Source organism: Stenotrophomonas sp. PS02297 (assembly GCF_029959705.1).
Classification (GTDB): Bacteria; Pseudomonadota; Gammaproteobacteria; order Xanthomonadales; family Xanthomonadaceae; genus Stenotrophomonas; species Stenotrophomonas nitritireducens.
In genome coordinates, this window is the sequence record NZ_JASCOS010000015.1 from 1 (window position 1) to 49,793 (window position 49,793).

Annotated in this window: 42 protein-coding genes, 1 pseudogene and 2 CRISPR repeat arrays; of the genes and pseudogenes, 11 read left to right on the plus strand and 32 right to left on the minus strand. The window is 65.1% G+C overall.

Annotation, left to right across the window (positions count from 1 at the left end):
- Nucleotides 1-77 precede the first annotated feature (77 nt).
- The 4 genes from QMX80_RS05560 to QMX80_RS05575 form a co-directional block, all read right to left on the minus strand.
- The gene (locus tag QMX80_RS05560; protein ID WP_282275764.1) at nt 78-536 is read right to left on the minus strand and encodes a c-type cytochrome; all 459 of its coding nucleotides are present in this window, start codon (nt 534-536) and stop codon (nt 78-80) included.
- A 32-nt stretch (nt 537-568) separates the two neighbouring features.
- Nucleotides 569-2,248 (minus strand): electron transfer flavoprotein-ubiquinone oxidoreductase, encoded by a 1,680-nt coding sequence (locus tag QMX80_RS05565; RefSeq protein WP_282275765.1) that lies wholly within the window; start codon nt 2,246-2,248, stop codon nt 569-571.
- Nucleotides 2,249-2,579: 331 nt separating this feature from the next.
- Entirely contained in the window at nt 2,580-3,005 is a 426-nt protein-coding gene (locus QMX80_RS05570; RefSeq protein WP_282275766.1) for a hypothetical protein, read from the minus strand.
- Between the two features lie 68 nt (nt 3,006-3,073).
- The gene (locus QMX80_RS05575; RefSeq protein WP_055772891.1) at nt 3,074-3,298 is read right to left on the minus strand and encodes a hypothetical protein; all 225 of its coding nucleotides are present in this window, start codon (nt 3,296-3,298) and stop codon (nt 3,074-3,076) included.
- 258 nt (nt 3,299-3,556) lie between these two features.
- Between QMX80_RS05575 and QMX80_RS05580 the strand changes: the two genes are divergently transcribed.
- Together QMX80_RS05580 and QMX80_RS05585 are read left to right on the plus strand one after the other, a co-directional pair.
- Nucleotides 3,557-3,685, plus strand: a complete 129-nt coding sequence (locus QMX80_RS05580) for a hypothetical protein (protein ID WP_282275772.1) — start codon at nt 3,557-3,559, stop codon at nt 3,683-3,685.
- Between the two features lie 239 nt (nt 3,686-3,924).
- On the plus strand, nt 3,925-4,293 hold the full coding sequence (locus QMX80_RS05585; protein ID WP_282275773.1) for a hypothetical protein: 369 nt from the start codon (nt 3,925-3,927) through the stop codon (nt 4,291-4,293).
- A 253-nt stretch (nt 4,294-4,546) separates the two neighbouring features.
- Here QMX80_RS05585 and QMX80_RS05590 read toward each other — a convergent pair whose 3' ends face one another.
- From QMX80_RS05590 to QMX80_RS05625, 8 genes are all read right to left on the minus strand, one after another.
- Nucleotides 4,547-4,921 (minus strand): nuclear transport factor 2 family protein, encoded by a 375-nt coding sequence (locus QMX80_RS05590; protein ID WP_282275774.1) that lies wholly within the window; start codon nt 4,919-4,921, stop codon nt 4,547-4,549.
- 68 nt (nt 4,922-4,989) lie between these two features.
- Nucleotides 4,990-5,367, minus strand: a complete 378-nt coding sequence (locus QMX80_RS05595; protein ID WP_282275775.1) for a hypothetical protein — start codon at nt 5,365-5,367, stop codon at nt 4,990-4,992.
- A gap of 81 nt (nt 5,368-5,448) precedes the next feature.
- Nucleotides 5,449-6,075 (minus strand): GNAT family N-acetyltransferase, encoded by a 627-nt coding sequence (locus tag QMX80_RS05600; RefSeq protein WP_082443803.1) that lies wholly within the window; start codon nt 6,073-6,075, stop codon nt 5,449-5,451.
- Nucleotides 6,056-7,144: a two-component regulator propeller domain-containing protein gene (locus tag QMX80_RS05605; protein ID WP_152984061.1), complete on the minus strand. Its 1,089-nt coding sequence runs from the start codon at nt 7,142-7,144 to the stop codon at nt 6,056-6,058. Before QMX80_RS05605 ends, QMX80_RS05600 begins: the two co-directional genes overlap by 20 nt.
- Nucleotides 7,145-7,304: 160 nt before the next feature.
- On the minus strand, nt 7,305-7,748 hold the full coding sequence (locus QMX80_RS05610; RefSeq protein ID WP_055772904.1) for a hypothetical protein: 444 nt from the start codon (nt 7,746-7,748) through the stop codon (nt 7,305-7,307).
- 57 nt (nt 7,749-7,805) lie between these two features.
- Complete coding sequence (locus QMX80_RS05615) at nt 7,806-8,603, minus strand: ANT(3'')-Ia family aminoglycoside nucleotidyltransferase AadA13 (RefSeq protein WP_001424636.1); 798 nt, start codon at nt 8,601-8,603, stop codon at nt 7,806-7,808.
- 17 nt (nt 8,604-8,620) lie between these two features.
- Nucleotides 8,621-9,022: a hypothetical protein gene (locus QMX80_RS05620; RefSeq protein WP_282275778.1), complete on the minus strand. Its 402-nt coding sequence runs from the start codon at nt 9,020-9,022 to the stop codon at nt 8,621-8,623.
- Nucleotides 9,023-9,835: 813 nt separating this feature from the next.
- Nucleotides 9,836-10,036, minus strand: coding sequence for a hypothetical protein (locus tag QMX80_RS05625; protein WP_057505123.1), 201 nt, complete (start codon nt 10,034-10,036; stop codon nt 9,836-9,838).
- A 185-nt stretch (nt 10,037-10,221) separates the two neighbouring features.
- On the opposite strand from QMX80_RS05625, the gene QMX80_RS05630 reads away from it, so the two are divergent.
- Nucleotides 10,222-11,247, plus strand: a complete 1,026-nt coding sequence (locus QMX80_RS05630) for an integron integrase (RefSeq protein ID WP_282275825.1) — start codon at nt 10,222-10,224, stop codon at nt 11,245-11,247.
- Nucleotides 11,248-11,320: 73 nt separating this feature from the next.
- Here the strand turns inward: QMX80_RS05630 and ilvD are convergent, their stop codons facing one another.
- On the minus strand, nt 11,321-13,159 hold the full coding sequence (gene ilvD, locus QMX80_RS05635; RefSeq protein ID WP_282275781.1) for a dihydroxy-acid dehydratase: 1,839 nt from the start codon (nt 13,157-13,159) through the stop codon (nt 11,321-11,323).
- Between the two features lie 265 nt (nt 13,160-13,424).
- Here ilvD and QMX80_RS05640 point away from each other — a divergent pair, with 265 nt between their 5' ends.
- Together QMX80_RS05640 and QMX80_RS05645 are read left to right on the plus strand one after the other, a co-directional pair.
- Complete coding sequence (locus tag QMX80_RS05640) at nt 13,425-13,991, plus strand: DUF1190 domain-containing protein (protein ID WP_273084854.1); 567 nt, start codon at nt 13,425-13,427, stop codon at nt 13,989-13,991.
- A gap of 4 nt (nt 13,992-13,995) precedes the next feature.
- Nucleotides 13,996-15,183, plus strand: coding sequence for a glutathionylspermidine synthase family protein (locus QMX80_RS05645; RefSeq protein WP_282275785.1), 1,188 nt, complete (start codon nt 13,996-13,998; stop codon nt 15,181-15,183).
- Between the two features lie 219 nt (nt 15,184-15,402).
- Here QMX80_RS05645 and QMX80_RS05650 read toward each other — a convergent pair whose 3' ends face one another.
- The 8 genes from QMX80_RS05650 to QMX80_RS05685 all read right to left on the minus strand — a co-directional run bounded on the left by QMX80_RS05650 (nt 15,403) and on the right by QMX80_RS05685 (nt 24,705).
- Nucleotides 15,403-16,701, minus strand: coding sequence for a DUF58 domain-containing protein (locus QMX80_RS05650; RefSeq protein WP_282275786.1), 1,299 nt, complete (start codon nt 16,699-16,701; stop codon nt 15,403-15,405).
- An 853-nt stretch (nt 16,702-17,554) separates the two neighbouring features.
- Nucleotides 17,555-18,574 (minus strand): MoxR family ATPase, encoded by a 1,020-nt coding sequence (locus QMX80_RS05655; protein ID WP_282275788.1) that lies wholly within the window; start codon nt 18,572-18,574, stop codon nt 17,555-17,557.
- Nucleotides 18,571-19,716 carry a DUF4350 domain-containing protein gene (locus QMX80_RS05660; protein WP_282275790.1) on the minus strand — a complete coding sequence of 382 codons (1,146 nt, stop codon included), beginning with the start codon at nt 19,714-19,716 and terminating at the stop codon, nt 18,571-18,573. Before QMX80_RS05660 ends, QMX80_RS05655 begins: the two co-directional genes overlap by 4 nt.
- Nucleotides 19,713-21,287, minus strand: a complete 1,575-nt coding sequence (locus QMX80_RS05665) for a DUF4129 domain-containing protein (RefSeq protein ID WP_282275791.1) — start codon at nt 21,285-21,287, stop codon at nt 19,713-19,715. Before QMX80_RS05665 ends, QMX80_RS05660 begins: the two co-directional genes overlap by 4 nt.
- A complete protein-coding gene (locus tag QMX80_RS05670) occupies nt 21,277-22,269 on the minus strand; it encodes a stage II sporulation protein M (protein WP_282275793.1) in 993 nt (330 codons plus the stop codon). Before QMX80_RS05670 ends, QMX80_RS05665 begins: the two co-directional genes overlap by 11 nt.
- Nucleotides 22,266-22,943 (minus strand): RDD family protein, encoded by a 678-nt coding sequence (locus QMX80_RS05675; RefSeq protein WP_282275827.1) that lies wholly within the window; start codon nt 22,941-22,943, stop codon nt 22,266-22,268. The genes QMX80_RS05670 and QMX80_RS05675 overlap by 4 nt, the downstream gene beginning before the upstream one ends.
- Nucleotides 22,944-23,136: 193 nt before the next feature.
- Nucleotides 23,137-24,036, minus strand: a complete 900-nt coding sequence (locus QMX80_RS05680) for a DUF2167 domain-containing protein (protein ID WP_282275795.1) — start codon at nt 24,034-24,036, stop codon at nt 23,137-23,139.
- A gap of 129 nt (nt 24,037-24,165) precedes the next feature.
- Nucleotides 24,166-24,705, minus strand: a complete 540-nt coding sequence (locus tag QMX80_RS05685) for a gamma carbonic anhydrase family protein (protein ID WP_282275797.1) — start codon at nt 24,703-24,705, stop codon at nt 24,166-24,168.
- A gap of 145 nt (nt 24,706-24,850) precedes the next feature.
- Nucleotides 24,851-25,418: direct repeats of the CRISPR family, unit length 26 nt; unit sequence TCTGAGCTGCCTACTCGGCAGCGAAC.
- A 56-nt stretch (nt 25,419-25,474) separates the two neighbouring features.
- On the opposite strand from QMX80_RS05685, the gene QMX80_RS05690 reads away from it, so the two are divergent.
- Nucleotides 25,475-26,277 (plus strand): IS5 family transposase gene (locus QMX80_RS05690; RefSeq protein WP_282275799.1). Its coding sequence is split into 2 segments (ribosomal slippage): nt 25,475-25,805 and nt 25,805-26,277, totalling 804 coding nucleotides; the frame shifts between segments, so codons are not numbered across the junction.
- Nucleotides 26,278-26,302: 25 nt separating this feature from the next.
- Nucleotides 26,303-31,134: direct repeats of the CRISPR family, unit length 28 nt; unit sequence TTTCTGAGCTGCCTACTCGGCAGCGAAC.
- A gap of 130 nt (nt 31,135-31,264) precedes the next feature.
- Here QMX80_RS05690 and cas6f read toward each other — a convergent pair.
- From cas6f to cas1f, 6 genes are all read right to left on the minus strand, one after another.
- Nucleotides 31,265-31,831, minus strand: a complete 567-nt coding sequence (gene cas6f / locus QMX80_RS05695) for a type I-F CRISPR-associated endoribonuclease Cas6/Csy4 (RefSeq protein ID WP_282275801.1) — start codon at nt 31,829-31,831, stop codon at nt 31,265-31,267.
- 5 nt (nt 31,832-31,836) lie between these two features.
- Nucleotides 31,837-32,862: a type I-F CRISPR-associated protein Csy3 gene (gene csy3, locus QMX80_RS05700; RefSeq protein ID WP_282275802.1), complete on the minus strand. Its 1,026-nt coding sequence runs from the start codon at nt 32,860-32,862 to the stop codon at nt 31,837-31,839.
- Between the two features lie 23 nt (nt 32,863-32,885).
- Complete coding sequence (gene csy2, locus QMX80_RS05705; RefSeq protein ID WP_282275803.1) at nt 32,886-33,902, minus strand: type I-F CRISPR-associated protein Csy2; 1,017 nt, start codon at nt 33,900-33,902, stop codon at nt 32,886-32,888.
- Complete coding sequence (gene csy1 / locus QMX80_RS05710; RefSeq protein WP_282275804.1) at nt 33,899-35,254, minus strand: type I-F CRISPR-associated protein Csy1; 1,356 nt, start codon at nt 35,252-35,254, stop codon at nt 33,899-33,901. Before csy1 ends, csy2 begins: the two co-directional genes overlap by 4 nt.
- A gap of 398 nt (nt 35,255-35,652) precedes the next feature.
- Nucleotides 35,653-39,024 carry a type I-F CRISPR-associated helicase Cas3f gene (gene cas3f, locus QMX80_RS05715; RefSeq protein WP_282275806.1) on the minus strand — a complete coding sequence of 1,124 codons (3,372 nt, stop codon included), beginning with the start codon at nt 39,022-39,024 and terminating at the stop codon, nt 35,653-35,655.
- On the minus strand, nt 39,021-40,034 hold the full coding sequence (gene cas1f / locus QMX80_RS05720) for a type I-F CRISPR-associated endonuclease Cas1f (RefSeq protein ID WP_282275808.1): 1,014 nt from the start codon (nt 40,032-40,034) through the stop codon (nt 39,021-39,023). The genes cas3f and cas1f overlap by 4 nt, the downstream gene beginning before the upstream one ends.
- 274 nt (nt 40,035-40,308) lie before the next feature.
- Here cas1f and QMX80_RS05725 point away from each other — a divergent pair, with 274 nt between their 5' ends.
- Both QMX80_RS05725 and QMX80_RS05730 read left to right on the plus strand, forming a co-directional pair.
- Entirely contained in the window at nt 40,309-40,665 is a 357-nt protein-coding gene (locus tag QMX80_RS05725; protein WP_282275810.1) for a SymE family type I addiction module toxin, read from the plus strand.
- Between the two features lie 285 nt (nt 40,666-40,950).
- Entirely contained in the window at nt 40,951-42,024 is a 1,074-nt protein-coding gene (locus tag QMX80_RS05730) for a DUF5694 domain-containing protein (protein WP_282275812.1), read from the plus strand.
- Nucleotides 42,025-42,191: 167 nt separating this feature from the next.
- Here QMX80_RS05730 and mnmG read toward each other — a convergent pair whose 3' ends face one another.
- Entirely contained in the window at nt 42,192-44,081 is a 1,890-nt protein-coding gene (mnmG, locus tag QMX80_RS05735; RefSeq protein WP_282275814.1) for a tRNA uridine-5-carboxymethylaminomethyl(34) synthesis enzyme MnmG, read from the minus strand.
- 617 nt (nt 44,082-44,698) lie between these two features.
- Nucleotides 44,699-45,292 (minus strand): hypothetical protein, encoded by a 594-nt coding sequence (locus QMX80_RS05740; protein ID WP_273084892.1) that lies wholly within the window; start codon nt 45,290-45,292, stop codon nt 44,699-44,701.
- Between the two features lie 142 nt (nt 45,293-45,434).
- Between QMX80_RS05740 and QMX80_RS05745 the strand changes: the two genes are divergently transcribed.
- The 3 genes from QMX80_RS05745 to QMX80_RS05755 are packed head-to-tail and all read left to right on the plus strand — an operon-like array spanning nt 45,435 to nt 47,450.
- Nucleotides 45,435-46,397 (plus strand): pyridoxal-phosphate dependent enzyme, encoded by a 963-nt coding sequence (locus QMX80_RS05745; protein ID WP_282275818.1) that lies wholly within the window; start codon nt 45,435-45,437, stop codon nt 46,395-46,397.
- Nucleotides 46,382-46,996 (plus strand): YdcF family protein, encoded by a 615-nt coding sequence (locus tag QMX80_RS05750; protein ID WP_055772970.1) that lies wholly within the window; start codon nt 46,382-46,384, stop codon nt 46,994-46,996. Before QMX80_RS05745 ends, QMX80_RS05750 begins: the two co-directional genes overlap by 16 nt.
- Before the next feature lie 25 nt (nt 46,997-47,021).
- The gene (locus QMX80_RS05755; RefSeq protein WP_282275821.1) at nt 47,022-47,450 is read left to right on the plus strand and encodes a ketosteroid isomerase-related protein; all 429 of its coding nucleotides are present in this window, start codon (nt 47,022-47,024) and stop codon (nt 47,448-47,450) included.
- 376 nt (nt 47,451-47,826) lie between these two features.
- Here the strand turns inward: QMX80_RS05755 and bioC are convergent, their stop codons facing one another.
- From bioC to QMX80_RS05770, 3 genes and pseudogenes are all read right to left on the minus strand, one after another.
- Complete coding sequence (bioC, locus tag QMX80_RS05760) at nt 47,827-48,717, minus strand: malonyl-ACP O-methyltransferase BioC (protein ID WP_282275822.1); 891 nt, start codon at nt 48,715-48,717, stop codon at nt 47,827-47,829.
- 23 nt (nt 48,718-48,740) lie between these two features.
- Nucleotides 48,741-49,523: an SDR family oxidoreductase gene (locus tag QMX80_RS05765; RefSeq protein WP_282275824.1), complete on the minus strand. Its 783-nt coding sequence runs from the start codon at nt 49,521-49,523 to the stop codon at nt 48,741-48,743.
- A 60-nt stretch (nt 49,524-49,583) separates the two neighbouring features.
- A pseudogene (locus QMX80_RS05770) lies at nt 49,584-49,793 on the minus strand (pimeloyl-[acyl-carrier protein] methyl ester esterase); the annotation flags it as partial.

The window sequence follows — 49,793 nt, forward strand, 5'->3', positions numbered from 1 at the left end:
CCATATCGGCGGCTGAACCGCGCCCGGATTGTATCCCGAAGCCCAGCCGATGGATTCCATCGGCTGCGCTTGGCCGGCTACTTCTGTGTGGACAGGTACTCGATCACCGCCTGCCGGCGCTGCGGGTCGGAGGTCGCATTGAGCATGCGCGTACCGGGCACCTGCTTCTGCGGCGAGGCGAGGAAGGCATCCAGCGTCTGCGCATTCCAGACGATGCCGCTGCTCTTCATCGCCTCGGAGTAGGCATAGCCCGGCGCACTGCCGGCATGGCGGCCGATCACGCCGTGCAGGTTGGGGCCGAAACGGTGTCCCAGATCGGCGCGGGTGTCGTGGCAGCCGGCGCAGATGGCGAAGGCCCGCTCCAGTTCGCGTTGATGCGGCGTGGCATCGGTGGCGTGGTTGAACGCGTCGCGCTGGCCGCAGGCGCACAACGCGGCGCCCATTCCGAGCAGCAGGATGCAGCGCCGCACGGCACCCTTGCGCCAGCGCATCCGCAGCTGCCGGGCTTGCCCGCCGGAACGCGAAGCCTTCTCCATTCCCATACCGGCAACCACGCGCGGTCGCGCCATCACATCGCCGGGTAGTTGGGCCCGCCGCCGCCCTGCGGGGTCACCCACACGATGTTCTGGGTCGGGTCCTTGATGTCGCAGGTCTTGCAGTGCACGCAGTTCTGCGCGTTGATCTGCAGTCGCGTGTCGGCACCTTCTCCAACGAACTCGTACACGCCCGCCGGGCAGTAGCGCGCCTCAGGGCCGGCGTATTCGGCCAGGTTGATCCGTACCGGCACCGTCGGGTCCTTCAGCGTCAGGTGGCTGGGCTGGTCTTCCTCGTGGTTGGTCGAGGACAGGAACACCGAGCTCAGCCGGTCGAAGGTCAGCACGTTGTCCGGCTTCGGGTAGTCGATCTTCGAGTGTTTGGCCGCCGGCTCCAGGCATTGGTGATCGGCCTGGGCGCGGTGGAGCGTCCACGGCGCATTGCGCAGGCCCAGCTTGGGCAACAGCCACTGCTCGATGCCCGTCATCAGCGTCGCCAGCGTTCGCCCCTTCTTGAACCACTGCTTGAAGTTCTTGGACTGCAACAATTCGGTCTTGAGCCAGCTGTTCTCGAATGCTTCCGGGTAGGCGCTCAGCTCATCGCGCGAGCGGCCAGCCACCAATGCATCGAACGCGGCCTCGGCGGCCAGCATGCCGGTCTTGATCGCGGCATGGCTGCCCTTGATGCGGCTGACGTTGAGGTAGCCGGCTTCGCAGCCGACCAGCGCGCCGCCCGGGAACACCGTCTTCGGCAGCGACAGGATGCCGCCGGCGGTGATCGCACGCGCGCCATAGGCGATGCGCTTGCCGCCCTCCAGGTGTTTGCGGATCGCCGGGTGGGTCTTGAAACGCTGGAACTCCTCGAACGGGCTCAGCCACGGGTTCTTGTAATCCAGCCCCACCACGTAGCCGATCGAAACCTTGCCGCCATCGGCGTGGTACAGGAACGCGCCGCCGTAGGTGTCGTCATCCAGCGGCCAGCCGGCGGCATGCACCACCAGGCCCGGCTCATGTTTGGCCGGGTCGATCTGCCACAGCTCCTTGATGCCGATGCCGTAGCTCTGCGGGTCCTTGCCTTCGTCGAGCTTGAAGCGGCTGATCAGCTGGCGGCCGAGGTGGCCGCGCGAACCTTCGGCGAAGATCGTGTACCTGGCGTGCAGTTCCATGCCGCGCTCGAAGTTCGGGCCCGGCGTGCCGTCCTTGTGGATGCCCATGTCGCCAGTGGCCACGCCCATCACCGCGCCGCTGTCGTCGTACAGCACCTCGGCGGCGGCGAAGCCCGGGAAGATCGCCACTTCCAGCGCCTCGGCCTGCTGCGCCAGCCAGCGCGTCACTTCGCCCAGGCTGACGATGTAGTTGCCGTGGTTCTGGAAGCACTCGGGCAGCAGCCAGTTCGGCGTGGCCTTGGCGCCGGTCTCGTCCAGGAACAGGAACTCGTCGCGGGTCACCGCCTGCTTCAGCGGCGCGCCCTTGGCCTGCCAGTCCGGGAACAGCTCGCTCAACGCGTGCGGGTCCATCACCGCGCCGGAGAGGATGTGCGCGCCCGGCTCGGAGCCCTTTTCCAGCACGCACACCGACAGGTCCTGGCCCTTCTCCATGGCCAGCTGGCGCAGGCGGATGGCCGTGGCCAGGCCGGCCGGGCCGGCGCCTACGATCACCACGTCGAACTCCATCGCTTCGCGCGGCGGAAGGGCGGAGGAAGCTTCAATGTTCATGCAGGGACTCTTGGCTGGGGCCGGCGACGGCGTGGCGACGGTCTGAAGCCCCATTTTCACCGACCCGGCGGCGATCTTCCAATCTGCGGGCACTGCCTGCAGCCTCGCCAGCCACATGAAGGCGGCGCGTGGGCCTCGGCGGCGGTCGAACAGCCGGGCGATACGCGCCTGGGAGAAGGGGAATTCCGACTCCTGCCGAGCTCGATGAGCGCGCCCGCAGTGGGCCCACTGGAACGTCCATGGCCAGCCTGCCGCGGTAGGCGATGTCCACGATCACCGGCTCCGGCGAGTCGAATGGCCGGTCCTGCTCCCTGTGTGCCTGACGCCTGCGTCAAGCCGAGCCGCGAACCGGGTTCGGCTTGAACGGGGTGTTGGATCGCCTGCGCACCGTGTCTGGGCACTTGTACCGGACGAATTTCTGGCTTGGCACGGAGGTGTCGTCAATCAGCTGACGCCCATCTCGAGAGAGCTTGAAGTTTGCAGTGGAAAGCCAAGTCTCCCCCTCACCCGATAGTTCAGAGATCAGAGCGATCTCGCCGTCTCCACGAGTCACCACAGCTCTGATTGGACCATCGCTTTCCCAGTAGGAAATATGCCGGGGCGCGATGCGAAGAACCATGTCGTCCGCGTCCGACCCGCAAGAGTCAGGGCTTCCGGCCCAATGCCCAAGAAAGCGATCTGGAACAGCCGCGCCACCATCGTCGGCAAGAACCGAGGCGGGCAGCAGCAATGCGGCGATTGCCCAGGCGGTCTTCATTGGACTCTCCGAAGGTCTAGCGCCTGGGCCAAGCGGCGCCGCGAAACGGCGTCGGCTTGAATGAGTTGTCAGGCTGCGTCACGGCGATTGGCGATATGGATGACGCGCCCGATGAAATAGAGAGTGACGCCACCCAGGAAGCTTCCGAACGTAAGCCAGATAAGAAGAAATCGCGTTGATTCCGCGGCAGGGCGCAGGAACAGCGTCGAGGCAAAGGCGACGACGGCGATGGCCAGGAAAAGCAGGCCGGATTTGACATAAATATTTGCGCCATCAAGGCGGAATTTGAACATGCATTACTCCTTTTCCATCTTCTGCCGTCAGCCTGGCAGGCTCACGCTTCATGCCTTGAGTTTCCCCGGCCTGGGTGCCGAGAGCCCGGCGTGCGTACCCGATAACGTCCCGGTGTCGGCGCCACCATGATTCAGCATGGGGCGTACGTCGGACCTCGCGTCCAGCGTCCGGACAGCGGGTCGGGGTTTCCCTCGAACTGATGAGCGCGGACCTGCGGCGCGATGCTGACGACCAGCCAACTGTAGCGGAGAAACGCCATGGCGGCAGCAGGGATCGCGGTGATCAAGACCCGCCTGGATCAGCTGCTGGAAGTGCCGAGCGAAGTAGCCCGTTTCCCAACACCGCAACCGGAACGGCCAAGGCCATCCAGCGGCTGCGAGTACTGAAGTCGACCGGAATCGTGGTGGGCTCCATCGGCGGCTACAGGCAGTCGCAGTTGGAAGCCTGCTGCGATGCTGGCCTGTGGACTGCGCGGGTGTGCCCATGCCAAGCCTGTAGCTTCGCGCGAGCCACGGGCGAGCTGGCCAGGACCGATGCCATGGATGCCCCTTGCGGGCACTGATGGCGCGGCTCTTTGCCGATCGCCTTCCGTCCCTGCCAGGCACGGCCACCATGGCAGCGTGAGATGCGCGACCGACTGCGTCGAAGCGCTCAGGAGGTCGTGACGTTGCAGGCAAAGAAACAGCAGGCGGCGGTGGCTCCAGCATCGATGCGCAAGCGGGTTGCCCGTACCATCGCCGTATTGGCCCGCCGCCGAATCGCGATCAATCAAGCCATCCATGTACTGATCAAAAGGTATGGATGGCCTGGCGTGCGATCCAGCGAGGGACTCGGCCCGGTCTTCCAAGCCACCGTACTGGCGTTGCTGCCCGAGTCGGGTCATCTCGGTCGCCGATGGATCGCCAAGCCGCCCGGCGTGGCGCCCATGAATCGGGATGGTGGCCAAGGCGGCGGACAACGCCGCCCCGCGCACGGCGATCGTCAGCGTAGGTAGGCCACACTGTCAGCGATGCGTTGAGAGCCGCTGATGAAAGCGTAATGCCAGCAACTGCATGGGCGCGGAAAGCAGCGCAGGGCCGCGCTGGTGGCCTGCATGCGCAAGCTGCCGGGAATCGTCAATGCCAATCGGCGTTATGAAACGCGTACCGGAAATTTGACCATGGCCTGGGCAGCAGCTTCAGAAGACTGTTGCTGGATCGGGACCGGCCGCGAAGCGAAGGCGGCCTGGATGCGTTGTCAGGGTGCACTCAACTGCGGTCGACAATTCTTGTGATCTGCCCATTGCCGAACGAAAATTCTGATTCGCCCTGAAGATAAAGGACGGTGCCTGCCGATGGGCCATCGGGAATGTCTGCGGCCAGTTTCCCCCGGTAGGCGATGACTGCGATGGCAGAATCATGGCCGAATTCCAGGCCTGCGATGCGCTGCTCGCGCTCGGAGAACAACGACCTGGATTGCTCTGCGAGTTTCCTGAACTCATCTATGCCACTTGTCGCTGCTGCGAGTTGATCGCCGGAATAGTTCTCGAAGCGAACATCCTGGGAAAGAAGCGAAAGCATGCCGTCAACGTCGTAGGCAGCCAGGTAGCGGTCGATGAGGTCTTTCATGCTTGAAATTTTCATGATCTCTCCATGCACATCTGCCGCTTGAGTTGAGCCGCGTGCGAAGCAGCGCCGGCTTGAACCAATTGTCAGTCATGGTGTCCGGCAGGCTGTGGTTGCTTGAGAAAGTGCATGCACATACGCACGAACCCGAAAGAGAAAAGTACTGCAAATACGGCATACACGGTGAGCGTGGCCAGATGTGCCTCAGGGCCGAACGTCATCTCCAGGCTGCCGCCCCAAGACTGCTCGAAAATCCACCACGCCGGAAGTAGGAGCGTACTTGCCAGAACGCTGAAGCGGCCAGGCAACCGGGTCTTTACGGCAACGAACAAGGCCGCCATGGCCACGCAAAGAAAGGCAAACACGCTGATCCAAAACCCGATCATGCCGATGCTGCCAAGGAGCTCGATCTCTCCTGCCGTAGGTGGCGTTGCGTCAACGATGCGAACAGGACTACCTGCCATGATGGCTGATGTCCATGTCAAGCCACGCCGCGCCACGAAGTGGCGTCAGCTCGGGCAAATTGTCAGGTGCCATGCAGGATCCTATAAATCAATGGAGAAATAATTGGCCTCATGCAACATGCCTTTTCGAAAATAGAACCGGTGCGCGTCCGTGCGTTTCACGCCAGATACCAGCCGCAGCTGGCGGCAGCCTTCACGTTTGGCTTCGGCGGCAAGCCAGTTGAACAGATGATCACCATAGCCCTTTGATCTTTCGGTCTGCCTGGTGACGAGGTCTTCGATTTCAAGGTATTTTCCGGAATGGAGCCATTCGGAAATCCGGTATCCCGCCACCGCCTTTATGTCTTCGTCGATCAGATAGGCGATTCTGAATCCAGTGGTCTGGCTCAGTCTGTTTATCGTGTTGAGAAAATCTTTCTCCTGGAGATGCGGCCTGAGTTCACGGATTATCGGATGACACGCGGCGATCTCATTGCTGCTTTGTGCAACTTGTATTCTGACGGTCACGAATGCTTTCCTTGGTGGCCAACGCCGGAGCTGAGCTGCGTCACGGAGCGGCGTCGGCTTGAGTGATTGTTGGGCCGCAGGCGGCCTGCAGGCCTGGTTGGCGTTGTACTGCAATGGATCCCAGCGATTTTCGGTCCTGCGCTGCAGCGTGCGGAAGCTCGCCTTATCGTGCAGCAAGCCTTCAGAGTTTCCTTCCAGCATCTTCTCGGGTGAAATTCGAAAAGGTCTTCCCGTCGAAACGGTACACGCCGCCCGATGTGCCCACCCAAAGAGTTCCATCCCTGTCTTCCAGGATGCTTTGAACATAGGTGTTTCCAAGACCGTCTGCGCTCGAATAATGGGTGAATGACTTTCCATCATGGCGATACAGGCCGTCGCCCAGGAGGCTCACCCAAAGCAACCCCGCCCGATCTTCCAGCATCGTCCAAACATAGCCGCCATCAGCGTCGGGCTTCATCGATGAATGAGCGAATGCAATCCCATCGTAGCGGCTCAGTCCGGCATCGCGGGTGCCGAACCAGAGGATCCCTGCCCGGTCCTGCATGATCGTCTGCACGATATCGCTACCCAGCCCATCCTGCTTGGAGAAACGGACTATGTTGGACCCATCGTAACGAAAGGCACCCCGGCCATTGGAACCGAACCAGATATTTCCATCGCGATCCTCGGCGATACTCCACATCAGGCTGGCCGCATGACCGGTGACATCGACCCCCGGGATCTCGAAGTTGGAGAAAGTGTTTCCGTCGTAGCGCGACACGCCACCCGCAGTGCCTATCCAAAGGACTCCCGACCGATCCAGCAGCAGGCTCCATACATCATCATCGGGTAGCCCGTCACGTGCGGTAAAGTTTGCAAACGACTTGCCGTCGTATCGTGAGACGCCGCCCGAAGTGGCGAGCCATAGATGGCCATTCCGGTCCTGAACGATGCCTCTTACCGTTCGGCCCGCCAATCCTTGCTCAACTGAATAGTAGTGCAAGGCGTTGCCGTCATACCGAACTACGCCGTCGTCATTAGTGCCGAACCATATGTCGCCAGCTTTGTCCTGAAACATCCGGCGTATGTACTGACTGACTTGGGTGGTTTCTGACTTCAGGAAGCCGGGTTGGCGCAAGGCAACTGCACTGGTCGGGCGCGCCTCGACTGAGCTTCCGAGTGCAGGAGCTCCGTTCGGGCGAGCGCCGCTCTCTTGCCCCCTGAAACACACCGCTAGCATCAACAACAACATCGGCCATGACAGCTTTAAGATCCAGGCGTTGCTTTTCACACGACTTCCTCTGATCTCGTTACGTGCTGTATCCCCGGGGCGGATGTTTGGCGTCTGTAGCAGTGACGGTCAGAAGCAGCAATGAATCTACTTCTGCGGTCTTACGCCTGAGTTAAGCCGTGCCGCGAAGCGGCGTCGGCTTGAATGAATTGTTAGCAGACTACTCGTGTGGTGCCAGTCGATAGGTTTTAGGAAACTTAGACTGAAAGCTGTCGATCCCCGTGTAGTCCAACAGACCAATCGCTTGCTTCCTAGCCATATCGGATTGCTTGGCCAGCGACCCGGAAAAGCGCTGATCGCCCCAATGCAACAGCAAGGCCAGAACTGAGCAGGCATGCGGCTCCGCACCTGCGCCAATGATGCTTGATCGATCCAGATATGCAAGGAAGTTCTCGAGCCCTTGCTCAGAGGCGAAGGCAGCTTTAAGGCCAGCCAGATAGTCGTAATGATCGAACTGCTTGGCTTGCGGGCAGAGGTCGGAGCAGGCGTCGGCAGAACCGGACAGGATCTCCTTAACCCAAGACGCGCATTGTTTATCCGCGTCATCGGCGGAGGCCGAGCCAGGCGCAAGAGCCAAGGCCATCAAAGCTGCGAGCCGTTTCATGTCTGCTAACGCCGAAGTTAAGTCGTGCCGCGAAGCGGCATCGGCTTGAACGCATTGTTAGACATCATTGCCGAGCACCTTGGTGATCTCGCTTTTCATGAAGTGAATAAATTCTTCCAACTTATCTGCGCGCAAGACCGAGCGATCTTCCTCTTGCCCAAGATAAGCCTGTCTAGCTTCAAGCAAGACAGACTGATGCTGGGCAGGTAGATGTTCCATTGCCCAGTTGGCAGCGACATCCTTCGGCGCGATTTTACCAGTTGCTGCGCTGTACCAAATGCGGGACAACGTAAGCACTACATTTCGCTCATCGCCGGCCCAGTCGGGCTGCGAGTTCCATAGCTTCAAGGTTTCATTCAGCGCCTTGATTAGATCTTGTTCAGGAACTGGATCAAAGAGTTCCTCCGCCGCCGGACCTACCAAAGCCACGCTATGTTCTCTCGCTTTCGTTAGCAAGATAGCCAGATCGATGTCGATCGTGGCTGGCTCGAAGATACCCGCAAGAATGTCATTGCGCTGCCATTCTCCAAATTGCAGTTCGCGCTTGGCTGGATAACGCCACGGCATAATGTCTTCGTGCACGACAATGGTGACTTCTATAGCGCGGAGAATCTCACTCTCGCCTGGGAAAGCCGAAACCTCCAAAAGATCGTTGAACAAAGCTCGCCGCGTTGTGTCATCAAGCCTTGCGGTCACAGTAACCAGCAAATCAATATCACTGTATGGCTTCAGGCCGCCATCCACTGCGGAGCCGTACAAATGTACGGCAAGCAACGTCGGTTCCAGATGGTGCTCGATAACACTAAGCACCTTGGATAGTTGCGTCGAAATTTCGGCGGTCACTGAGTCCCTCATGATGTCTAACGCCTGAATTAAGCCGACCCGCGGAGCGGGTTCGGCTTGAATGAATTGTTAGACGTGTGGCCGCGAGCAATGATCTCAGCAATGTGCGGCCGCGTGTAAAGGGCAACCGGGTTATTGCCGCCTGGAACCTCAGGGCGGTCGAACTCTCCGTCATCAAAGGCTGAGAACACCTCAAAGGCCAAATCTGGCAGAGCGAACTGCGCCATACCAAACATCCAGTTCATTGCCGCGTCCCCGTCCTCAAAGGCGAGCCGACCTGCGGCGAATTCATTAGCGACGTACCAAGCAAGATCATCGTAGAACGCATCGCGCGAAATGCCTGCTTTCACACAAGCGGCCTCAACGTCTGCCTCGGGGGCAGGCGTGTTTGCGACACACAGGTCTACAAATTGCCGAATCACTTGATCCACACGTCTAACACCTGAGTTAAGCCGACGCTGCGAAGCAGCGGTCGGCTTGGACGAACTGTTAGGCGGGAATGGGCCAGTGATCCGTCCCTGGGCCAGTGCCGCCTCCCCAACTACCTGATGCAACCCGATGGTGCCACAGCTTGCATGACGGGGCTTGCCTGTCGATGCATGAAGCGCGGAACCACCGAGGTGACAACAATGATTGCGTGGAACAGGTAACGCCTGAGCCGGAGCGGAGAGCCTGCCGGCACACGCGGCGGTGATGACTGCTTGCCGGGGCCGACCGGGAAACTATTAGCGCATTGGCCGAAGCCAGAGCCACCTGCCCACTGCCCCCATTCCACCTAACACCTGAATTAAGTCGCGCCACGAAGTGGCGTCGGCTTGAATGAATTGTTAGGGGGCGCCACGGCTAGTCGAAGCACATGCCAGCCACAACCATCCCCGCCTTGACCTCGTTGTAGCATCCGTAGATGTCATGCGTATCCGTTTGGCACGTGCCACCGGCTTTAGCCCCTATGACGGCATCCTGTGCGGCCTTGCACATACCCTGACACTCCGCCCCATCTTTGCACTCCCTGCCGCCATCCGTGTAGGGAACGACACAGGCTGGTGCGGCCAACATACCCACACCCCGAACCGTACCGCCCTGAGCTTTGCATTGGGCCACATCAACTCTGGGATGCGAAGCGCACGACGTGCAAGCCAAGACAACTGAAAGCATGGTCAGACGGTAGCGTCCCAACATAGCCCCCTAACGCTTGAGTTAAGCCGCGCCGCGAGGCGGCGTCGGATTGAATGAATTGTTAGGCCTCACTTGCCCGGTAGGGAAGAGGTGCCGTGAGCGCTTTTGCGAGACTTGGAAATAGCTAAGAAGGCGACACCTAGCGCCGTGAGCGAGGGGCCGAGTGCCCAGAAGACCGTTAGTTGAGTGGTTAGGCCAATGATGAGAAAGACGATTCCATTGGCGAGAAACACGAAGCCGATGAGCAAGAGGCTTCTAATCGAATCCATGATGTTGCTCCTTGTGAGGCCTAACACCTATTCGGCCGCCTACCTGCGGCGTTGCCCGGAGTATCGCTGCTTCCCGTTGCCTTGTGAACCGGATAAATCCTACCTCGTATCAATGGGTTGGGTGATGGAGGTGGATGTGGCGCGGGCTGCAGGATGGCAGCGTTATGCCGCAGGAGCACAGCCATATGGATTACACCCCTCAATCTGCTGGTGTACTTGAGCCCAGATCGCCGCGCCTGCTTGATCTGGTCCGTGAGCGGATCCGGCTGCGCCACTACAGCATCCGCACCGAGCAGGCCTACGCCGGTTGGATCCGGCGTTTCATTCTCGCCAACGACAGGCGCCATCCAAGGGAATTGGGGGCGAAGGAGGTCGAGGTATTTCTTACCCGCCTGGCGACGCAGGGCAAGGTGGCGGCGGCCACGCAGAACCAGGCGTTGTCGGCATTGCTGTTCCTTTACCGGGTGGTATTGGAGATCGAGCTGCCCTGGATGGAGGAAGTGGTACGTGCCAAGCGACCGCGCCGGCTGCCGGTGGTGTTGTCGCAGGAGGAAGTGGCATGCATATTGGCTGCCATGCCCGAAGGCCTGCCCGAGTTGATGGCGCGCCTGTTGTACGGCACTGGTATGCGCCTGCTGGAATGCCTGCGCCTGCGGATCAAGGACGTGGATTTTGCCCGGAAGGAAATCTGCGTGCGCAGCGGCAAGGGCGACAAGGATCGACGGGTACCGTTGCCGGAATCATTGCGCGGGCGTCTGCTGCGGCAGCGCGAGCGGGCGTTGCAGCTGCATGAGCAGGACCGGGTCGCCGGCCGCGGGCGGGTATACCTGCCGCATGCGTTGGCACGGAAATACCCGAATGCCGACAGCGAGCCGGGTTGGCAGTACCTGTTTCCTTCCGAGCGGATTTCTGTTGATCCACGCAGTGGCCGAGCAGGGCGCCATCACGCGGGCGAGGAGACCCTGCAGCGGGCCATCAAAACCGCACGCATGCGTGCCGGCATCGCCAAGCCGGCCACCTGTCATTCGTTGCGGCATTCCTTTGCCACGCATCTGCTGGAAGCGGGCCACGATATCCGCACCGTGCAGGAACTGCTGGGCCACAAGGACGTGGCGACCACGCAGATCTACACGCACGTGCTGGGGCGTGGCGCCGGTGGCTTGTTGAGTCCGCTGGACCGTTTGCCGGGGGCAGGATCGGGTTCGGATTGATGGCGTATGCCGGGCGAGCCCGGCATCTACAGGGGTGTGCGAGCCGGGGAGGAACGCACGCCGGTGTGGACGATCACCCTTCCAGCAGCGCCTTGTCCCGCACGGCGCCCTTGTCCGCGCTGGTCGCCAGCAGTGCATACGCTTTCAACGCGGTACTGACCTTGCGCGGGCGCGGCTGCGCCGGTTTCCAGCCGCGTGCGGCCTGTTCCTCGCGGCGACGCGCCAGCTCGGCGTCGTCCACCAGCAGGTGGATGCCGCGCTGCGGTATGTCGATGCGGATGCGGTCGCCGTCGCGGACCAGGCCGATGGCGCCGCCGGCGGCGGCTTCCGGGGAGCAGTGGCCGATGCTCAGGCCCGAGGTGCCGCCGGAGAAGCGGCCATCGGTGAGCAGGGCGCAGGCCTTGCCCAGGCCTTTGGATTTCAGGTAGCTGGTGGGATAGAGCATTTCCTGCATGCCAGGCCCGCCCTTGGGGCCTTCGTAGCGGATCACCACCACGTCGCCGGCCTGCACCTCGTTGCCGAGGATGCCCTTCACCGCCGCGTCCTGGCTTTCGTAGACGCGGGCGTTGCCTTCGAACACGTGGATCGATTCGTCCACGCCGGCGGTCTTCACCACGCAGCCGTCGGCGGCGAGGTTGCCGTACAGCACGGCTAGGCCGCCTTCGCTGGAGAAGGCGTGGGCGACGTCGCGGATGCAGCCCTCGTCGCGGTCCGTGTCCAGCGACGGCCAGCGCGTGCTCTGGCTGAAGGCCACCTGGGTGGGGATGCCGGCCGGGCCGGCCTTGTAGAACTCGTGCACGGCGGCGTCCTGCACCTGGGTCACGTCCCAGCGTGCGATGGCGTCGCCCAGGGTGCGGCTGTGCACGGTCGGCACATCGGTATGCAGCAGGCCGCCGCGCGCGAGCTCGCCGAGGATGGCCATGATGCCGCCGGCACGGTGCACGTCCTCGATGTGGTACTTGGGCGTATTCGGCGCGACCTTGCACAGCTGCGGCACCTGCCGCGACAAGCGGTCGATGTCGCGCAGGTCGAAAGCCACTTCCGCCTCCTGCGCGGCGGCGAGCAGGTGCAGGATGGTGTTGGTCGAGCCGCCCATGGCGATGTCCAGCGTCATCGCATTCTCGAAGGCCTCGAAGGTGGCGATGCCGCGCGGCAGGGCGCTGGCGTCCTCGCCGCCGTACCAGCGGTGGCACAGCTCGACGACCAGGCGCCCGGCGCGTTTGAACAGCGCCTCGCGGTCGCTGTGCGTGGCCACCACGGTGCCGTTGCCCGGCAGCGACAGGCCCAGCGCTTCGGTCAGGCAGTTCATCGAGTTGGCGGTGAACATGCCGCTGCACGAGCCGCAGGTGGGGCAGGCGCTGCGCTCGATGGCGGCCACCTGCTCGTCGCTGACCGCTTCGTCGCCGGCGGCGACCATCGCGTCGATCAGGTCGAGCTTGTGCTCGGCCAGCTTGGTTTTGCCGGCTTCCATCGGCCCGCCGGAAACGAACACCACCGGGATGTTTAGCCGCAGCGCGGCCATCAGCATGCCGGGGGTGATCTTGTCGCAGTTGGAGATGCACACCAGCGCGTCGGCGCAGTGCGCGTTGGCCATGTACTCCACCGAATCGGCGATGATTTCGCGGCTGGGCAGCGAATACAGCATGCCGTCATGGCCCATGGCGATGCCGTCGTCCACGGCGATGGTGTCGAATTCCTTGGCCACGCCGCCGGCCGCTTCGATCTCGCGCGCCACGAGCTGGCCGAGGTCCTTCAGGTGCACGTGCCCGGGCACGAACTGGGTGAAGGAGTTGGCCACGGCGATGATCGGCTTGTGGAAGTCGCCATCGGTCATGCCGGTGGCGCGCCACAGGGCGCGGGCGCCGGCCATGTTGCGGCCGGCGGTGGAGGTTTTCGAGCGGTATTCGGGCATGGGGAAGGCAGAAAAAACGCAGTGCGAACGATTCTGCATGAAGAACCCGGTTGCTGTTGCAACCATCGCCCTGGTGGGAATGGCGGCTGGAAAGCGGGCGCGCAAGGCGCACGCGGGGAGAAGACGGTGGTCGTCAGGGCCGCGGACCGTGCGGGCGGTCCGGTCCTTCAACCTGAAAAGACGTTCAGGTTGGATGGGACGCCGATTTCCGTCCACGGGGCTGGATCGGGCATCATCCGGGAACGAATTCATGGGGTTATCGACGATGAAGCGATCCAGGACCACCGCGCTGCTGCTGATGAGCACCGCGCCGCTGCTGTTCACCGCCTGCCAGCAGGAACAGGCCGTACAGGTGCAGGAAGGGCTGTACACCTCGGTGGAAGCCTGCAGCGAAGCCACCGGTGATCCGTCCGCCTGCCGCACGGCCTTCGCCACCGCGCAGCAGCAGGCCGCCGATGCCGCGCCCAAGTACGCCAGCAAGGAAGAGTGCGCCAAGGAGTACCCGGCCGAGCAGTGCGTGCAGCAGCACACCAGCGCCGGCACCTCGTTCGTCGGCCCGATGATGATGGGCTTCTTCATGTCGCAGATGCTCAACAACCGCGCAGGTGCCGTGGCCGCTCCGCCGGCCGCGCAGCCTGCGTTCAAGGACAACGCCAACGGTTGGGCCAAGCCGGCTGCCCCGGGCGGCAGCGGCGGCCTGAACACCGCCAGCGGCATCGGTGCCGGCAAGGCCGGCCTGGCGCCGGTGACCAGCGAACCGAACCGCGCCGTCACCGCCAGCCGCGGCGGCTTCGGTTCGCGCAGCGGCGGCCGCACCACCGTCGGCGGTTGATGCGGTGAGGCGGGTTGCCATCGCCGAGCGCTCCAACTGGCGCGCGCGTGCCGCCGAGGCGGGGTTCCGTTTCCACACCATCGACGGCGCGCCGTACTGGGACGAAACCGCGTATTACGCCTTTACCCTGCGCCAGATCGAAAACGACCTGGAAGACCCCAGCGCCGAGCTGCATGCAATGGCGATGGACCTGGTCGGCGACGTGGTGGCCAGCGAGGAACTGATGGAGCGGCTGGCGATTCCCGCGCCGTTCCGCGACTGGATCGCCGAAAGCTGGCGCCGTCGCGATCCGCATCTCTACGGGCGGCTGGACTTCGCCTACGACGGCAACGGCCCGGCCAGACTGTACGAACTGAACTACGACACGCCGACCTCGCTGTACGAGGCGGCGTTCTTCCAGTGGCAATGGCTGGAAGACCAGCGCAACCGCGGCGCGCTGCCGCAGCAGGCCGACCAGTTCAATTCCCTGCACGAGACCCTGGTCGAACGCTTCGCTGGACTGGCGGCGCAGCTGCCGCCGCCGCTGTACTTCAGCGCGGTGCGCGAGTCGGAAGAGGACCAGGGCACGGTCGCCTACCTGCGCGACTGCGCGGCGCAGGCCGGCCTGCACGGCGCGGCGATCGCCATCGAGGACATCGGCCTTTCAGCCGACGGGCGCTTCACCGATCTGGACGACACCGTGATCGGCAGCCTGTTCAAGCTGTATCCGCTGGAGGACCTGATGCGCGAGGAATTCGGCGCGGCGCTGCCCGGCTCGGGCGTGCAGCTGCTGGAGCCGGCGTGGAAGGCGGTGCTCAGCAACAAGGGCATCCTGCCGCTGCTGTGGCAGCGCCACCGCGGTCATCCCAACCTGCTGGAAGCGCACTTCGACGACGGCAGCGCATTGCCGGCCGGCTGGGTGCGCAAGCCGCTGCATTCGCGCGAGGGCGCCAACGTTGCCATGCACATGAGCGACGGCCGCTGGCAGGAAAGCGAAGGCCCGTATGCGGGGCCGTGCATCGTGCAGGCCTTCCATCCGCTGCCGGCGTTCGAGGGCAATTACCCGATGGTCGGCAGCTGGATCGTGGGCGACCGCGCCTGCGGCATCGGCGTGCGCGAAGACGACAGCCGCATCACCCGCGACAGCGCCCGTTTCCTGCCGCACGCGATCATCGACGATGCCCCGCAGGGAAGCACGCGCATCTACGTCTGACGCCGACACACCCGTAGAGCGGGGCAACGCCCCGCTGGGGCTTTATCGGCAAAGCCCCGCCGGGCGCTGCCCGGCGCTACACATCAATGGGATGGAAGCCAACCGCAGGGCGGCACGATCAAGGCACAGCAGACGCCAGCCGGCCGCACCCGCTCTGTAGAGCGGGGCATCGCCCCGCTGGGGCTTTGCCGGCGAAGCCCCGCCGGGCGTTGCCCGGCGCTACAACAGCCCGTCGCGCTTGACCGCGAGGTAGCGCTCCACCAGCGCGGCGGGCAGTTCTTCGGCGGTGACGTCCAGCACCATCACCCGATGGCTGCGCAGCGCCTCGTGCGCGGCGGCGCGCTGCTGCAGGTAGCGGGCGATGGCGCCAGCCTGCACCGCATCGGGCAGCGTATCGGCGCTGCGGGAGAGGGCATCGTCCAGTTCGCGCTCGCGCAGGCTGGCCACGCATACCAGGTGCCGCTTCTGCAGCAGGCGCACGGCGGCGAGCAGGTCCTCGATGTCCTCGTCGCGCACGTTGGTCACCAGCATCACCAGGCAGCGCCGCGACTGCCGCAGCGACAGTCCGGTGGCGGCGGCGAGGTAGTCGGTGGCGACCGGCTGCGGTTGCAGGTCGTAGCTGGCGCGCAGCAGCGTGTCGATCGCACCGAGCCCGCGCTGCGGCGCCACCCAACGGGTTTCGCCGCCGCTGGCGAACAGGCCCACGCCGTCGCCCTGGCGCAGCGCCAGGTAGGACACCACCAGCGAGGCGTTGAGCACATGGTCGAAGTGCGACAGGCCGCCCTCGTCGGCCAGCATCCGCCGGCCGGTGTCGATCATCATCACCAGCTGCTGGTTCTTCTCATCCTGGTACTCACGCGAAATCAGCTTGCGCGCGCGCGAGGTAGCCTTCCAGTCGATCTGGCGCAGGCTGTCGCCGACGCGGTATTCGCGCATCTGGTGGAAGTCGGTGCCCTCGCCGCGGCGGCGCTTCAGGTGCGCGCCGACCAGGCGCGAGGCCATTTCCGCGCTGAGCAGGGCCAGCCGCGTCAGCGGCACGAAGTTCGGGTAGACCCGTACCTTCTGCGCTGGCCCGGCGATGCGCGATTGCCGCCACAGCCGCAGCGGCGAATACAGGCGCAGCTGCACGCCGTCGAAGGCGAAGGCGCCGCGCGCGCCGGGGGTGAAGTGGTAGCTGAAGCGGGATTCGCTGGCGCGTGAAAGCCGCAACGTACGCGGCAGGCCTCGCGTGGTCCAGCCGCCGGGCACCAGGTCGAACACGTCCACGCGCTGCTTGCCGAAGCTGTCCAGTTGCAGCCAGGCTTCGCGCTCGATGCCCAGGGCCAGGGTTTCGGGCAGTTCGCGCCGTACCGTGGGCGTGGGGCGGCGCCGCAGCCATAGTGCGTCGGCCAGGGTGGGGAGGGCGATGGCGCATGCGGTTGCAGTCCAGATTCCGGTGGGCAGCAGGTGCAGGGCGACGGGGATGCCGAGCAGGCCCCACAGGGCGAGCAGTGCGATCAGCAGCGGTGCGGGCCTCATGCGTCGGCCCTCATGCCGGATGCGATGCCTGCGGACGAGCGCGAAAGCACAAAATCCTTTGCGGTTGCGGTTGCGGTTGCGGTTGCGGTTGCGGTTGTTTTTGGCTTTTGACTTTCAGGGTTCCCTTCCGCAGCGACGGAGCCAGCGGGAAAAACCCGAAGGGCGGCGTGCAGGGATGCACGCCGTTTTTCTACGCGACAGGGATGTCGCGTAGAAAAATCCCGCTGGCGTAGTGGACCCGGGGCGCGTAGCGCGTCGGGCGCGTAGGCAGGGCGTGCTTTCTTTTGGCTAGCTTTTCTTTGCACGAGCAAAGAAAAGTAGCTCGCGCCCCGAAGGGGGGCGAAAGCACTTGATCCTGCTCCTGCCCTTGTCTTGGCTTTCCTGGAGCGAAACGACAGCAGCTCAAGCACGGAGCCAGGGCGGAAGCTTGAAAGCAAGGCTTTCACTCCTGCTTCGCAGGAGCGAGTTACTTCTCTTTGCTCGTGCAAAGAGAAGTAACCAAGAGAAAGCACGCGCCGGGACGCGATCCGTCGGGCTGCGCCCGCCGGTCCCCTGCGCTCCTCGCGTGCCGAGGGGACGGCGCACAACTCGCTTCGCTCAGACACGTGCGCCTCTTCGCCCCTCGGCCCGCTGCGGTGCTCGGCTCGCTCTACGGCGATAGGGGTCAAAAGCCGGAGGGCAGAAGAAAAATCAACGGCAACAGCAACAGCAACAGCAACAGCAATTCCTGCCTGTGCGGCGACCTCAATGAACGCACACATGGCAATGACGGCAACAGCGGCCCGCCCCAAATCCTCCCTCCGCACCGTGTACGAGGGAGCAGGGACCGAATCCGCATGGCCGCCCACAAAGGTCACTTGCGCGGCGCCTCCACCTTCGTCAGCAGCGCGGTCAACGCATCGTCCGCCGACTGCCCTTCGATCTGCAGCTCCGGTGCCAGCGCGATGCGGTGTCGCAGCGCTGGTTTGGCGATCTCGCGGACGTCGTCGGGGGTGACGAAATCGCGCCCGGCCAACACCGCCTGCGCACGCGCCGCGCGCACCAGCGCAAGGCTGCCGCGCGGGCCGGCGCCCAGGGCGATGCCGGGCCACTTGCGCGTGGCGGCGACGATGCGCACCGCATAGTCGATCACCTGCGGGTCGACGGTGATCGCCGCCACCGCCTGCTGCATGCGCACCACGTCGGCGCCGCTCATCACCCGCGGTACCTGCGACAGGTCGAAGTCGCTGGCGCTGCGGCCGGCGGTGATCGCCTCGACCATGCGCTTCTCGTCTTCCAGCTGCGGGTAGTCGATCAGCACCTTGAGCAGGAAGCGGTCCAGCTGGGCTTCCGGCAGCGGGTAGGTGCCTTCCTGCTCCACCGGGTTCTGCGTGGCCAGGGTGAGGAACGGCGGGTTGAGCGGGAAGGCGCGGCCCTCGATGGTGACCTGGCCTTCCTGCATCACCTCCAGCAGCGCCGATTGGGTCTTGGCCGGTGCGCGGTTGATCTCGTCGGCCAGCAGCAGGTTGGTGAACACCGGGCCGCGGCGGATCTTGAAGCTCTCGGTCTTGGGGTCGTACACGGCGTGGCCGCTGACGTCGCTGGGCATCAGGTCGGGGGTGAACTGCACGCGCGCGTAGTCCAGCTCCAGCGCCTGCGCCAGGGCGCGCACCAGCAGGGTCTTGCCGAGGCCGGGCACGCCTTCGATCAGTACGTGGCCGCCGGCCAGCAGCGCGACCAGGATCTGGTCCAGCACGTCGGCCTGGCCGATGAAGGCCTGGCCGACGGCTTCGCGCAGGCGTTCGACGCGTTCGATCAGGTCGGTGTTGCCGGGCGCGGGCGCCGGTGCGGGCGCATCGCCGGGGAGGGCGGGCGGAGCGGGCAGGTCGGTCATAGCTGGTTTCTCATCTGGATCAGCAGGGCGATGCGTTCGCGCAGCGCGGCGTCGTCGCGCGACGGCGGAACTTGCAGGGCGAGCCGCACGCGTTCAAGCGGCCAGCGCAGGTGGTCGGCGATGGCCTGCAGCTGGGCGTCGCCGGCGAGGGCGGCGGCCAGCGGTGCGCGCCGGCGCAGGCGCGCAAGGAAGGACTGACGCACCGCGTCGTACAGCAGCGGCGCCTTGCCGTAGCGGTGCAGGTGCTCGCCGCTGGCGCGCACGTGTTCGAGCAGCGAGCGGCGTTCCTGCCGCGGCGAGGGCAACAGCGGGCCGAAGCGCTGGGCGCGCATCCACAGCCATGCCAGCAGGGCCAGCAGCAGCGGCAGCCAGATCGGCCAGCCGCGCTGCAGCACGGTGCGCCACAGCGACGGCGCTTCAGCTGCGTAGACCAAGTGCATGCGGCCCTTGCCGTAATTGGGGGCCAGCACCAGCCGCGCGAGGTCGCGGTGCGGCAGGTCGCGCAGGCCGGTGTCCTTGTCGTCCTGGCCGTTGCGCAGGAAATCCATGTCGGCCAGTACATCCACGCGGCCGCCGCCGTAGCGCAGCCGCGCGTAGGCCAGCGTGTCGTCGCTGGCGTCGCCCCAGCGCAGCTCGGCGCGGGCGCTCTCGCCCAGGGTGAAGCGGTTGCCGGCGCAGAATTCCTGGTGTTCTTCCTGTCCCTGCACGCGCCATGGCTGGCAGCGCGGCGCGGCCTCGTCGGGAACGATGCCGAAAGGGTCGAACAGCGTCTGCTCGCCGTCCAGCGTGTCGTCGGCCTTGGGCATGCGCAGCAGCAGGTGGCCGCCGTACTCCACCCAGTCCACGAGCTGTTCGACCTGTGCGGATGCGAGCTGGCGCGGGTCGTCGAGCAGCAGCATGGTGTCGCGCGGCTGCAGATGCATGGCCGGCAGGTCGAGCGTGCGCCGCGTCTCGGCGTCCACGCCATCGCGGCGCAGGGTTTCGCGCAGGGCGAACAACGGATTGAAGCTGGGCTCGCCATAGGCCGGCAGCGTGGCCTGTTCGCAGACGCGCTGGTAGCTGCGCAGGAACCACATCACCGCCAGGCCCGCCAGCAGCAGGACGGCCACGGCGATCAACGCATTGCGCCAGCGCGGGCTCATGCCGGCCACCCGTACTGCTGGCGCAGGTCGTCGAGCAGGGCCTGGAACTCATCCTCCGATGGCAGGCGGCCGGCGTAGGCGGCGTACTGCCAGGTGCGCACCATGCGTGCGAACAGGCGCCGGTCCGCTTCCTGCGGCATGCGCTTCGATGCGCGCAGGCACTGCGCCTCGGTGCTGCCCGGCGGCAGCACGATGTCGGCGCGCTGGGCCAGTTCATCCAGGCTGGCGCGGTACAGCAGGGCCAGCGCATGCCGCGGCCTGCCGTCCTGCCACAGGCGGCGGGCGCTGGCGAGGATATCCGGCGGCAGGGTGTCGGGCAGCTGCAGTTCATGCTGGGTGACGTCCGACTCGACTTCGTGCCGGCGGCGGCGCCCGCTGCCGCGCAGCCAGGGCAGCCACCAGCGGGTGGTCAGCGCCAGCGCAAGCAGCAGCGCGCCGACCACGATCCACAGCAAGCCCTCGCTGAGCAGGGCCAGCAGCTTGACGAACGCGCCCACCAGTTCACCGCCGGGGAAGTTCCAGTCCCGCGTCGGCTTCTCTTCCTCGGGCTTCCTGCGCTCCCAATGGCAGACCATGTGCTTGGCGCCGAGTTGGGGATCCTCATAGGCGCGTGCGGCGGCCTGGCGGAAGCCGCCGGTATCGACCGGTGATGGACCGAATATCGTCGCCGGCGTGGCTGCCACAGAAGCAGGCGCGGCGCCGCCCTTGTGGTTGTCGTGCGTCGCCGGCGCCGCATCACTGGCTTCCTGCGCATGGAGCGGCAGCGACAACGGCGCGAACGCCAGCGCCACCAGCAGCAGGAGCGGCGCCGCGCGCGCCAGCCGCTCACGCAGGCGGCGGAAGGCGATCTCCACGTCCCAGGCTTCCAGCTGGGTGCGGCGGTTGAGGTACAGGCCGAAGCCGGCGCCGCTGTAGAACGGGCCGATCAGCGTCATCGCGGCCCAGGCCAGCAGGTTGAAGCCCAGCCATACCCACGCCGGAGTGTCGCTGCCGATCAGCGATACCGCCACGCGCAGCGATTCGGGCAGCGCATCCAGCGGCACGAACATGAAGACCAGGGCGATGCCGGCCAGCTGCAGCATCACCTCGAAATGCCAGTACACCAGGGTCAACAGCGCCGCATGGCCGTAGGCCGCACCGCCCAGCACGCGCCGTCGCAGCCGCCGTTGTCCGGCGTCGCCGCCTTCGAGCAGGTCCACCGGCATCAGCAGCGAGCGCGCCGGGCTCAGGCGCCGCCAACTCAGATAGGCCAGCAAACCGCGCCAGCCCCAGCGCCACTGCGCGCGCAACGTATCGGCGGTGCCGGGCACCGCGCCGAACGCGCCGCGCGAGATCACGTACAGCGGGATGCGTTCGAACGCCGGCTTCAACCACCACATCAGCAGCGCCGGCAGCCAGAAGGCCTCCAGCCACCAGCCGGCCAGGTTGAGCAGCGCGAACAGCGGCAGGGTCAGCAGCAGCCACGGTTTCCAGATGGCCGCGGCATGGCGCCGCACCAGCGCGCTGCCCAGCTCCATCGCCTCCCACTGCGAACGCGCGCGCAGCACCACGTCGAGCTGGTCAATGCGCATCGCCGCCCCCGTGCCCGCCGCGCCACAGCCAGGCGAACACCAGCGTCCACAGCACGCCGGAGACGGTGAACTTGCCCCACGCCGGCACCCAGGCGATGGACGACCAGAACGCCTCGATGAAGGCCGCCACCAGCAGCATGAAGGCCACGCCCAGGCACAGCCGCGCACCGATCACCCCGCCCTCCACCAGCGCGTCGATGCGCCGCTTGCGGCCCGGCGCGATCAACCGCAGGCCCAGCTGCAGGCCGGCGCCACCGGCAATCACGATGGCGGTCAATTCGAACGGCGCATGCCCCACCACGAAGCGCCAGAACGCATCGCCATAGCCCACATGCTGCAGGTGGCCGGCCACCGCGCCGATGGTCAGGCCGTTGAACAGCAGCACCAGCACCGCGCCGACGCCGGCCAGCAGGCCGCTGGCGAAGGTGCGCAGGCCGATGCTGATGTTGTTCATGATGTAGTGGCCGAACATCGCCCAGTCGGTGCCGCTGTCGCGGCCCAGGTGCTCGGCGGTGGGCGCGTACATCTTTTCCATCTGCGCGACCTGCCGCGGGTCCAGCAGCAGGTGCACCAGTTCCGGCCTGTACTGCAGCAGCACGAACACGCCCACCAGCGGCACCACGAACAGCGCGCAGGCCACCCACATCGCCGCGGCCTGGCTGCGCACCAGCTGCGGGAAACCGGCGAACAGGAATTCCACCGCGCGCTGCCAGCGTGGCGGCGGCGCGCGGTACAGCAGGTTGTGGCCGCGCTGCATCAGCTGCTGCAGGCGTTCGACCAGCTGCGGGCTGTAGCCGCGGCGGCGCGCCAGCGCCAGCTGCTGGCACAGGCGCCGGTAGCGCTCGGGAATGGTCTCGTCGCCCGGCAGATCGGGCGCGGGCGTGCCGCGCGCCTTGCGCGCGCTGCCGCCGCGCTGCTGCAGCCAGTCCTCGAACTGGCGCCATTCGTGCTGGTGGCGGGTGACGAACTGCTCCTGCCTCATCGCCGCCCCAGCAGCCAGTTGGCCATGGCGTACAGGCGCAGCACGCCGGTCTGGCCCTGCGCCCGGCTCAGGCCGCTGGCGATGTCGGCCAGCTCGCTCTGGCGCGGGCCGGGCAGCGCCGGGGCGCGGTCGGCAAAGGCGATCACCGCCTGCTGCTCGGCCGGCTGCAGCGGCAGCGGCGGCGCCAGCACGGCATCGATGCGTGCCGGCGGCACCGGCGCGGGCGCCGGCACGTGCACCACCAGGCTGCTGGCCACCAGGTCGCCCAGTCGGCGCCCGTGCGCATCGCACAGGCAGGCGATCAACCCGAGCGCGTAGCCGAACGGCAGCATGTCCACGGTGCGCAGCAGGTTGCGCACGATCGCCGGCATCCAGCCCAGCGGCGCGCCGTCGCGCGCCACCACGCGCAGGCCGAGCACACGCTTGCCCAGGGTCTGGCCGAACCAGACCTCCAGCACGATGGGGTAACCCCAGAACAGCAGGAACATCAGCCCCAGGTACAGGCCCTGGCCCAGCCCGCCCAGCGCCATCAGCAGCGGGCTCATCAGCGCCAGCACGCCGAAACGCGCCATCAGATCGATCAGCCACGCCAGCGCACGCGGCACCGGCCCGGCCGCCGGCAGCTGCAGCGGCACGCCTTCGGGCGTGATGACTTCGCGGTAGGTATCGAGCATGGGCGGCGCAGCGCTCAACGGCCGGGCGCCGCCCGTCGCGTGCAGGGTCGGGAGTTGTCGCAAGCCCGGTATCCGGACCGGGCGGCTGCCGCTGGCATGCGTGTCTCGGTAGCGTCCTGTCAGCGGCTGACTTTACCGGCCGCCGCAACGGATGCCCAGCCCGCGGAAGGAGGCTCCCGCGGGCCGGTACGCCTTACTGCACCGTGGTGTTCTTGCGATCACCGCCGAAGAATTTCTTCACCACGCCCCCCAGCGCCACCACGCCGATCAGCAGCAGCTTCCAGAACTTGGCGAAGATCAGGCCCAGCTTGGCGAACAGCCCGGCCTTGGCCGCCAGCCCGCCGCCGATCAGCGTCGCCACGCCATAGGCGGCGATCTTGTCGGTCTTGGGGTTGTGGTCGGCATAGCGCGCGCCCTGCTCGAACTCGGCCATCGGCAGCAGCTTCTCCATGCCGGTGCGCACCAGCGGCAGCTCGCCCATGCCCGACACCGCATTGAGGCTCAGGTAGCCATGGCGGCCGAGCACGCGGATGCCGTAATTGAGCACGTGGCCGGACTGGCCGTTGAACTCCAGCTCCTTGGCCCAGTACAGCTTGTTGTTGCCGGCGTCGTAGCGCGGCGGCACCGCCCAGCCCACCAGCTTCAGCGTGCCGTAACCGGCCTTCTCGCGTTCCGGGTTGGCTTCGTTGATCTGCTCCTGCATGTCGCGCAGCAGCTCGTCGTAGTTGATCTTCGACGCGTCCTCGTCGGACACATAGCCGTCGTCGGCATAGGTGACCACCACCGCCCAGCTGTCCTCGTCGGCCAGCCCCGGCGAGCGCGGCACGATCAGCCCCAGCACGTCCTCGTCGGGCGGGTTGCCCCACATGTCCTCCAGCACGCGCCGCGCATCGGCCTGGTCCAGATAGCGGAACTCCGGGCCCAGGTTGAAGCGCGCCTTGGCCTCGGGCACCTCGATGGCGCCCGAGCGGAAATGCAGCGACTGCACGAACGCCGCGGCGTCCTGCTCGTCCTGCGCCAGCGCGGCCGGCGAAGCGGCGCAGAACAGCGTCGCGCCGGCCAACAGGCCCAGCGCCATGGATCTGATCGACATGAAAAGGTTCCTTTCCCTGGAGGGCGTCCCCACGCCCGAGGCCGGCAGTGTGAGGCAGGGTGGACCCGGCGGCAACGTGAAATGCCGGTGGCGCCCTGTAGAGCGGGGGCAACGCCCGCTGGCCTGACGTCAGCCCGCCATCCCCAGATACTGATCCTTCAAGCGCACGTAATGGTCTGCCGAATACCGCAGCCCCTCGATGTCCTTCGCGCTCAAGGTGCGCACCGGCCGCGCCGGATTGCCCACCCACAACTCGCCGTGTGCCACCCGCTTGCCCGGCCCCACCACCGCACCGGCGCCGATGAACGCCTCGTCCTCGATCACCGCGCCATCCAGCACGCACGCGCCCATGCCGATCAGGCAGTAATCGCCAATGCTGCACGCATGGATGATGCAGCCATGCCCCACGGTCACGCCCTCGCCGATCAGCGTGGGGTAGCCGCCCTTGTTGTACGGGCTCTCGTGGCTGACATGGATGATGGTGCCGTCCTGCACGTTGGTGCGCGCCCCGATGCGCACATGGTTCACATCGCCCCGGATCACCGTACCCGGCCACACCGACACGTCATCGCCCAGCGCCACGTCGCCGATGATCGTGCAGGCGGGGTCGATGTAGACGCGCTGGCCGAGGGTGGGGGATTTGTCTAGGAAGGAGCGGAGGGGGGGCACGGAAAAAGTCCAAGGCTGGTCGTCTGGCTTTGGATGATAGGCGTATGCCCTGCGTTCTCCTACATCGGGTGGATTGTCGGAAGTGAAGTGGTTGCCGAGCGGAAAGAACAGAAAGCCTGCTAGCCTAACTGGATTCCGTCGAAGGCTTCTGGTCTGGTTGCTCGGCAACGAACGCGCGGGGTGGTGTTTTCCATGCATCGAACATGCTCTGAGCTGCCTACTCGGCAGCGAACAACGAAGCGCTGGACCTCCTCGCCGCCTACATTCTCTGAGCTGCCTACTCGGCAGCGAACACCAGCAGATGCTTTCTGCTCCGGTTGCCGCATTTCTGAGCTGCCTACTCGGCAGCGAACATCGCCCGAGGTGATGAACTCCCGGCGCTTGGTTTCTGAGCTGCCTACTCGGCAGCGAACTTGGGCCTGCGGGGTGAGGCCGTTGTGCCCAATTTCTGAGCTGCCTACTCGGCAGTGAACGTCGGCAACGGACCAAAGCGAGATTCCCGCAATTTCTGAGCTGCCTACTCGGCAGCGAACAACAGCAAGGCCCTGCGCCTGCGCCCGGTCAATTTCTGAGCTGCCTACTCGGCAGCGAACGCCGCGCTCTTGCGCGGGCCATCCTCCAGCTTTTTCTGAGCTGCCTACTCGGCAGCGAACTTGACTAGGAATTCAATCTCAACGGAGACGATTTTCTAAGCTGCCTACTCGGCAGTGAACTGTGCAGCGCGCCTAAGAGCTTCTAACAAAACCACCAAAGAGCGATGCTATGCACGATGAGACGTGCATTGATCGGTCAGAAGTTGTGGGATGAACTTGCGCCGCTAGTTCCAGAGGTACCGCGCTCGGCCAAGGGTGGACGCCCTCGATTGGAGGATCGGGCGGTGTTCAACGGCATCCTGTTCGTGCTGTACACCGGGATTGCCTGGGAGGACCTGCCGCAAGAGCTCGGCTATGGGAGTGGCATGAGCTGCTGGCGTCGCCTGCAGGCGTGGCAACAGTCCGGCGTCTGGGAGCGACTGCACCATACGTTGCTGGGGCGTCTGCGGCAGTACGACCAGATCGACTGGAGCCGGGCAAGTATCGATGGGGCAAGCGTTGCCAGCCCCCGGGGGGCCAGGAAACGGGCCCGAACCCAACCGACCGCGGCAAATCGGGTAGCAAGCGGCATCTGATCGTTGACCGTCGCGGGGTGCCTTTGGCGTTGATGGTGTCGGGTGCGAACCGACATGATTCGATGATGCTCGAGCCATTGGTCGATGCATTGCCGGCGATTACTGGCCTGCAAGGGCGTCCACGCCGCAGACCGGACAAGCTGCACGCCGACAAGGGGTACGACTTCAAGCGATGTCGCCGGCATCTGCGTCAACGCGGCATTGCCGCACGAATCGCCCGGCGGGGAGTGGAAGGCCGCGAGCGATTGGGACGGCATCGCTGGGGGGTGGAGCGAACGCATGCGTGGCTGGCGGGCTTCGGCAAGCTGCGGATCCGTTTCGAACGTCGTCTGGACACCCACTTGGCCTTGCTGCGCCTGGCATGTGCTGTGATCTGCATACGCTTTGTTGAGCGGTTTTGTTAGCCGTTCTAAGTCACGCCCTTCACCGTTTCTGAGCTGCCTACTCGGCAGCGAACAGCCCACCGGGCCTTTCCTGGGTTCTTCATGTTTTCTGAGCTGCCTACTCGGCAGCGAACGCTGCTGCTTCGCCTCGGCCAGGTCTTCCGAATTTCTGAGCTGCCTACTCGGCAGCGAACTACGGCCCCATGTGCGCCATGTACCCGGAGCGTTTCTGAGCTGCCTACTCGGCAGCGAACGTGCTCGAGCTCGCGAACGGTTCCTCGATCGATTTCTGAGCTGCCTACTCGGCAGCGAACGACGAAAGCGCGGTATCTTGAGCCTTGGGGACTTTCTGAGCTGCCTACTCGGCAGCGAACAGCAAGCGGTAGAACCGGTCACAGGCAAGAACTTTCTGAGCTGCCTAATCGGCAGCGAACTCCGCCAATGCCTGGGCAACAGCCGGGGCGCATTTCTGAGCTGCCTACTCGGCAGCGAACGGACGCTGGGCGGAAGTAGCTCTGCGACTTGTTTTCTGAGCTGCCTACTCGGCAGCGAACCATGGGCCAAGCCCCGAACTCGATGCGGTTCTTTTCTGAGCTGCCTACTCGGCAGCGAACTTGAGTTTACCGTGGTTAACGCACTGCTAAATTTTCTGAGCTGCCTACTCGGCAGCGAACTTGGTTGGCAGCCGCGAGCGTAGATATTTAATCTTTCTGAGCTGCCTACTCGGCAGCGAACGCACCGGGGCTGGACACCGAGCCCGTTGCGCATTTCTGAGCTGCCTACTCGGCAGCGAACAGCGTCTTGGATAATTGAGCATCACCCTTGATTTTCTGAGCTGCCTACTCGGCAGCGAACACCTCATCGAATGTCACCGTCGTCAAGCCGAATTTCTGAGCTGCCTACTCGGCAGCGAACAGACGCTCACCGCCGAAACCGACGTGATTGGTTTTCTGAGCTGCCTACTCGGCAGCGAACGCGTAGCGATCAGCGGTGCGGACTTCCCGCATTTTTCTGAGCTGCCTACTCGGCAGCGAACCCAGCGGATAGCAACGCCCGCAGACGTGAGCTTTTCTGAGCTGCCTACTCGGCAGCGAACAATGCGACACCTCAGCATCACATACCAGGACGTTTCTGAGCTGCCTACTCGGCAGCGAACCTGCTGGGTGACGGTGGTCGTCAGGGCGCTAATTTCTGAGCTGCCTACTCGGCAGCGAACTCCGTGCGAGTCCCGAGATTCACCGGCGCAAGTTTCTGAGCTGCCTACTCGGCAGCGAACGTATCTTAAATTCTCAACCTAACTCGGCGACATTTCTGAGCTGCCTACTCGGCAGCGAACAAGAGCCGGAACACTCCCATCGATGTGACCGATTTCTGAGCTGCCTACTCGGCAGCGAACGTCTGCAACCTCGACGCTTTCAGTTGGGCGGTTTTCTGAGCTGCCTACTCGGCAGCGAACCAACCGCAGGCGTTTTCAGCGTGTCAAGCTATTTTCTGAGCTGCCTACTCGGCAGCGAACGGCAACCAGATTCTTCAGCTCGGCAACAAAGCTTTCTGAGCTGCCTACTCGGCAGCGAACGGGCCACGTCTGGCGCTTGCCGTAAGGGATGCTTTCTGAGCTGCCTACTCGGCAGCGAACGGCCGTACCCACCGGCCGCGCCGCGGCTCAACTTTCTGAGCTGCCTACTCGGCAGCGAACCAGCTCGGCAGCAACTGGGACGGCAACAACGTTTTCTGAGCTGCCTACTCGGCAGCGAACGGAAAGCGATCCTGATGCATGGGAAGCGCACAATTTCTGAGCTGCCTACTCGGCAGCGAACGAGCAAAAGGAGCTGCTGCAGAGGCTGGTGGCTTTCTGAGCTGCCTACTCGGCAGCGAACACCGAGCCGTGCAGCCCGAATCTGGCTTCTCCTTTCTGAGCTGCCTACTCGGCAGCGAACATCGAGCGCACTTACCTGCTGCCGATGACGCATTTCTGAGCTGCCTACTCGGCAGCGAACGGTCATGGCCTTCTTGTTCTTGCTCCACATCATTTCTGAGCTGCCTACTCGGCAGCGAACCCGATGGGAGCAGCAGCGAAGCGCGCGAAGGTTTTCTGAGCTGCCTACTCGGCAGCGAACGGGATCGGGCTGATCGGCCTTTGTGCTGACCATTTCTGAGCTGCCTACTCGGCAGCGAACTTCATCGTGCCGGAAGCCCCGCGCGCATTACATTTCTGAGCTGCCTACTCGGCAGCGAACAACGTGCGCAATGCCGACACCGTGGCCGTCAGTTTCTGAGCTGCCTACTCGGCAGCGAACACGACCCAAGAAAAATTGATCGAAGCGATGAATTTCTGAGCTGCCTACTCGGCAGCGAACTTGGAGGTCTACAACAACGTTCGTTCTCTAGATTTCTGAGCTGCCTACTCGGCAGCGAACTCGCTCGAATCCGCCGCGAGTACGTAGTCGGTTTTCTGAGCTGCCTACTCGGCAGCGAACTGGCGGATCATCCTGCCCTCGCGCGCCTCCAATTTCTGAGCTGCCTACTCGGCAGCGAACGCCATCCCCCATCCCGAAGTGCGACAGCGGGCTTTCTGAGCTGCCTACTCGGCAGCGAACAATCGACGCCGTAGCCCTCGGTTTCCCAGTATTTTCTGAGCTGCCTACTCGGCAGCGAACTTGCCCGGGGATGGTCAGTGTGCTGCGGGTGATTTCTGAGCTGCCTACTCGGCAGCGAACATGAGCACCGCGTTTGGGCGCACGCCGATCTTTTTCTGAGCTGCCTACTCGGCAGCGAACTCCCCTCGGGCACGATGTCCAGGATGTTCAAATTTCTGAGCTGCCTACTCGGCAGCGAACGCCGAAGGCATCACATAGCCCGCGCATTCGGATTTCTGAGCTGCCTACTCGGCAGCGAACCGCTACTACCGCTTCACGCTGCTGCTGGATCATTTCTGAGCTGCCTACTCGGCAGCGAACAGCGACCTGGTGACCCATGTGGGCCGCAGCAATTTCTGAGCTGCCTACTCGGCAGCGAACTATGGATATCGCTGCCGGATGTTCGCAGGCAATTTCTGAGCTGCCTACTCGGCAGCGAACCCGATGCCGCCTACAAAGTCCAGCACCGGGTATTTCTGAGCTGCCTACTCGGCAGCGAACCCCATGTCGTACCACTCTTGGCCGACCTCGCGTTTCTGAGCTGCCTACTCGGCAGCGAACGTAGCGGGATTCCGCTGACAGCAGACGCGCCGTTTCTGAGCTGCCTACTCGGCAGCGAACATAGGGCACCGACACGCCGGTTTCTTTCGGCAGTTTCTGAGCTGCCTACTCGGCAGCGAACGGTACGGCGCAGGATCGACCAGCATCTCGAGCTTTCTGAGCTGCCTACTCGGCAGCGAACCGGGTCGGCGAAGAACTCGACCAGTTCGGGGTTTTCTGAGCTGCCTACTCGGCAGCGAACGGCGATGACCGGCGCCGGCTCTCGCGTGACATTTTCTGAGCTGCCTACTCGGCAGCGAACAAGGACAACCGTTCGGGCGTGATTCGCACGCATTTCTGAGCTGCCTACTCGGCAGCGAACGACCTCATCGCCAACCACGGAATCATCGACGCTTTCTGAGCTGCCTACTCGGCAGCGAACGACACCCAGCCCGCCGCAGCGCAGGAGGCGGTTTTCTGAGCTGCCTACTCGGCAGCGAACGAGGACGAGGGCGGCATGGTGAAGGACGGCACTTTCTGAGCTGCCTACTCGGCAGCGAACCAGGAACCAAGGGGCTCGTCTGGTTTCAGGGCTTTCTGAGCTGCCTACTCGGCAGCGAACCTGTCGATCTACCAGCAGGTGCGCAGCGACGATTTCTGAGCTGCCTACTCGGCAGCGAACAGCCAGCTTGAGCGCCCAGCGCTCGTCGATCATTTCTGAGCTGCCTACTCGGCAGCGAACCTTCAGGGCTTGGCAAGCTCTGCGGACAGAGATTTCTGAGCCGCCTACTCGGCAGCGAACTCCATGTCGAGCATGTAATCGCCGACCGGGTATTTTTGAGCTGCCTACTCGGCAGCGAACGACGAGACTCCGCCATGTCCTCGATCCACTTATTTCTGAGCTGCCTACTCGGCAGCGAACGAGGTGTGCATCGGCGGCCGTGCCGTCGAGCGTTTCTGAGCTGCCTACTCGGCAGCGAACCTGTTGAGCGTGCAGACCACGATGCCGTCATATTTCTGAGCTGCCTACTCGGCAGCGAACCATATGCAATACCTGCTTTCGTTGTTCCGCTGTTTCTGAGCTGCCTACTCGGCAGCGAACGAGGCCATGGCCATGCGAGGGCCAAGGGCGGCTTTCTGAGCTGCCTACTCGGCAGCGAACTTGACGGCGTTGCAGGTAGTGGCGCGCATGGATTTCTGAGCTGCCTACTCGGCAGCGAACCCGATGAAGTGGTTGCCGTCCTGGTCGACGTATTTCTGAGCTGCCTACTCGGCAGCGAACTTCTCTTGCTCAGCCCTGGTGTCGCCTCGGTATTTCTGAGCTGCCTACTCGGCAGCGAACCACTGGCTGCCGGTGCTGCGCTCGCGCAGAGCTTTCTGAGCTGCCTACTCGGCAGCGAACGGGATCATGGGGCAACTCAGAAAGCGCACGCATTTCTGAGCTGCCTACTCGGCAGCGAACGTCAATTTTGTTTGAGGTCTAACTATTGCATTTTTCTGAGCTGCCTACTCGGCAGCGAACACCGAACGCCACCGATAGCGCCTGCACTTCCTTTTCTGAGCTGCCTACTCGGCAGCGAACTTTTGGCGATAGCACTCATTCGGATTTCGTCATTTCTGAGCTGCCTACTCGGCAGCGAACGTAAGACCATCGTCAACACGACGATCGAGGAATTTCTGAGCTGCCTACTCGGCAGCGAACTAGACGAATTTCACGTCAAGTCATTGGTAATGCTAAGGAAATCCATGAATAAAGGAATGCCCCCAAAATTTCGGGGGCATTCGCAAGTCACTGATTTTCAAAAAGCGTTACTGACTCCTTGGAAATTGGGTCAGAACCACGGGACGGTACTGGTGCTGCTCAATCCGTGGCTGTTGAACTTTCCCGGTGTGGGGGTGGCCGCCAACGGACCCAGGGCGACGAACACACAGAAGGGCTGCCCGGTGCTGCGGCTGCGCAGGTGCAGATAGGGCAGGTTGGGGCGGCGCTCCACGGTCTGGGGGATGGCTTGTTGCGCTTGCTGTTCGGTCTCCCCTTGGCGTCGCATACGGCGGCGCCGCAGGCGTTCGACGTTGGTTTTGAACTGCCGGCGGTGCACGGTGCGTTGCGGCACCCCCTCCGGGACCGGATTGATCCCGGTGAGGCGTACGTGGTCGCGCAGACCCTTGAGCCAATCTTCCTGCAGGAGGCGGAGCAGGGTCGCCTCGCTGCCATGCAGGCGCAACACAGTGCCCAAGGTGCGAGGCGCAGTGCTGTAGCCCGGGAAGCTCGCGCCGATGTCCTCGATGCGCTGCTGGACCAGCACCAGGTGCAGGCGGTCATAGAGCGCGCCAAGTAACTGCGGAGCCGTGGTTTCCGGGTCGGGGACGACCTGGATGTCGACATGATGGCTGGTCATGATGTTCAGCCCGCTTCGCCGAACACGCCACCCCGAACCAACGTGGCGATGACAAAGTGCTGCTGCTCCACCGATGGCTCCTTGTCCTTCAATACCCAGGCATCGAGCAGGTTGTAGAAATCCTGCTTTTCCTTGGGCTGGCGATAGGCCTTGCCCTGCGTGGTCACCGAGCCGTAAGGCTCCACCGCGATGGGGCCGTTGCCGGTAGCCTCCGGATACCAGGTGTCCACAGTGCGCAGCGCATTGCCGATCTTCTGCGAGTGGATGGCAGCCACCTTGTCGACGTGGTACAGGGTTTTGCTCTTTTTGCTGGCCGCCTTGTCCAGGATGAGCTCCTGCGAGGGGAAAACCTCTTGGCCTGCGCCCATGCGGACGAAAGCGGTGACCTGCAGCAGCACATGGTTGTCACCGGCCAGGCCAACGGCAATCAGCTCACCCAGTTCGGCCAGGGCAGTGGTTTCCACTGCCGGTGCCATGAGATCGTGCAGCGAATGTGCCAGTGCATCGAAGGTCCATTGCTGGGCGGGCTTGCCGTCACGCAGATGGGCCACGGTTACTTCGACCTGCTCGGCGCCAATGCGGTTGCGCCACAGGAAGCGACCATTGGCCAGATTGGCCGCATAGCGGCGGGCCAGCTCGTTGAAGCCGTGCTGGCGTACATAGCCGTCGACCGTTTCCAGCAGCTTGCTGCGATAGGCGGCGTCGTTGCAGGCCGAGGGCCTGCCGGTTCCACCGAGCACGCGCAAGGTGAACTGCACCTTCAGCGTGTCGGCGTCAGCCGGCAATGCCGCCACGTCCACGGTCTGCAGGTTCGGATTCTGGATGGCGGCGTCCAGTTTGGCCGGGTCCTGGCCGCTGGTTTTCAGTCGGTTGGAGATGGTGCCGCGCACGGACTTTTCGCGCAGGCCTACCGGCCTCCAGTCTGTCGCTTGGGTGCGCGCCGCCCAGTTTCCACTGGTGAACAGGGCATCGGACGGGTCCAGCTTGCGTTCGAAGGCCAATACGGATGCGGTCTTGAGTTCCTTGGACATGATGGGATTCCTTTTCTGCCGGGTCAGTAGGTGGTGGTGTCGAATTCAAGCGGTGTATCCAGCTCATCCTCGTCGAGAGGTTGCGCATGGTCGTTGCGACAGCGATACAGGCCGAGCTCAGGCTGCGTGTCGGCATACCAGAGCAGGCTTTCAGGCACATGCAGACGGTGCGGGCTGACCCATTGACCAACCGAGTACAGGCTTTCGACGAAGCGGAACGGCGTTACGGCATCGCGGGTGTTGACCACCCTACCGGCAGCGTGCAGTTCGCCCAGCGCGCCGTACCCCACTGGGATGGGAACCACCCAGCCATTACCAGTTCGGTCGTTGGACCAGCTGCCCTTGCCGGTATCGTGGTCGGCCTGCCAGCGCCAATTGATGCGGGACAATGACAGCCAGGCATCCAATGGGTCTGGTGCCTTGCCTGATTGCTCCTGTTGCTGCAGGCGCTCGGCCAGCAGGTCGTCACGGCTCACAGGCACGAAGCCGGGCAGCAGGCGCATGCGCGCCTTGGCGAACAGCGCCTGGCGATCGGCTGCGGTGCCTGTCAGCTCCAGCGCCCAGGGTTGGTAGCGCCTACGCCAGGGATGGGCCGGCGGTATCAGGCTGCCACCCGCGATGCGCATGCCGGCCAGCAGTTCGGCCAGTGCCCGCAGATCGCCTTCACGCGTTTCTGGCGCCTTCTGCCAGCGAAGGCTTTTGGCGGCCAGCAGCAGGCTCAAGCCCAGATGGATGCGGCCTTCCTCGACGATCGCCGAGCTGCCGCCTTCCTTGTTCACCGGGTTGCGGGTCAGATGGAAGCTGTTGACGAAGCGGCCTTCGGTGGCCAGTTCACGATGCTGGTGGCAGACCACTCCCACTGCATTGAACCGGACATCCAGTCCCGCAGCATCCGCCTTGCGCTGCAGGGCCCACATCAGCCCCAGGAAAGCCGTCATCGACGGGAAGCCATGCGACAGCGGGCTGGAAATGGCGTTGGCGTTCTGCACCTGCAGATGCGGGAAGACAAGCAGGTGATCGAATTGCGGGCAAGTGCTCATGCCGTGCCTCCTTTCGGTGCGCGCCGCCGCACGGGTACCGGCCAGGTCGCATCGGCGACCGCATGGCGCGCCCAGTGCCGGTATTCCGCGTCTCCGACAGCGATCAGTCCGGCGGAGCGCAACCGGTCATTCAACCAGTTGGCGAAATCGCCAGCCACCTGATCAGGCCAATCGCCGAACTCCCAGATGGCGACGAACGCTTCGTCCTCGACGGCCAGTTCGGGTTCCGGGCGCGGATCCAGCTCCACGCGTTCGGGGTCCAGCCAGACCTGCTGGTGCAGGGGCAGGGTGCAGCTTTCATTCCGCGTCCATCCCGGTTCGAAACGAACCTGCGTTTCTACGGCGAAGATGGCCAACTGGGCCCCCAACTCCTGAGCCAGTTCGGTGCGTTTCCGTCGCGTTGCCTCGGTAGGGGGCGGATTGGACAGAAGAAAGCTGGCCAGTTGGTCAACGGTGTCGCGAACGCCAGGGAACCAGGCCAGGCGGTCCATTGCCGATTCGAGATTCAGCAATTTGCGCGGTTGCTCGATGTCCCAGCTCGGCGGAAGGGAGGCCAGCAGGTAGTTGATGCCGCCGCGCTCGCTGTTGAGCTGCGACACATTCTGGGGCTTGGTGCCCCCCAGCTTGCGGGCGACCAGGTTGCGGTAGTCGCGATAGGGCGCTTCGTGCGCCTCCCCGGCGCGGAACGCCTGCCGTGCGGCCTTGTTGTCCTCACCGAAACGCGCGTCCTGGATTTCGGCATGCACGGCATGGGCCAGGCTGCTGGAGAACAGGGGTTGCAGCAGGTGATAGGCCTCGTCTTCCGTCGGTGCGCCGTCGACCAGCCAGTACAGCTGTTTTGCGGCTTCGTGCGACGTAGGGTGGGTATCGCCGCGGACCAGGCCGCTGAAGGCCTTCATCCAGTTGGCCGCGGTCTCGGAATCCGCGTGCAGAGCCGAGCGCAGGTCTGCATCACCGGCTTGCATCCAATCCAGCAGCCGGCGTCCCTCCACTTCGACCTTGAGGAACTTGAATACATCCAGTGCTGCGGCATTGCCCACGACATCCTCTGCGAAGTCGTCGCCCAGCACATGGGTACCGATCTCGGCGTGGCGGGGCAAGGCGTCTGGCCGGACATGCAGGCTGCTGCCCCGTGCGTCCGGGTGGGTGGCCTTGAGTACGTGGGTGACCGCCTGGATCTGGCCTACCCGCCGGGCAGCATCGGCCAACCAGGCGCCATAGTCGTATTTGGTGGAGATATCGCCTTCTTCTTCCTTGCCTTTCAGCTTGGCTTCGCGCCGGGCTTCGATGAAGCCGGCGATGGCTGAGCGGAAACGGCCGGAGCGCGCAAGACGTTCCGAAGGTTCGTTCATGGAGAATCCTTTCATGCGCCCGTTGAAGGGGCGTGCCTGTAGAATCCCACACGGCAGTGAGCAGTCGTGGGTGTTATGAGGGTCCTACCCTCAAGCGCATATTCTGAAAAAGCGTCGATAAAACACTTCCACATCCTCCTTTGCACAGCAGTCCTTGTGCGTAGGTCCGGCGTCCAACCGGCTCTCTGTTCGCCCGGAGTCATGCCAGTGACTCCGGGCTTTTAACCATTTATGTGTAAATTGCAGATCGACAAATGAAAGTTCTTGGTGCAGACTATGGCCTAAACGATCAGCGGGCGCAAGACCGCTCTGCCGTGTAGGCAGCTCAGGAAATTTAGGTGTGGAATGCTGATCGTTGCTTGCTGCCGAGCAGGCAGCTGGGGCAGGGATGCCCCGCCTCATGGCATGTCGTCAAAGCCCAGCAATGGGTGCCATCGCCAGCCGTTCGGGTTGGAATGCACCTCGACTGTGGTGAAACGCCGGGCGCAGTAGTCCAGCGAGTCTCCCGAGTGTGCGGCCTGATCGTCCAGCAGGGACCTCAGCTCGAAATGCCCCCACGGGCTGATTCCAGCGCCGAAGGTCAGCTGGATATCCCTCCGTTGGCTCTGGTCGACCAGGACGTACAGGGGAGCGGAATGCCGGCCAGCGGTTTCCTCGACCCGATGCAACAGCAACCGCTCACCCTCGTCGTCGGGCAGGAAAACCAGCGTGGTGGTCTTCACGGCCTGCCGCCGGAATCGCTGCTGCTGGGGAAGAACGCCGATCAGCGCGGCTTGTGGGTACTTCCAGGCGACGTAAGCCTGATCCTGCTCGACAGGAGGAATCTGGCTTTCCGTGGTGGCAGGTACTGGCAGCATGCTGAGGGCGGTACGTGCCTGTTCCAGGTCGACGAGGCTATGGCGCGTCCGCCAGGTCTTCGACGGCCGTGGCTGGATACGCGGCAAGGCGTCGAGTACCTCGAACTCGGCCGGCTGCAGCAACTCGGCAAGGCGATGCGTGGACAACTGCAGGCGTTTCTGCGCGGGGCTGGAGCCGGACTTCTCGTAACCTGGCCGCTGGAATGCCGGCCGGTCGGAATGAGTCTCTGCAAAGTGGCGAAGGTTGGTATCGAACACCAGCACATTCGCCTCCGACGGTGCATGGCCCCGATGCCGCTGCACGCGTCCAGCCAACTGGATCAATGAGCGCATGGACGAAGGTTCGGCTACCGCCCAGTCCGCGTCCCAGTCCCGGCCAACCTCGCAGACGGGTGAGGCCAGTACCACGAACATGTGCTGCGGTTCCGGGTGGGCATCCAGCGCACTGCGGATGGTGGGAAGCTGGAAGACGGCGTTGGCGTCGCCGCGACGATTGAAGGCGCCATCCAGCAGTGCCTCGATGGCCGAACGTTGCAGAAGGGGGAAACGCGCGTGATAGACACAGAGGTGGAAGCGGACACCTTCTGGTGCGCCTTGCGTGAAAATAGCTCGCGCAACGTCGAACAGCGGGCCTATGTTCGCCATGCGTACCAGCCCGAGGCTGACCTGCTTTCCGCTGACAGGGTCCTTCTGGCAGTGCGCACGATGGAGTTGCAGGCAGGCGTCGCGGACATGCGGGGCGAATTCGGCGTTCCGCTGCTCAGGCTTCCTGGCTTCAAGCGACAGTGGCAGCAATCGCGCGCGGCGCAACGGCGCTACTTTCCGCAGCTGTGCGGCGCGCTTGTCCACGAATCGCAGGTGCTGTTGTTCGAAGTCCTGGCCACCCACGCCCGCTACCTGAACGCCGAACTCGTCCGTCCATAGGCAAGGAATCTCCGCCCCAATATTCGCGATACCTGGCTCGCCCCGATTCTGGCGATACAGTCGCCGCCCGGTGCGGTAGGCGAGAAACATGCCGGTGACCAATGCCGGTGGTAGCGTGGCCGAAGATAACACCACGCGGCAGCCCAGCATGCCGGCCCAATGCACTAGCCGCGTGAGCGCCGGCATGTCGTCCAGGTCGTAGTCATCCAGTTCGTCGAGCACCAGGTCGGCACTCATCAAGCGCAGCATCGGGGCGATCTGGCGGCCGGCACGCAGGGATTCCGTTGCGGGCACCATGTGGTCCACCGTGCAGACCAGCACGGGCGCCGACAGCAGGTTGCGGATGTCCGGATCGTGCAGTGCGCGCGACACCAGCGGATGCTGGCTGCTGTTGCCCTCGTAAAGAATGTGGCTGTCTTCCTCGATAAGATCCTGGATGGATGCCGATCCGGAAGACTCTGCCTGCTGTTCGTAGTACTCGAACACCGCCCGGCTCGCCGAACCGCCAACGCGTATGGCCAGTTCGTCCTCTCCAAGATGGAGGTCATTCCGGTAGCTGCGGCCGGTCTGCAGCGTGAGCATGCGCAGGCCGAGCGCATACGTCACGCGCATGCCGAGTTGCGGATCGCTGAGTGCGTACAGGATACGTGCATTGGCCAGCGTCTTGCCGCAGCCGGTGGACGCCATGTTAACGATGAAGCCGCCGAGCCTCTGGAAGTCTTCGCGCAGGCTTGTCGCGGCATCAGCGGCCTTGTCCTGCCATGCGAACTTCGGGTTGCTGTTGCGCTTACGCAGTCCCCGGTGATTGGCCAGCCGCGGAAGGTGGCGCTCAAAGCCGGGAAGTGCGTGCGCGACCATGCCTGCATCGCGGGCGACACCGAGCAGGTGCTCAAGCAATGTCTGTTTGAGCTTCCCGTCCTTATGGGTGTTGGCATACAGCTGGCTGTCCGTCTTGACCTTCAACCGCTCGGAAGCATCCGGTGGCAGGCTGGAGTAATGGTGGTCAGCCAGCATCAGGCACAGGCGTGCGAGATGCATGACGTAGGGATTGTCGATCCACCGGCTGTCGTCGCGCTGCTGCAGTTGCAACAAGCTTCCGGCAATACGCGCGGCCTGGCGCAGCCAATCCCGTTCGATCACCGGCAAGGGTGCGGCAGGTTCCCAATACGGCAGGGCTTCCTGCCTTGAAGGCGATTGAGATCTCTCGTTCCACCCATGTGAGACCAGTGCGAGCGGGTCCTTCAGCCAGAGCTCATTCCAGTGCGCGGCACGGGACCCGAGCGGCTGTTGAGTGCCGTCGCTGGCGAGGGCCGGAACAACGGGAAGGCGATGATGGCTGACCACCAGCCACGCGATGGCGCCAGCCAAGGGAGGCAGCCGCTGGAAAGGGAGGGCATGCGAGGCATCCATGCCATCGCGCTGATAGCGGTCCTCGGCCAGCCAGTCCAGTTCATTGGCGTTCTCGATATCGCTCAACCGTTTTAGCCATCCCGCGTCGTCATCGGTTCCGACGAAGGCCTGGAACAAGCGCAGCGATACCCACTCGTGGCGATACAGGTTGCGTTCGGTACGGGCACCGCGCAGGCGTTCCTGGAAGGCGATGCTGGCCTTGCCCAGGTCGTGCAGGAGGGCGGCCAATTTGGCCAGGAGTCGGATTGGTTGGGCGGTGTGCCAATCGTTCTCATCGTGGGGGCGCAGGATGTTGCGGCGGGTAGCGTTGGTCGGTGCGGCGCCCTCGGCATTAAACCGTCGGGCATCACCAACCACCCACAGCAGTTCGCTGTGATCGCGTCCCCGAATCCAGTGGCAGGCAACGGCGGTATTCTTTCGCGCGGTCTTGCGCAGCAATCGCCTCAGCGTATCCAGTCCCTCCTGGGTGATGGCGGTCTGCCAGGTGCGGTCGCCACGGCGCTCGGCGAACTGATCCAGGATGCGTCGTGTTTCGGACAGTGCCCTCTTCTCGCATTGCGAGATCAGCAGGATGTTCAAACTTTCACCTGTGCAGCCGTCGAGAGAGCGATGGCCTTGAGGCTGTCGATGATGAAATCCAGCGAATCGCTGCGTGTAAGCGACTCGATGCAATGGCGGCGGAAGCTCTGCTCGTCGTCGCCACGCATCGCCGAGAGGAATGCCTGGGGAAGGATGCTGGCGTCCTTGATAAGGTCGGCGGCATCGAATACCAGCCCGCCGCGACGGGTCTTTCCGTGCAGTACTGCCAGGCCGTGCGGCAGGCCCAGTACCCAGCTGGCGGTGGCGCCCAATCCATAGGCGAGGTAATTGCCATGATCCAGGAAGCGATTCGCCGGATCCGTGCCGGTACCTCGTTTGGCCCGGCTGAATTCGCCATAGTCGACGGTATCCACCGCAAGCTTGAACAGGGCCTTGCTCAGGCGCGCTTCCTCGGTCAGCAGTGCCGTGGTGTCTTGCGCCAGTTCGATGTTGCGGCTTGAAGGTTGCAGCAGGCTTTCAAGCCGCCCGGCATCGACCTTGAAGCCCGCCTCATGCAGCGCACGCTGCTGCCATTGCCTGGATAGCCGCTGCAGCCGCAGTTGTTGGAGCTGCTTGGCCGCCAGAAGACGGAGGTCGTCGTCGAACCAGAATTTCACCCACGCCTGCAGGTACTCGGTAGGACGGTACTCGCTCTGCGGCGAGAACCAGGCTACGTCAATGTCGATCTCGTTGGCACTGAAAAGGGGTGTTCCGCCACCACCACAGAAGCCCACCAGCACGCCCGCCTTGGCCAGCTCGCGCATCGCCGCCTGGGTGACGGAGGTGCCGGTACCCAGAAGTACAGTGGTGGTGTTGGCGATCGGGATGTTCCAGTAAAGCGATTGCTTTCCGGCGTCGGTGACGTACTCGACGCGGCCACCATTGACCAGTACCCGGCAGTGTTGAAGGTAGTAAATATTGGCCCGCTTTGAATGCAGGATTGTCTTCAGGTCCGAAGACGGCAACTGTTCCATGTCGATCCCCTGTGCCGTGCCATCCATGTGTGCCATGGATGGATCTCACGGAAGGAGACTGTAGCGGCAATCATGCTGGTCCGGGTACTGAGAGCTGCAGGTTGTTCCGTTTGCCACATCCAATTGGGTGGGGGGAATGGATGGTGGTCCTCTTATGGCTCTGTTGGCCATTTCGGGTACTCATGTGCGGTCCCGATCCGTTGACAAATGTTGCGATCCGGCAGCACCATTTACTGGCTGCGGCTGAGTTCCGCAGTCGGGTTTGGCAGCTCGAAAGCACAAGGATTCCCTATCGCTCAAGGAGTCCGATATGCGCCGTTCCAAGGAAATCACCCGCGCTTCCACCCCTGCGTCCAACCGCAGCACGTCCAGGCACGAGGCACCCACATCGCGGATGATCGATTCCGCGCCGCTTCCGGTGCTGTTCTCGCCCCCGTCTTCCACACCTCCCGCGTCCAGCGGCTGGGCGCGCATGCCCAAGCGCTGCACGATGGGCTACCTGTATTACGACGAGCGCAGGGGCGAGCAGATCATCGGTCGGGCCGTGCCCAAGCTGCGCCTGTCCGGCCGTTGGTTGGAACGTTGCGGCTTTGCCGTGGGCGATGCGTTGCAGGTGACGGTGGGGAACGGGTTGTTGTTGATCAGCCGTGGCAAGGGCGACGACTGAGCAGCCCGTGCCGTGGCTGGCGACCAGCACGTGCATGCGGTGGTGGTGTTCGCCATAAGGTGGCATGCAGGCAACGAAACGAAGAGGCCCGCTCATGCGGGCCTCTTCGCAGGATTGAACAGGCTGTGTGCCGTGGCTTCTCCTGCCTTTCTTCCAGTACGTTCCAGCCGACCGCGTGCCACAAGCGCCCGTTGACAAAGCCCCGGCGGAAACGGAATCTGCGTCGCCTTGCGCCAGCCCGGCGCTCTATCGGTGGATCACATGCAGCAGGGAGGGGTGCAGGGAATGTGGGGACGCGGTGTAGTGATCGGCACGCTGTTGGTAGGTGGGCTGCTGGCGGGAGCGGTGCAGGCGCAATCCTTTGATCTGCGCGCACACAAGGGGCCGCAGCATGGAGCGAAGAACGAGGTCGCGGTGCTAGGCACCACGCATCTGGCGAGCATGCCGGAGACGTTCGACCCCGCGACGCTTGATGTAGTGATCGAGCGGATGGCGGCGTGGCGGCCGCAGGCGATCGCCATCGAGGTGGTGTCGGGCCTGCAGTGCGACATGATGCGCCGCTACCCGTACCGCTACGCGAGGACGGTTGGCGGCTACTGCCCCGACATGTCGGCGGCGGCCAAGGCCACCGGGCTGGATGTGCCGGCGGCGAATGCGGCGGCAGAGACGATGCTGGAGGCATGGCCCGCGCAGCCGGCGGCGGCGCAGCGGCGCACGCTGGCCGCCACGTTCCTGGCGGCGGGTGAGCGCGAGTCGGCGCTGGTGCAGTGGCTGCGGCTTCCGGTGGCGGAGCGGCACGCGGGCGACGGGCTGGACCAGGCGCTGGTGGACGCGCTGGAGGCGCTGCGCACCAGCCGCAACGAAACCACGCTGCTTGCCGCGCCGCTGGCCGCGCGCCTGGGGCATGAGCGGCTCTGGCCGATGGACGACCACAGTTCCGACCGCTACGGCCGCGACATCAAGGCCTACGTGGCCGCCATCCGCAAGGCGTGGGACAACCCGGCGACCCACCAGCGGAGCGCGATGTTCAGCGAAATGGAAGCGCAGATGGATACGCCGGAGAAGGTGCTGGCCATGTACCGCTGCTACAACGCGCCGGAGCTTGCCGCCATCGCCTTCGAGAGCGACTACGGCGCCGCGCTGGAGGAGCCGTCGGAGCAGGGCTACGGGCGCCTGTACGTGACCAACTGGGAAACCCGCAACCTGCGCATGGCCGCCAACATCCGCGACCTGATGGGGCCGACCCCGGGGATGCGCACGCTGGTGATCGTCGGTGCATCGCACAAGGCGTATCTGGATGCCTACCTCGACCAGATGCACGACGTGCACATCGTCGATGTGCAGCCGCTGCTGAAGTAGCCCGCCGACGCGGGAGCATTCCCGCGCGCTTTCCCCGAGGGGAAAAAGAAGCAGGCACCCAGCGCGAGCCGGGTGCCTGTTTTCATGGTGGGTCGTGAAGGGTTTGAACCTTGGACCCGAAGACTAAAATTCTTCTGCTCGATCAACGTGCAGCACCGCAGGCGCGCTCACGCCACCTTCCCGCGCCGCGCCCGCTCCAGGTGCACCAGCAGCAGTGAGATCGCCGCCGGGGTCATGCCGGGGATACGCTGGGCCTGGCCGATGGTCTGCGGGCACACGCGTTCAAGTTTCTGCAGCACTTCGGCGGAGAGGCCGCGCACGGCGGCGAAGTCGAAGCCTTCGGCAATGGCGGTGTTCTCGTGGCGCTGCTGGCGTTCGATCTCCTCGCGCTGGCGGTCCAGGTAGCCGGCGTACTTGACGCTGATTTCCACCTGTTCGGCCACGCGTGCATCACTCACGCCGGGGCCGAGCGAGGGCACCTGCATGAGCTTGGCGTAGTCCAGTTCCGGGCGCTTGATCAGGTCAAGCACATTGGTTTCGCGGCTCACCGCCACGCCAGTGGTTGCCTGCACTTCGCGGCCCAGCGTGTTGGCGGGCGTGGCCCACAGGCCGCGCAGGCGCGCGCTTTCGCTGGCGACGGCGGCCTGCTTGGTTTCGAACGCGTGCCAGCGGCGGTCGTCGACCAGGCCCAGCTCGCGGCCGGTCGGGGTCAGGCGCGCGTCGGCGTTGTCCTCGCGCAGCTGCAGCCGGTATTCGGCGCGGCTGGTGAACATGCGGTAGGGCTCGCTGGTGCCGTGGGTGATCAGGTCGTCCACCAGCACGCCGATGTAGGCCTCGTCGCGGCGTGGGCACCAGCCGTCCTTGCCCTGAACGAACAGCGCGGCGTTGACGCCGGCCAGCAGGCCCTGCGCGCCGGCTTCCTCGTAGCCGGTGGTGCCGTTGATCTGGCCGGCGAAGAACAGGCCGGCGACCTGGCGGGTTTCCAGCGTGTTCTTGAGCCCGCGCGGGTCGAAGAAGTCGTATTCGATGGCGTAGCCGGGGCGGGTGATGTGCGCGTGCTCGAAGCCGCGGATGCTGCGCACCAGTTCCAGCTGCACGTCGAACGGCAGCGAGGTGGAAATACCGTTGGGGTAGATCTCCACCACGTCCAGGCCTTCGGGCTCGACGAAGATCTGGTGGCTGTCCTTTTCGGCGAAGCGCACCACCTTGTCCTCGATGGACGGGCAGTAGCGCGGGCCGATGCCTTCGATCTGGCCGCTGTACAGCGGCGAGCGGTGCAGCGCGTTGCGGATCACCTCGTGGGTGCGCTGGCTGGTGTGGGTGATCCAGCAGCTCACCTGCCGCGGGTGTTCGTCGGCGTTGCCCAGGTAGGACATCACCGGCAGCGGGTCGTCGCCGGGTTGTTCGTCCATGACGCTGTAGTCGAGCGAGCGGCCATCGATGCGCGGCGGCGTGCCGGTCTTGAGCCGGTCGATGGCGAACGGGCGCTCGCGCAGGCGCGCGGCCAGGGTGGTGGCCGGCGGGTCGCCCATGCGCCCGGCGGTGTACTGGGTTTCGCCGATGTGGATCTTGCCGGCGAGGAAGGTGCCGGCGGTGAGCACCACGGCCGGCGCATGGAAGGTCAGTCCGGTCTGGGTGACGGCGCCGCGCACGGCGTCGTCTTCGATCACCAGGTCGTCCACCGCCGCCTGGAATACGGTCAGGTTGGGCTGCGATTCGACGATGCGGCGGATCGCCATGCGGTACAGGTTGCGGTCGGCCTGGCAGCGGGTGGCGCGTACCGCCGGGCCCTTGGAGGCGTTGAGCGTGCGCCACTGGATGCCGGCCAAGTCGGCGGCGTGCGCCATGGCCCCACCCAGCGCGTCGATCTCCTTGACCAGGTGGCCCTTGCCGATGCCGCCGATGGCCGGGTTGCAGCTCATCGCGCCCACCGTTTCCACGTTGTGGGTCAGCAGCAGGGTGCGGGCGCTGCCACGCGCCGCGGCCAGCGCGGCCTCGGTGCCGGCGTGGCCGCCGCCGATGACGATGACGTCGTAACGATGGAAGGAGTCGGTCATGGAGGTAAGGGCTGGAAGTGTGAAATCGGTCGGTGGCCTGTGGCACAAGCCTTCGGCGACGGTGTGGTGATTTTACCGCCAATGCCTGGCGGGCATGCAGGAAGGCCTAAAGTTGGCACGCAAACTGCAGTTAACGTCATTGCACCCGGTGTGGCATGCGCCATCGGCGCAGTGGCTGGAATTGGAACAGGGGCCAGCCGAAGCGCACACCGGGGAAGCATGGGGCCGGCAGTCGGGGGACTGCCGGCCCTTTTTTCATGGCGCATGTTCCTGTGCGCGACCCGTGTGGCGGCTTTGCCTTGAAGACGGCTGCCCTGCCGCTATTCCCTGCGGGTTTCCGGCTATGCCGGCCGGGGGTGTCCGCCTTGTGCGGGCAGGCCTGTCCGGATGGCTGGCAGGAGCGGGCCCGAATCCGGAAAGACAAAGCCCCGGCATGGCCGGGGCTTTGTCGTTATAGGCGCCGATGCCCGACAGGGCCGGAACAGGGGGGATCCAGATTTCCTGACGGACATCGACATTGAAGCGGTGAGGTGTGAAGGGCAGTTCGTGTCAGTTATCGACGCTGCCGGTCACCCGGTTCGACAAGATTGCCTGGTTTTTCCGCAAATGCAAGCGTCTCAGGGCTCCTGCTGCTGCGCCGGGCGCGGACGATGGGACTGTGACGGCGGTCGGGCCGGTGCCGGACGCTGCATCATCGGGCGCGGCGCGCCATTGGCCTGCGGCGAGGGCATCGAGCGCGGCACCGCCTGGGGCTGCGGACGCGGTTGCGGGCGCGGCTGGCGGTCCATGTCACGCCACGGCGACTTGCCGCTGCCGCCACCATCCACCGGCGGGCGGGGACGCGGCGGGCGTCCGTCGCCGTCACCGGGGCGCGGCGGTGGGCGATGGCCGCCGTTGTCGTTGCCCGTCGGCGGCGGACGATGCCCGTCGCCCCAATGGCCACCATGCGGCGGGCGCGGGGGCGGGTTGTACGGCGGGCGGTAGACCGGGTACGGGTAGCGGTCGTAGTAGCCGTAGCTGCCGTAACCGTACGGGCCGTAGCCGTAGGAGCCATAGCCGTAGGAACCGTAGGGATAGCCGTACGGGTAGGTGCGCTGCACCGACGCCGAGCCGCTGTAGTAGCCGCCGGAGCCACTGCCGACATAGTCGTAGGTGGCGCAGCCGGACAGGCCGAGCAGCAGGCCGGCCGAAAGAATCAGGCGCATTTTCATGAGTTTCTCCCCCTGTTGGGCACGCGGCCAGCTTCGTGCGTTTGCATTGAATCGGTCCTTAACCCTCCCGGTCGGGGCTGAACGCGGGTCCAGTGGCGGCCCGAGATGGTCCGGCACCCGGGGCCTACGTTAACCTTTCCCCATGGTTGAACTCACCCTGCCAGGGCCGGCCGACGTGCTGGCCGCCGCGGCCCGCATCGCACCTCATGCCACGGTCACCCCGGTCCTGCGCTCGCGCGAGCTGGATGCGCTGGCCGGCGCCCGCCTGCACTTCAAGGCCGAGCACCTGCAGCGCGGCGGCGCGTTCAAGTTCCGCGGCGCCTGCAATGCGGTATGGGCGCTGGACGAGGACCAGGCGCGCCACGGCGTGGTGACCCATTCCTCCGGCAACCACGGCGCGGCGCTGGCCCTGGCGGCACGCTCGCGCGGCATTCCCTGCCATGTGGTGGTGCCGGAAGGCGCGGTGGCGGCCAAGCTGGCCAACATCGCCCGCCATGGCGCGACCCTGTGGCGCTGCGCGCCGACCCAGGCCGCGCGCGAGGCCGAATGCGCGCGGGTGCAGCAGGAAACCGGGGCGACGCTGGTCCATCCCTATGCCGACATGCAGGTGATCGCCGGGCAGGGCACGGCGACGCTGGAACTGCTGCGCCAGGCCGGCACGGCGCTGGATGCGGTGGTGGTGCCGGCCGGCGGCGGCGGGCTGGCCTCCGGCACCCTGCTGGCGCTGCGCCAGGCGGCGCCGGACTGCGAGCTGGTGCTGGCCGAACCGGCCGGCGCGGCCGACACCGCGCGCTCGCTGGAGGCGGGAAGGCGGCTGGTCGACTTCGTGCCCGACACCGTCTGCGATGGCCTGCGCGGCGCGCTGGGCGAACCGAATTTCGCGCTGCTGCACGGCAACGCCACGGCCGTCACCGTGGACGACGCCGCCACCGTGGCGGCGATGCGCCTGCTGTGGCAGGTGCTCAAGCAGGTGGTGGAGCCCTCGTCGGCCACGGTGCTGGCGGCGATGCTGGCGCAGCCGCAGCGCTTTGCCGGGCGCAACGTGGGCCTGGTCCTGTCCGGCGGCAACGTAGACCTGGACGCGCTGCCGTGGATGGGCGCGTGAGCCGCAAGCGCGCCGGCCTGTTCGACTGGCTGTGGCGCCTGTGCGTGCTGGTGCTGCTGTGGCTGCTCGGCGTGGCGGCGTGGATCATCTGGGTCGGCGACCGCGACCAGGCTGCGCCGGCCGACGCGATCATCGTGCTGGGCGCGGCGGCCTACGACGCCAAGCCGTCGCCGGTGTTCGAGGAGCGCATCCGCCACGGGCTGGACCTGTACCGGCAGGGCTATGCGCCCAAACTGATCTTCACCGGTGGCTTCGGCGGCACCGGCGCGCGCTTCTCCGAATCGCAGGTGGCGCGCCGCTACGCGCTGAAGCAGGAGATTCCCGCCACGGACATCCTGATCGAGAACCGCTCGCGCACCACGCGGCAGAACCTGGTCGAGGCCAAGCGGCTGATGGATGCGCATGGCATGCGCCGCGCCATCCTGGTCAGCGACCCGCTGCACATGGCGCGCGCGCTGCGCCTGTCGCGGGAACTGGGCATCGATGCACTGGCCTCGTCCACGCCGAGCACGCGCTTCCGCAGCTTCCACACCAGCTGGCGGTTCCTGGCGCAGGAAATCTATTTCTTCCACCGCGACCTGTTCGCCGGCGCCACCTGAGCGCCGCCGCTCTTCGAGAAATCCCATGAGCCACGACGTTTCCCCCGCGCAGCAGCAGGCCATCGACCTGGTCCGCGGCTACTACGATGCCTTCAACCGCGGCGACTGGGCCGGAATGCTGGAGCGTCTGAGCGCTGACGTGGCGCACGACCTGAACCAGGGCACGTGCGAAAGCGGCGTCGAGGCGTTCGCCGCGTTCCTGCAACGCATGGACGCCAGCTATCGCGAACAACTGCGCGACGTGGTGGCGATGGCCAGCCTCGATGGCACCCGCGCCGCTGCCGAATACGTGGTGCACGGCGAGTACCACCACACCGACGAAGGCCTGCCGCCGGCCAACGGCCAGCGCTACGTGCTGCCCGGCGGCGCGTTCTTCGACCTCCGGGACGGCCGCATCGCGCGCGTCAGCAACTACTACAACCTGCAGGACTGGATCGCGCAGGTAGGCGGTTGAAGGTAGAGCGGGGCAACGCCCCGCTGGGGCTCTACCGGGCAGGCCCCGCCGGGCGCTGCCGTGCGCTACAAAGCGCTGCGCTTCGCTCTTCCAGGACGGGATCGCGCGGGTAGGCGGCTGAATGTAGAGCGGGGCAACGCCCCGCTGGGGCTCTACCGGGCAAGCCCGCCGGGCGTTGCCCGGCGCTACAAAGCGCTGCGCTCCGCTCCCTTCAGGATGGGATCGCGCGGCTAGGTAGCCGAATGTAGAGCGGGGCAACGCCCCGCTGAGGCTCTACCGGGCAAGCCCGCCGGGCGTTGCCCGGCGCTACAAAGCGCTGCGCTTCGCTGAAGCATTCCCGGCAGTTGTCTTCGCGCTGCGTAGGGCGGCCCTGTGCCTACGGATTCTGTGGCTTGCGCCGGATCGGAATCGCCGATACCGGCACCGCGGCGACGTCGTGGCCGTGCTCGCGGATCGGCGCGCCCGGCTCCGGTGCCCAGGCGTGGGCGTAGATGACTTCCCAGCTGCTGGGAAGTTTGCCGTCGGGCCGGCGCAGCGGTTCATAGGCCGCCTGCGCGGCGTTGAAGCGGCCGCGCCCGGTGAGCGTGTGGCGGCGTTCGCTCAGCGCGTTGGTCGCGCCAATGGCCTTGAGTTCGCGCATCAGCGCCGGCAGGCCGTCGTAGGTGAGGGTGAACAGGTCGCGGTCCAGCACCGGGTCGCGGAAGCCGGCCATCATCAGCGCGTCGCCGAACTGCGCGATCTGCACGAAGCGGCTCACATGCGGGGCGGCGTCGGCCTGTGCGAACGCCTCGCGCAGCTCGATGAGCGTGTCCGGGCCGAAGGTGGAGCACACCAGCAGGCCGCCGGGCTTGAGTACGCGGCGGAAGCCGGCGAACACCGACGGCAGGTCTTCCACCCACTGCAGGCACAGGTTGCTGAAGATCACGTCCACGCTGTTGTCGGCCAGCGGCAGCGCCCGCGCATCGGCGCATACGCGCGAGAACGGGCGCCACCAGCCGGCCTGCTTCTTCGCTTCGGCCAGCATCGGCAGGGCCAGGTCCAGCGCGATCACCTGCGCCTTGGGCCAGCGCTTCTTCATCGCTGCGGTCGAGTGCCCCGGGCCGCTGCCGACGTCCAGCACCACCTGCGGCTGCCGCTGCTCCAGGTAGTCCAGCGATTCCAGCAGGCGTTTTGCGACCTCCTGCTGCAGCACGGCGGCGGCATGGTAGCGGGAGGCGGCGCGCGAGAAGGCGCGGCGGACGTGCTTGGCATCGAACAGGGAAGGCATGGGAATACGTGCTTGCAACAGGGTCAGAAGGTACCGGGGTAGGCGCCGCCGTCGAGCAGCAGGTTCTGCCCGGTGATGTAGCCGGCATGCGCACTGCACAGGAAGGCGCAGGCGGCGCCGAACTCGTCGGGCGTGCCGAAGCGACCGGCGGGGATGCCGGCGCGGCGGCGCGCGGCCACCTCGTCCAGCGGCTGCTGCTGCCTTTGCGCGCTGGCCTCCAGCGTGCCGCGCAGGCGGTCGGTGTCGAACGCGCCGGGCAGCAGGTTGTTGATCGTGACGTTGCGCGCCAGGTGGGTGCGGGCGACGCCGGCGACGAAGCCGGTCAATCCCGAGCGCGCGCCGTTGGACAGGCCGAGGATGTCGATCGGCGCCTTCACCGAACTGGAGGTGATGTTGACCACGCGGCCGAAACCGCGCGCGGCCATCGCATCGACGGTGGCGCGGATCAGCTCGATCGGGGTGAGCATGTTGGCGTCCAGCGCGGCCAGCCACCGTTCGCGGTCCCAGTCGCGGAAATCGCCAGGTGGTGGGCCGCCGGCGTTGGTGACGAGGATGTCCACCTGCGGGCAGGCGGCGAGCGCGGCGGCGCGGCCGGCGGCGGTGGTGATGTCGGCGGCGACGGCGACGACCTGGCCGGCACCGGGAAGGGCGCGCAGTTCCACTGCGGCCGCTTCCAGCGCGTCGGCGCCGCGGGCGACGATGACCAGGTTGGCGCCCTCGCCGGCCAGCGCGCGCGCGCAGCCCAGCCCCAGCCCCTTGCTGGCGCCGCAGACCAGTGCCCAGCGCCCGGCGATTCCAAGATCCATCGGTCTACTCCCGGTGTGTTCGGTGGCCGCACATGATCGGCGATGCGCGCACGCGGCGGCTCACATGCAGTCCGCAACGAAGCGTTGCAGCAGCCCGGCGACGTGGTCGGCGTGGCCGAGGAACGGCGCATGGCCGCCGCCGTCGATGGTATGCGCGGCGTGCCGGCCGGCCGGCGCCAGCGCCGCGGCGCTGTGCATGGCCTTGGCGGGGACCAGCCGGTCGCGCTGGCCGCCGATCCACAGGCCGGGCGTGCGCAGGCCGGGCAGGGC

Bases quoted from the DNA above. Each gene is read 5' to 3' on its own strand.
- QMX80_RS05560 (WP_282275764.1), bottom strand. From the start codon at position 536: ATGGAGAAGGCTTCGCGTTCCGGCGGGCAAGCCCGGCAGCTGCGGATG.
- QMX80_RS05565 (WP_282275765.1), bottom strand. From the start codon at position 2,248: ATGAACATTGAAGCTTCCTCCGCCCTTCCGCCGCGCGAAGCGATGGAG.
- QMX80_RS05570 (WP_282275766.1), bottom strand. From the start codon at position 3,005: ATGAAGACCGCCTGGGCAATCGCCGCATTGCTGCTGCCCGCCTCGGTT.
- QMX80_RS05575 (WP_055772891.1), bottom strand. From the start codon at position 3,298: ATGTTCAAATTCCGCCTTGATGGCGCAAATATTTATGTCAAATCCGGC.
- QMX80_RS05580 (WP_282275772.1), top strand. From the start codon at position 3,557: ATGGCGGCAGCAGGGATCGCGGTGATCAAGACCCGCCTGGATCAGCTG.
- QMX80_RS05585 (WP_282275773.1), top strand. From the start codon at position 3,925: ATGCGCGACCGACTGCGTCGAAGCGCTCAGGAGGTCGTGACGTTGCAG.
- QMX80_RS05590 (WP_282275774.1), bottom strand. From the start codon at position 4,921: ATGAAAATTTCAAGCATGAAAGACCTCATCGACCGCTACCTGGCTGCC.
- QMX80_RS05595 (WP_282275775.1), bottom strand. From the start codon at position 5,367: ATGGCAGGTAGTCCTGTTCGCATCGTTGACGCAACGCCACCTACGGCA.
- QMX80_RS05600 (WP_082443803.1), bottom strand. From the start codon at position 6,075: ATGCTGGAAGGAAACTCTGAAGGCTTGCTGCACGATAAGGCGAGCTTC.
- QMX80_RS05610 (WP_055772904.1), bottom strand. From the start codon at position 7,748: ATGAAACGGCTCGCAGCTTTGATGGCCTTGGCTCTTGCGCCTGGCTCG.
- QMX80_RS05615 (WP_001424636.1), bottom strand. From the start codon at position 8,603: ATGAGGGACTCAGTGACCGCCGAAATTTCGACGCAACTATCCAAGGTG.
- QMX80_RS05625 (WP_057505123.1), bottom strand. From the start codon at position 10,036: ATGGATTCGATTAGAAGCCTCTTGCTCATCGGCTTCGTGTTTCTCGCC.
- QMX80_RS05630 (WP_282275825.1), top strand. From the start codon at position 10,222: ATGGATTACACCCCTCAATCTGCTGGTGTACTTGAGCCCAGATCGCCG.
- ilvD (WP_282275781.1), bottom strand. From the start codon at position 13,159: ATGCCCGAATACCGCTCGAAAACCTCCACCGCCGGCCGCAACATGGCC.
- QMX80_RS05640 (WP_273084854.1), top strand. From the start codon at position 13,425: ATGAAGCGATCCAGGACCACCGCGCTGCTGCTGATGAGCACCGCGCCG.
- QMX80_RS05650 (WP_282275786.1), bottom strand. From the start codon at position 16,701: ATGAGGCCCGCACCGCTGCTGATCGCACTGCTCGCCCTGTGGGGCCTG.
- QMX80_RS05655 (WP_282275788.1), bottom strand. From the start codon at position 18,574: ATGACCGACCTGCCCGCTCCGCCCGCCCTCCCCGGCGATGCGCCCGCA.
- QMX80_RS05660 (WP_282275790.1), bottom strand. From the start codon at position 19,716: ATGAGCCCGCGCTGGCGCAATGCGTTGATCGCCGTGGCCGTCCTGCTG.
- QMX80_RS05665 (WP_282275791.1), bottom strand. From the start codon at position 21,287: ATGCGCATTGACCAGCTCGACGTGGTGCTGCGCGCGCGTTCGCAGTGG.
- QMX80_RS05670 (WP_282275793.1), bottom strand. From the start codon at position 22,269: ATGAGGCAGGAGCAGTTCGTCACCCGCCACCAGCACGAATGGCGCCAG.
- QMX80_RS05675 (WP_282275827.1), bottom strand. From the start codon at position 22,943: ATGCTCGATACCTACCGCGAAGTCATCACGCCCGAAGGCGTGCCGCTG.
- QMX80_RS05680 (WP_282275795.1), bottom strand. From the start codon at position 24,036: ATGTCGATCAGATCCATGGCGCTGGGCCTGTTGGCCGGCGCGACGCTG.
- cas6f (WP_282275801.1), bottom strand. From the start codon at position 31,831: ATGACCAGCCATCATGTCGACATCCAGGTCGTCCCCGACCCGGAAACC.
- csy3 (WP_282275802.1), bottom strand. From the start codon at position 32,862: ATGTCCAAGGAACTCAAGACCGCATCCGTATTGGCCTTCGAACGCAAG.
- csy2 (WP_282275803.1), bottom strand. From the start codon at position 33,902: ATGAGCACTTGCCCGCAATTCGATCACCTGCTTGTCTTCCCGCATCTG.
- csy1 (WP_282275804.1), bottom strand. From the start codon at position 35,254: ATGAACGAACCTTCGGAACGTCTTGCGCGCTCCGGCCGTTTCCGCTCA.
- cas1f (WP_282275808.1), bottom strand. From the start codon at position 40,034: ATGGCACACATGGATGGCACGGCACAGGGGATCGACATGGAACAGTTG.
- QMX80_RS05725 (WP_282275810.1), top strand. From the start codon at position 40,309: ATGCGCCGTTCCAAGGAAATCACCCGCGCTTCCACCCCTGCGTCCAAC.
- QMX80_RS05730 (WP_282275812.1), top strand. From the start codon at position 40,951: ATGTGGGGACGCGGTGTAGTGATCGGCACGCTGTTGGTAGGTGGGCTG.
- mnmG (WP_282275814.1), bottom strand. From the start codon at position 44,081: ATGACCGACTCCTTCCATCGTTACGACGTCATCGTCATCGGCGGCGGC.
- QMX80_RS05740 (WP_273084892.1), bottom strand. From the start codon at position 45,292: ATGAAAATGCGCCTGATTCTTTCGGCCGGCCTGCTGCTCGGCCTGTCC.
- QMX80_RS05745 (WP_282275818.1), top strand. From the start codon at position 45,435: ATGGTTGAACTCACCCTGCCAGGGCCGGCCGACGTGCTGGCCGCCGCG.
- QMX80_RS05755 (WP_282275821.1), top strand. From the start codon at position 47,022: ATGAGCCACGACGTTTCCCCCGCGCAGCAGCAGGCCATCGACCTGGTC.
- bioC (WP_282275822.1), bottom strand. From the start codon at position 48,717: ATGCCTTCCCTGTTCGATGCCAAGCACGTCCGCCGCGCCTTCTCGCGC.
- QMX80_RS05765 (WP_282275824.1), bottom strand. From the start codon at position 49,523: ATGGATCTTGGAATCGCCGGGCGCTGGGCACTGGTCTGCGGCGCCAGC.